The sequence below is a fragment of the Bacteroidota bacterium genome (genome assembly GCA_030017895.1).
GTDB lineage: Bacteria > Bacteroidota > Ignavibacteria > UBA10030 > BY39 > JASEGV01.
Genome location: JASEGV010000014.1, coordinates 1 through 50,779 on the forward strand (window position 1 = coordinate 1; position 50,779 = coordinate 50,779).

The window sequence follows — 50,779 nt, forward strand, 5'->3', positions numbered from 1 at the left end:
TAAAAACATCAATTAATAATCCCAAGGCTAATGGTAAAATTGAGCGTTACCATAGAACTATTGGTGAAGAATGTCTAAGAATAAAATCCCCAGTTACCTTTGAAGACTTTAAGATCTATATTGAAGATTACGTAAATTTCTATAACACTAAAAGACTTCATGCTTCAATTAATTATCTTACGCCGGAAGATTATCTTTTAGGAAGAAAAGTAGAAAGACTTGTTGAAAGAGAATTAAAATTAGAAAATGCAGAAGCGATAAGAGCAAATTATTGGAACTCCATTAATCAAGCAGCTTAATTTATGATTTTTATTAACCAACTATTATTTTATATTAATTGTAACTTTTCCCTTGAAGCATTACAGGATCAAGATTAATTAACCAAACTCCACCTCTACGCGCGGATTTCATCGGAATCTAATGAAGTGAAACTTGTCAATTCGTTATCATTGCTATAATCCTGCACAAGCGAATTTGCTGCTGTAGCTAATTGCTTCTTCAGACCTGAGCTTATTTGAAACTCGTGAGGATTAGTAATATCTTTTTCAATGAGATGAAGAACTTCTTCTACTATCCGTAAGCGTTCGACTGTTGGAAGGTTTTTAAGTTCTTCCATTATTTGTCTATGTGTCATTTTTTCACCTAATACATTATGATACAATATACTGAATAGGCAAAGGCTTGTCAAGCTTAAAACATAGCTCATACACAAACGGGCACTGTTTTATTTTTTTTATCTCGCAACAGCATCCGTCAACTGACGGACTATTCATGGTTATGCGATTATCTTCGCATTACCGTGAACGGTAACGCTGACAGAAAAAGCATCATGAATGATGCTAAAACCGCAGGTCAGACCGATTCATCGGTCTTTGTTTAATTAGCATTACCATTGATGGTAATGCGTTTATTTCAACAGCAAAAGCTTCCGGGTTTGTGTAAAGTTTCCAGACTGCCTTCTCCCTTCTCCCAGCCTTGCTCGGCTTTTACTGCGCTTATCTCCAATTGCCGCTTCACTCGCTTATCTTTTTCATCCTCGCAGGGCGCTACAGGCAAGTGGACGTGCGCGTGGGCGCCAACCTCTGCCCCAGCCATGAGGAAGTCCCGAAGCTGATGGGAAGGCTTTTTGAATGGTTTTCAGGCGCAGAAAAGGCAATGCACCCATTCGAGCTTGCCGCGCTTGCGCACCTCAAGTCATTCCCACGGCAAAAGCCGGTCTGCGTTCATGCCGAGGACCGCGAGCGGATTGCCGAGCGTGTGGGCAAGTTCAAGCGGCAGAACGAGGTGCAGGACAAGCTGGTTTCGCAGATTGCCTGCGAGTTTGCGCTTCGCGAGGCAGGGAGGCTGAACCGGCGCGTTCACATCTGCCACCTCACCACTGGCCTGGAAATAGAGCTTTGCCGGCGCTACAAAAACGCGACCTACGAGATAACCCCGAACCATCTTTTCATGTCCACCGCAGACATCAGGTGCCTGGGGCCGTTGGGCAGGATAAACCCTCCCTTGCGCGACAAGCGCGAGCAGGCTGCATTGTGGCGGAACATAAACGATGATACAATAATTGCATCCGACCACGCGCCGCATTTGATAGCGCACAAGCTTTCCGGCTCGCCGGGATTTCCGGGCGTGGGCACGCTCCTGCCCCTGATGCTCAACGCAGTGCATGAAAAGAAAATAACAATGGAGCTTCTTGTGAAAATGTGCGCATATAACCCCTCGGCTGCCTTCTGCCTCAGCTCCAAGGGCTCGCTCGCGCCGGGCTTTGACGCGGACATTGTTCTTGTGGACATGAAAAAGAAGTGGAGGATAACCGCTGAGAACCGCCTCTCCAAGTGCGGCTGGACGCCGTTTGAGGGCAGGGAAGTATATGGGAAAATAGAAAAGGTCTTCCTGCGCGGGAAGCTCGCTTACGACGGGGAAAAAGTCATCTCCAAGCCCGGCGATGGCAGGGAATTGCTCTAGTTTCAGCTTTCTTCTCACAGAAAAAGAACCCGGTTCAACACCCATTCATCCATCAGAAGCCTTTACGCTGATTTCCCCCTTCAGCCGACGGTGTGGACTTTGCCATCGCACTTGTCCGTGCTTGTGATTTTCGCGCCCTTGCGCTCCTTTTCAGTTATGAGCGTGTCATAGCACCATTGGCAATATTTTTTCTTTGCCACAACCAGGCCTCCGTGGTTTTTTCATCCTTCAATGTCTAATGAGCGTCAGTCCTGCTTCGACTTGGTAAAGAAGTCGGTGGCGGGCGCGTCCTTCTTCTCCTCAGGCGGCTTTTGCTTTTGAACCTGCTCAGCCTTATTTTCAGAGGCTTTGCCGTCCTTTTCAAGAGACTCTTCCATGCCGGTCTTTGGACGGTGCTTCTCGGCTATGCCCTTGGTTTTCTCATATTCACCCTTCCGCCTCTTCCTCTCCTCCCTGTCCTGTGCCTTCTCGCCTTCCTTTTTCGTTTGACTGCCGCCCTTTGGCTGGGATTTTTTCTGCTCGTTGAGTTTCTGGAGTTGTTCGTTAGTCCATTTTGTGAACTGATCGAAAACATCTGCGCCATATTCTTTTTTCATATACTCTTGCAGTTTATTGAACCCCTCCTCGGTTCTCTTGAATTTTTGTTCTTTCCCTAACCCCGTTACAGTATAATATTTACTATCTGCAGAAACTATTAGTCCGTGCTCTTTGTTTAAATAATCTTTTTTTTCCATAACTTCTTCAAATTCTTTAAATGATACAATTTCATCTTTCTTCCCTACTAGAGCAGAGAAATCTTTCTTTTTTTCTGATTTTGGAATATTTGGAATCCGAACGCGCTCTTTTTCCAATCCCCCTTCTAGCATGGGCTGTCGATTGATTGGGATTTCATTAAGCGGTGGCTTCTGCTCCTTTTTTGATACGGGTTCAGCATTTCCCATATTATCAACCTGGTCGCTAGTTAAAGATGGCCGCCACTTCGTCCTTTTTCATTTCCATTTCCCCCGTTCTTAATACCTGAATTTTGAAACCCGCAAATTCATCATCTCTTACGTCAACCACATCTGACCCATTTCCTTCCCTAATTGTTGCGCGGGTTAGTCGCGGAAAACCATCTCCAAAGCGATCAGCGTATTTCCTCTGAATCACAGTATTTGTTTTCATTATCAGTATCATTGTGTTTGTTGTGGCAAAAAGTGTGCCATCGGATGACACGTATATAGCTCCGTCATGAGTGAAAATCTTACTTCCATCTTTTGGTTTTAATGTCCCAACATGTACGGTATCAAATGAAGAATTGGGGGTCACGCGATCAATCCAATTTTCTGCTACCACGTATGCACAATTACCGACGCCATCTATATTTGTGTATATAATTTGTTTTATATCTCCTTTCTTAATCTCAATATCAAACGTCTTTTCCCCGACTATCTTGATGCCGTTCTCGTAAGTAACTTTCATCTCTTTCGGCACCTCTATCTTCGCGACCTGTTTCGCCTCGTTCTTGTTTTCCTTCACCGCGCTCGCTACCGGTTTGTTCGCTGCAAAGTTTCTGTCTGCCTTTTCTTGTGCGCTTGCGGGCGTGAATGCTGCGCTGAGTGTAAAACAAATCTGCGCAGTTATGCCATCTATACCAAATCTTGTATACATCTCTCTCTTTTACAACACAAGATTGAAAGAGACCTTCTTTATCATCGGTGGAATGCTCTGTCGTGAGAATAGGATTTCCTCCGTACTTTCCCCATGCAATTCCATCTTTTGAAGCCGCATAGCCGATAGCACGCTGTTTCGTATTGCCAAAATAGAATGCCTCATAGTAGGAACTATCCGGCAGTACATCGGCAATCCATTGCTCGTACTCGTCCCATGTGCCTGCCTCACCTGATTCAAATAGCGGATTATGGAGTGTGTCTTTTATCCAGTTAATTCCATCCGAAGAAGTAGCAATGCCTGACTGCCATCGTGTGTCAGAGCGAAAACCGTTGTACCACATCTTCCACTGTTTGCCCTGCTTGAGAACAGGTCCGGCAGATAATCCGTAATCATCCCACCAACCCGGGTCGCCCCGCTTCAACACAGGATTGTTGGCGTCGTCTTTCGTCCACGATATGCCATCAGAAGAAATTGCGTGGCAAATCACTCCAGTATTCGTATAGCTGCGGGCTGTGTAATACATGTGGTAGTTGGTACCATCGTAAACCACAGCACCCGGTGAAACAACGTGGTCGTCAATTGCACCTCGCGGTCCAACTCTTAGAATGGGATTGCCGGGATACTTTGCCCATGTGAGACCATCAGCAGACGTTGCATATCCGATTTGCCTGCAAGTGTCGTTATTACCTGCGTACCACATTCGATAGAGCTCGCCGTCGAAAAGTATGCGTGGATGCGAGACTTGTTTGCTCTCCCATGAACCATCGTGTCCGACCCGGAGAACGGGATTTCCTTCGTATTTTGTGAAAAGTGTTTGTGCACCAGCAATGATTGAGAAAAAACACAAAGAAATGAATGCGAGTATTTTGGGATAATACATCATATATATCTCCTTTGTCATTTTTTAAGTTCGATTTCGATTGCAAACCTCCCGAAGTTTGATTGAGTTTAATTTTAGAAAACCTTCGGGAGATTCACTTTTTCCACACGTTGCAAATTTTCAATTTTTAAAAATTAGTCAGCGATTCGACAGAAATATCTTCATCAATTTCTTCCCAGTGAACTCCTATACCCTCACCTATTAACCGCCAATTGTTACGCTGCTCATTATTCGCATCTCGTAATTTTGGGAACCAATCGAGGGGTACGCTCACCTCACGTCCGTCTAAGAAACGGGCATGAAGCATTAAATCGTCGAACCATACATTTTTTATGAAAGACGCTGCGGTCTTAACGGCTAAAGTACTCATTCCATTTCTCCTTAAATAAAATACATTTTGTTATTATCAATTTACGAATATCATTTAATTCTCTTGCATCATAACCGACTGACCGTGAAAGCTCTACGGGGTCAAGCCAAAATTTTGCATAATTGTCATCGGACTCAACATGAATATGTGGCGGCTCATTAAATTCTCTGCTGAAAAAGAAAAACCTATAATTTTTAATCCTTAATATCGTCGGCATACGCTAAATAAAAAGTCTTCTGTATTATTATAACAAAATATAATATGATTATCAAAGCAAACACAGCCGTTGCGAACCTCCAGAATGTTGATTGAGTTTAATTTTAGAAAACCTTCAGGAGGTTAAGCCGAACTGTCGGGTACAATATCCCTCGACAAGTGGTGTAGAACACCATGGCGCTTTAGGCGCTCACTCGGGGTGGGCGCTTTAGCATGTCAATTGTCTGTGCTCTTCGACAGACTAAGAGTCCGTCGTACCGGTTATGTTATTTTACTTCTTCTTATCCGGGTACGGCGGAATTAGAAGAATCACATTTTACGATAGACATCTTTCCGATGGCGAACATGATATATGAAAATTATTTTATCATGGACGTTGACCTGATATATTACACGGTAGTCGCCAATTCGTATTCGATAGCTTGATTCACTACCAAGAAGTTTACGATGTTGTTTAGGATATGGGTCGTTAGAAAGCGTTGAAACCGAATCGATTATCCTCGGGATTTGTTGTCTGTCTATACCTCTCAAATCTCGTTTGGCAGATTCCTTCCAGTGGATACTATAAGAGCCCATCGGCAACTAATTGTCTTTTCAATTCTTCAAAGCTCGTTGTCGGTTCATCGCGCCGCTCGGCTATCACAGCTAGGTCATGAACATCTTCCATTAATTCTTCAAACTCTTCCAATGGAATCACCACAGCAGTTTTATCGCCCGCCTCATTTGTTAGGTACTGTGTTTGAATTTTATTCATTTTAAATTCCTGTTATAGAATTATACTATAAGAATATAGTGAAAGAACTGATATTATCAAATTGACTAAGGGAAAACCTCCCGACCCGAAGGGTTCCTTCGGAAAGGTTGATTGAGTTTAATCTTAGAAATCCTTCGGGAGGTTAAGCCGAACTGTCGGGTACAATATCCCTCGACAAGCTCGGGATGGGCGCTTTAGCGTGTCGATTGTCTGTGCCTCTTCGACAGACTAAGAGTCCGTCGTACCGACTGTCTGTGCTTTTCTGACTGACTGAAGCCCGCCCGAACGAAACGGTCGGGCGGGTCCGTCGTACCGGTTATGTTATTTTACTTCTTCTTATCCGGATACGGCGGAATCGGAAGAATATTCTTCTCCTGAGTTTTCAGTTCATCGAGTATTACTTCAATGGCTTTGTTGAGCTGCTCATCCACTCCGGCGAATTCTTTTGCCGGGTCGTTATCTACAAAAATATCCGGTTCAACTCCAACGCCTTCAATTATCCATTTCCCCTCTTCATCGAAGCGGGAGAATTCAGGACGGTTCAAAAATCCACCATCAAGCAACGGAAGTGTACCGCGGATACCAACAACACCACCCCACGAACGCTTGCCGATAAGTTTACCAAGTCCGTATTTGCGAAAACGATAAGGAAATAAATCACCATCGGATGCTGAAAACTCATCGAGTAAGCAAACCTTCGGTCCCCAAACCATCGCCGACGGATCGGGTGAAGGGATCGTGTTGCGTGCAAATGTAAACATTGCCAGCTCGCGCCGTAACCTTTCGATGAGCATAGGCGAAACATTGCCGCCGCCGTTACCTCGTACATCAATTATCAACGCCTTCTTGCGCAGTTGCGGGTAAAAGTATTTTACAAATTCGTTCAAACCCGTAACTCCCATATCGGGAACGTGTATATAACCAACTTTGCCGTTTGTTGCTTTATCAACTTTAGCGATGTTTGTCTGCACCCAGTTGTAGTAATATAAACCGCTCTCATTGGCAATCGGAATTACAACAACATCACGACTTCCCTTTTCGGTGGGCTGCGAGTTGAGTTTCAACTTTACTTGCTTACCGACAGTGTTTACAAGCGGTTCGAATAAATCTGTCAATCGGTTAGTCGGCTTATCATTTATAGCAATAATGTAATCGCCCTCTTTGGCGCCTACGCCAATTTCAGTTAAAGGAGAGCTGATGTTTTTGGTCCAGTTCTCCCCTTTCAAAATCTTTTTAATTTTAAAATATTTCGATTGTGCATCGCGCTCGAATTGTGCGCCTAACAATCCGGTTTGAATTCTTTTCGGACTTGGTACATCACCTCCGCCGACATAAGCGTGGCCTGCATTCAATTCTCCGATCATCTCACCGATTATGTAAGTTAAATCAGCACGGTGATTAACGAACGGAACAAGGGGCTCGTAATTTTTCTTTACTGCTGCCCAATCCACTTCGTGCATATTTGGTGCGTAGAAGAAATCGCGCATCTGTCGCCACGTCTCGTTGTAAATTTGTTTCCATTCGGCGTGGCGGTCTAACATCATTTCCATACCGCTTGTTTTCAAAAACTCCTTCAGTTCTAATTTTGCTGTGGGTATATCAATAACAGCGTATTGCCTGTCCTTTGAAACTAACATCTTCTTGTCGTTAGCTGAAATTTCAAAACCGTCTATACTTCCTAATTCGGTTTCTTTGAGTTTATCAAATTCATACATCTTTAAGAACGAGAGCGTGTCTTTACTGCCGCGTTTGATGTAATACAATTTATCGTTTACCGAAGCGAGACTTCTGTAATCAGCCGCATCTATTGGTAGTGCAGCGATACGGTCTTTGATACCATCAACATCAATATTTAGAACTACTTCTGCTTTCTTTGGTTTATCATCTTTCTTCTTTTCATCTTTTTCCGGTTTATCTTGCTTAGGTTCATCTTTCTTAATTTCAACTTCATCGCTCTTTGGCTCGAATGGTGATTTAATTTCTTTATTCAATGTAACAAGATATATTTTCGACATATCTAAATAAATGTGGTTCCATTCGGTGCGGCCATAGATTGGATTAAAATCACGGTCGGAAATGAAGTACAAGTATTTACCGTCAGAACTGAAACATGGTCGAGTAGACGAATACATACCAACTGTTACTTCAAAATTTTTCTCCGTTTCGAGTGAATATAAATACACTTTTGTCATTCCTTCGGCTTCGGGTTTTGCATAACTGATCCATTTGCTGTCTGGCGACCAAACGTAATCATTAATTTCCCACAGAGTTGCTTGCACAACATCTTTTACTACTTTTGTGTTGATGTCGAGATAACGGAGTCGCTGCATTTTATCAGCCCACATTATTTTACGGCTGTCGGGCGACCAAGATATTTGATACTTGTATGTATCGGAGCCAGTAGTTAATTGTTGAGCCGTGCCTGAATTATCGGCGGGGACCAGATAAATTTCATCCTCGCCTGTTGCGTCCGATATATATGCGATATATTTCCCGTCCGGCGACCACAGCGAATTGCGTTCGTGAACGCCCGGAGTTTTAGTAAGATTGCGGATGTTGCCATATTTTTCCGGAACTGTAAATATATCACCGCGAGCGCCAAACAAAGCGCGCTTGCCATCGGGAGATATTTCGTAATTCGTGATTGATTTGTTCGCATCGAATAACTGTGTTCTGCCGGTTACTAAATCGTCGGCAATTTTGATTGGAATTTTTTCTGCCTTCTCTGTAGCAACATCGAATCGATAAATGTAACCGCCGTTTTCAAACACGATAGCATTTGAGCTGCCCGATGGAAACTTAATATCGAAATCTTTAAAAGTTGTTAATTGCTTTGTTTGTTTTGCAGCAATATCATAAACGAACAAATTCATTCTTGTGTTTTCATCACGGTCGGAAAGGAAGTAAATTTTGTTTCCGATCCACATCGGGATAATATCCTGTGCGGGATTGTTGGTAATGTTTTCGGTTTTCTTAGTCTTGAAATCATGAATCCAAATATCGTCAGCCATACCGCCCCGGTAACGTTTCCAAGTTCTGAACTCACGAAACACACGATTGTATGCTAACTTTGAATCATCCGGTGAAAATGAGCAGAACCCACCGCGCGGTAATGGAAGCTGCTCAGGAATTCCTCCATCAACAGATGCGAGATACAACTGCCCTTTAAAATCATTAAACTCGCGCATACGCGAACGATAAACGATGCTTTTATTATCCGACTTCCACCCCATCACGAGATTGTTCGGTCCCATTCTATCCGAGACATCATCGCGTCCTAAAGTTGAAGTATAAGTTAAGCGTTTCGGGACGCCGCCTTCTGATGGTATTATATAAACTTCCCGATTACCGTCGTACTCACCTGTGAAAGCGATTGTTTTGCCGTCGGGTGAAAACCGTGCGTACATTTCGTAACCTTCGTAACTTGTAAGTTTACGTGCAACTCCGCCGTTTGAAGACACTGTATATAAATCGCCTGCGTATGTAAATGCAACTTGGTCTTTGTGAATTGCTGGGAAACGCAGGAGGCGTGTTTCGTCTTGTGAATTGGCAAAAGCGAAACCGATTAAATATAAGAATAAAAATAATTTAGCTTTCATAAAATTCCTTTCTGGTTATAATTTATAGTTCATTACCGGTTTCGTCGCACAAAATTATTTTACCGAAACCTAACTTCTCAATTTTTTCTCTTATGTTTTTTTCATCCCCTACAACGACGACTGTTAAATTTTGGGGATGCAAATATTTTTGGGCAGCGCTCTGTATGTCTATCGGAGTGATAGCTTTATAATTTTCGACTAATGTTGAGAAAAAATCATCGGGCAGATTAAATAATTCCAAAGCCATTAATTGACCCGCAATCTGTGCCGGTGTTTCAAAGATGCGAGGCAAGCGTTGTATAACTGCGGTTTTGTATAACTCGAATTCAGAATCGGTAACAAGTTCATCTCTGATACGATTGATTTCTTTTAAGAATTCAATTAACGCACTATCTGTAACTTCAGTTTTCACACCTGCATAAGCAACGAACGGTCCCGCCGACTTACGCATCGCAAAATTCGCATAGGCGCCGTAGGTATAACCTTTAGCTTCTCTTAAATTCAAGAACAGTCTTCCGTTCGATGCACCTAATATCTGATTTAAAATGTTTACTGCATAAAAATCGGGTGAGCGGCGTTCAATCCCAATGTTGCCAATCCTTATCTGCGATTGCGGGGCTTTATCTTTATTGACCAAATAAATCTTATTTTCAGTTGATATTGGGGGATTAAATAATTTGGGAGGTGGAATTTTCTTTTTTTTCCAGTTACCGAAAAATTGTTTCACAACTGCAACTGCTTCAGTTTTAGTAATGTCCCCAACGATGATCACAGAAGCATTATTTGGTGCGTAAAATTTATTGTAATACTCTTTCAAATCGTTGAGATTAATATCTTTTACGGTTTCTTCGGAGCCATCAACTGATTGACTGTATGGATGTTGCGAACCAAATACTTTTGCATTGAAAATATTACTGGCTATAATATCCGGACGAACTTTCTGGGATAGTAAATCTGTGAGCAACTCGCTTTTCAATCTGTCGAATTCGTTTTCGGAAAAATTTGGATTCAAGATAATATCCGAAAATATTGTCATCGCTTTGGAGAGATGTTCTTTGAGAGTTAACAAACTGCCGATACTCGCATCGTAGTTTGCCGATGTTGCAGCAGATGCCCCTATAAAATCCAATTCATCTGCAATTTGAAGAGATGTTTTGGTTTTTGTCCCTTCATCAATCATATCGGCAGTTAAACTTGCAACGCCAGCTTTTTCTGGAATATCAGCATCGGCGCCAGAACGGACAACAAGCTGAATTTGAACTACAGGTAATTCGCGATGTTCGACTACCAAAATGCGTAATCCATTATCGAGCGTTACCCTCTCGATTTTCGGAATCGACATCTTAAATGAGGGACCGGATTGTGGTTCGACAGAGCGGTCGAGTTGTGCGGATGTAGATCCAATAAATATAAATATTAATAGAAAACAGACAACTGATTTTAAATATATTTTATTCATAATTATTCTCCTGCCTGAAATTCTAATTTACCGGTTGGAACGACACTTAAAATTACTCTCCCTTTGTTTTGCAAATATTTTGCAGCAACATTTTTGATATCCTCTTTAGTAACCTTCTGATAACGTTCAAGATCAAAATTGAAGTTTCCCGGATCGCCTAAAAAAACATTATAGTTGTTCAATTGGTCAGTTTTTGAGCCGAAGCCGCCAACTTGCTGCAAGCGATAAATAAAACTTGCACGGGTGCTGTTTTTCACACGCTGCAATTCCCTATCGGAAATACCTTCTCTAATAATTTTTTCAAGTTCGGCAGTAACTTCAGTTTCGAGCTGTTTCAATGTTTGATCGGGTTTACCCGTTACAACAATCCCGAAATAACCGCTTAATTCCTGACCATACTGGAAGGCGTAAACTTCCTGAGCGATTTGCTTTTCGTAAACTAACGATTTATATAAACGTGCATTTTTACTCTCCGCTAAAATTTGTCCGAGTAAATCGAGTGCGGCATCGTCATCAGCAAAATTGGGAGTCGATAACCAATAAATATATAATCGGGGAAGTTCTACTTTGTCTTCTAACAATAATCTCTTAGCATCACTTAAATTGTGGACGATGGGAGTAGCCTTAGGAACAACAGGAACTGGTGGAATATCACCGAAATATTTTTCTACTAATTTTTTAGTTTCGTTTATGTCGATGTCGCCTCCGATACATAAACTTGCATTATTAGGTCCATAATATTGCTTAAAGAAATTTTTAACATCATCGAGTGAAGCAGCATCTAAGTCTTCTTGTGAACCAATGGTAAGCCAATGATAAGGTGCATCGGGAGGATAAAGTTTTGGTATGAGTTTTACATTTGCCATACCATAAGGTTGGTTTTCATAATTTTGCCAGCGTTCGTTTTTCACAACTGCACGCTGAATATCAAGTCGATCCTGTGTAATTGCTCCCAACAGAAATCCCATCCGGTCAGACTCAAGCCAGAGAACTGGTTCCAAATAATTTTTCGGAATTAAAGTCCAATAGTTTGTCCTGTCGTTACTCGTTGATCCATTGTTCAGTCCACCTGATCCATCTACTACTTCATCGTATCTTCCGTCAGGAACATTCTCGGAACCTTCATACATCAGATGTTCGAATAAGTGCGCGAAACCGGTCTTACCTAATTTTTCACGTGCCGAGCCGACATGATACCAAATATTTGTCGAAATTAAAGGAACTGAGTTATCTTGATGCAGGATAACTTGTAAACCGTTCGGAAGAATATATTTTTCGAATTTAATATTTACTTGGGAAATTCCTAAAAAAGAATTTGTAAAAATAAGAAATAATAAAGAAAAGAGAATAAATTTCATTTGATGACCTATAATTATTAAAAAGACGCTTCAATTTAAACAACTTTTAGGTAATGTTCAAGGATTTAAACGAAAAATTTTGTTTTCTTATTTTTGGTTGAGAATATTTTTATATTATCAGAAATGAAAAAATATTTTAACAAGCTTTAATATTTTGATTTTTTGTAGCTACTTTTTACGGCATATTAATTGCTATTAACAATTTACTGTATAGACAATAAATCGTATTGAGAACTAATAAAAACTGAGATATATGCGAAATATATTAAAACTTACGACGTTAATTTCACTAATGCTGTTGCTTCTTGCAGGTTGCTCGAAGGAAAAGGATGATATAACTGAACCGATAGACGAACGGCTTGTTGGTACGAATTCTTGCGTTGGATGCCATACAAATTATGAAGCTTTAAAAATTTTAGCTGACCCTGAAACCCCGCCTGAAGATGGTGGTGGTTGTGGAGGTGCGACTCCATACTTTCCGCCATACGACCGAGTGTATATGGGAGGTTCGGGTGCACAAAATTTTTTGAATTCTTCTCACGGTAAAAAGGGTTGTGTGTATTGCCATAGCGGTGTGGATAATATCATCGATAAAAATAAAGCCCATTCAAATAATTTCATAAGTAACCCATCGGGTGTAGAAAATAATAAATGCCAAGTTTGCCATTCTTCCATTTACCGAAGGTTCCAAAATAGTTTACACGCGGAAGGTTGGGGACAAAAAAAACGGGTTAGTTTACGTGCGGGATTAACTTCGTATGATCAATTGACAACAATAGCAAAAAAAGAATACGATAAAAATTGTGGTAAATGCCATGCAACTTGTAGTAAGTGTCATATCTCACGACCTGCTGCTTCTGGCGGTGGTTTGTTATGGGGACATGAAATTAAGAAAACTCCAAATATCCGCGACAACTGCACTGCTTGCCATGTTAGCCGAGGTGGACATGCATATTTTGGTGAAGGTATTGGAACCGTACCCGACGTTCACTTAACTAAACTTGGCAACGGGCACTGCATCAATTGCCATACAAAAAATGAGCTGCACGGCAACGGAGTTAAATACGAACAACGATATCAAATGGCACTGTTACCAAAATGTGAAAACTGTCATACAGGTCTGGCAACTTCGAATCAATATCATTCAAAGCATCTTAATGATTTGAGCTGCTCAGTTTGTCATTCACAAAATTATAACAACTGTGGTAGCTGTCATGTTGGCACAGGCGCCCGCATCCCTGCTTATGTGGGTTATAAAATAGGAATGAATCCGATTCCACAAATTAAAAAATATAAATACGCTGTTCTTCGTCAAGCTCCCGGAGCGCCTGATGCTTTCGAGAATTGGGGAATCCCAAATCTTACAAATTTTGATATTGAGCCTACTTATAAATACGCTACACCACACAGCAATATAAAATGGACTTCTCGTACAAGAGTTGAAGCAGGTAAAGCATGTTATGACAACTGTCATATTATTGATGGAAGGAATAAAGGGATATACCTTTTCAGATCAGACCTTCGAGATTGGGAAATTAATGCTAATAACAGCGTAGTGGTTGACGGTAAATTACCGGCAGGATGGAATTAATAAAATTAAAAATAAATAATAAATAATAACATCAACATTTAATTAAAGGATAAACCATGAAAAAACTAAACTTATTTTTGCTTATCGTTATGGCGTTCTCATTATTTATAATGGGATGTAAAGATGATGCAGTTACACCACCCCCTCCACCCCCTCCAGTTAACGAGTTTCAAGTATTAGCTGAATACTTAGAAGGTGCCGGAGGCGATTATCTGAACGTTGCCGCACCAGTTCTTATAGATGCCATCGATGTTTATAACGGTCTCGACTCAATCGGCATGTCTCAAACGGTAGTTGATTTACGCACAGCGGGCGATTTCACTGCGAAACGTATGAAATGGGCAAAAAACACTACATTAGCCAACTTAAGAAAATATGTTGACTCATTGAATGTTCTTACAGCAAAGCCGGCAAAAATTGTTCTCGTTTGTTACTCAGGACAAACCTCACAGTATGGTGCTTCGCTAATGAGATTATTAGGACACACAAATGTTACTTCAATGAAGTACGGCATGAGTGCATGGGATTCAAGTTTAGCACACAATTACTGGTGGACAAAACGTAGTAATGCACGTGCTGGCCAATTTGTAACAGACTCAGTTGCAAAAGCTCCAATTGGAGCTACGCCTGTTTTGAATACCGGAAAAGCTACAGGGCGTGATATACTTATAGCACGTGTCGATACTCTGTTACAACGAGGATTTACTGAAGCCACTATTTCAGAAGCAACTGCTTTCGGTAATCCAAGTGGCTATTATATTGCGAACTATTGGACGATGGCAGATTATACAACTTTAGGACATATTCCAGGGGCAAAACAATATACACCAAAAGTAGACTTAAAATTAGCAACTAATTTAAAAACTCTCCCAGCTAATCAACCTGTGGTAATATATTGTTGGACAGGTCAAACGAGTGCCGCAGTTGCTTCTGTCCTAAGAATATTAGGGTACGATGCAAAATCACTGTTATATGGAAGCAACAGCATGATATACGATGTTTTATTGGGCGCTGCAAAAACCACTTTTAAAAGAACTGATATCAAAGATTTACCAACAATTTCAGGATAATTTGTATCATCAAGTAAATAATAAAGCCGTCCATGATTATCGGGACGGCTTTATTAATACCCACGTGTGAATAAAATTATTTTAGTAGAATTACTTTCCTGGAATTAATCATAAATAGTTGTCCTGTTTTACTATCAACCGCTGTTAACCAGTAACAATAAATTCGCGACAAGATCTTTATCGAAATATATTTTTATTTTTCATCAGACATATCCATTCCAAGTCTGCCAAATCCTTCTTTCTATCATATTTTCTTTTAATTTTATTTCTTCAGCACCTGCCATATAAGCACACCGACAGTTGCAGTACTCAACGATATGGATGCCCACTCACGCAAAATTTGCAATGTGTTAGCGGTTTCTTTCATCTTCATTGGAACCATTATTGTAGAACCTGATAATATTTCCGAATCAGGTATCAGGAAAAAGCCGCTCGATTCCCACTTCTGGCGGTTTGGTAATACTACTACTGTATTCGATTTTTCTCCATTTTCAGTTACACCACCAGCTTGCTTTAAATAATAGGAAAGAGAAGCTCCTTTAGTATATGGTACTGATGACGGCAGCTGAACTTGTCCTTGCACATATACAACACCCGGATCGCGCGGGATAATAATTTCGTCATTCTCTTCCAAAATGAGGTCTGCCAGACATCCAGGATTTTTTAATACATCCCCAATATCAATCGGAACATCTTCCTGTGCCAGCCGCATTGCTGTAGTTTGGGATTTTCCGAGTGTATCAAACATCGGTGATATTGTTTGGGATATATTTTTTAAATCAACACTTCCAATATCCGTTGACCTGAAGAACCGGATTCCTTCTTTGTAGGCAGTTTCTTTAAATCCGCCAATGCGTTTGACTAAATTAGATAACCTTTCACCCTCATATTGAATTGCATAAACGCCGGGATATTTTGCTTCGCCTTTAACTGTGACTGTTTTTGTTTTTTTAAATTCCGGTTTCATCCTTATGGATACGATATCAAAATCCACCAATTCAATGTCTTTTGAACGTTCGCTTGTCCAGTAATCCTCCGGTAAGGATGTATGGATGACTTTTGATATCTTTTTTTCTTCGGTTGTATCGAGTCGGGCAACATCAATTCGTGAAAGGTCAGCACCTATCTGAGTTCCACCGGCTGTAATAATTAAATCGGCAACTGTCATTCCTTCTGCTCTTTCGTATCTGCCTGGGTTACGCACAGCTCCATTAATAATCACATACTGAGGTGGTTTAAAAAAATCTTTATTGTAAATTGTTACCATATCCAATCGCTGCAATTTTGGGTTGTTATTTTCATCCCCTCTTAAAGCAAGCTCCAAATTAAACGAAAGAACCTCCTTCTTCTTATCATCCAGACGGGTTCTGACAATAGTAGCACGTTCCATGAATGCATTTTCTTTCAAGCTGTCGGCTTTCAATATTAAATCTTTAACGGTCATATTGTTGGTAATCGCATATCTTCCCTGTTTCCATACATTTCCGTGAATAGTAACAAGATTTTCTCTTTCTCGGTTAATTGACAATACTGAAACTACATCACCATCTTCCAAAATAAATTTATTTTCCATCAATTCATCTTTAGTATTAAAATCCAGATCGATATCGAGAACATCCTTACCATAATCAGTTCTTTGATCAAATGGTATTATGCGTTCAATATGTATTCGCTTTAAGTAGGCATCAAAGCTTAAACCTCCTGCCATCATAATCAGGTTAGCAAGATTATCGTTTTGATTTAATTCGTATATAGCATTTCTAAAAACACTTCCTTCGATAGCAACTCGTTTACCGGCAGGAGGAAGAAATAAAACATCGCCATCTTGCAACCTTACATCGCCTGTTTTTCTACCATATAATGCAAACTCATAAAAGTCGGCTTCGCCAATTGTTTTACTGTCCCTGATGATTTGTAATTTACGAAGCGAACCATTCACATTAGGACCTCCCGCATAGTATAATGCAGTAAAAGCTGTTGAAAACCCACTCAATAAATAACCCCCCGGCTGCTGAACTTCGCCCATAACAAAAACTTGTATGGTTTTTAGCCGCCCAAGCGATACATCTAAAAATGTGTTTGCATCGGAACCGCCGCCGCGTAATCCTTCGTAAACTTGACTCATTTGTGTTAATAATTTTTGTTGGGCTTGCTTCACTGTTAAACCTGCAATCTGAATTATTCCAACATTCGGAATAATTATAAATCCATCTCTCGTAACAGTCAGTTGATACGTTAACTGCGTCTGCCCCCAAACGTTCACGATTATTTCATCTGACGCTCCAATCTGATACGATGCGGGAGTCGGAACATTTACGAGCGGTTCGAACGTACTCGGTGCTAATCGAAATATATCGAAACCATAAGGTGGCAATGAATCGGCAGGCGGGCGATTACGGAAAGCGGGTACGGACACAATTTTGGAGCGAGGCGCTACCTGAGTTTGAAGAATCTGTCTTTCTAACTCTGTAACTTTCGGTGGTTCGATTGTAGCCTTAGCCGCAGTTTCTTGTTTAAAATATTGTTCGAGGTCAATATTTTTTTCGCGGGCATACTGTATTACTTCCAACTCGCTGATACCGAGTTGAGCAATTTTTGAGCGTAACTGCGAAGGTGATAATGTTGATAATTGACCAGACTTGGCTAATTCAATTAATTTTTCCTTGCTGAGAAGCTCCACAACCTGTGAAAAATTTATTTGTTTAATTGTTAATAAAAGAATTGATAATACGATAATACGATATTTCATAACCATTTAAATATTTAATTTTTGATGTTTAAATATACTCATTTTTTATAAAAATTACACATTAAATAAAAAAGAGCCAATTCCGTTTTGAAATTGGCTCTCTGTTAAATGGAGGCGGCTAATTATTTGAGCAGCAACATCTTATTAATAAAGACTTTTACACCTGCATTCAATTTATAATAATAAATTCCACTTGTTAAATTATTTTTTATAGTTAATGAGTTGAACGGAACTGAATAAAATCCTGCTTCTTGTGGTTGATCGACGATAAGAGCAACTTCACGCCCTAACACATCGAAAACAGATAATCGAACGTGTACCGCTTCGGATATTTGATAACTGATATTCGTTGTCGGATTGAACGGGTTTGGATAGTTTTGAGAAAGTGCCGTTTCGGTTGGAAGTTGTGCCTCGAACGAACTGATTCTTTTCAAAGATATGGTACTTTCTAATTCGTCATTAACCATCGTGAAACCGGATCCTTTCATATCTGCAAGAATAGTCGATCCGTTTGTTAAGTGATATTTTGAATTATCCTGCACTACGTTCCATGCGATGGAAATTGGATATGTAAGTGATTGCAGCACAACTCTTTTTCCATCTGTTTGAGATTGGTTGAACAATTCAAAAAGCCGATGTGTGCTAAACCTTACATCAAAAGAAGGTTGAGGCGGCAACGGTGGAAGTTCATAAAAACTCCGATTTTCTTCATCTGCTTTGTCATCCGAGAAATACAGAGTTTGTGATTTTCCTGTAGCATCTTTAAAAGTAATTGAATTGAATTTACCAACACTTTCTGTAATCACATTCATTTTAGAATAGCCAGTTCCATTTTTCAATTTTAAAATACCATCTTCTGAAACTTTAACCCAGTAACCTTTCCCAGGTTTTAGTGAATCGGGCTGACTGTATCTTTCCGAAAAACCAAAAATGCCCGCAGAAATTATTGATGTTGGGACTGATGTGATATCATTAACAGAAAGTGGAATGGAAAGATTTCCGATCAAATTCCATCCTGCATATACATTTATTGAATCCTCTTCTACCGGTACACCCACAAATTTTTGGTTAACAGGTGAAGAATATTTAATCCAGAACCCATCAAGATATGAGAGAATATCGGCAACAGAGTAGCCGCTTGATGGAGAATATGTGAACGCTGTTCCGGTTGAGGGAAGGAGAATCGTTTTACGATTTTCTGCTGTTCTCATAGGAATTGAGGCAATATTCCAATTTGCATCATATAGAACAGAATCCATAATACCAATTGTAAAATTAAGGCTGGAAGCAAATTTTACAGGTTCGCTCCCAATCTCACTGATTTTTATCCGGGCTAGATGAGTCGTTGGTTCGTTAACCAGCCATTGTTCAGAGCCGTCGTTTGGAGTGCTGTTGAATAATACATCGTAAGATAGTCCTCCATCGCGAGATAATTCTATCTTCATATTATCTCCTGCCAGATATGAAGACCAAGAGATATCATAAGTGTTATTCACGAGCAAACCTTCATTCCCAGTCGGAAATGTTAGAGTGAGGAAAGAAACTAGAATAGTAAAAGATGCATCGGAAATGTCGGTGAGAGAAGGAACCTCAACGCTAGTAATTTTTATTTTAACTTGATTAGATGCAGGGCCAGTAACAATCCAAGGTTCTGAACCATCATTGTCAGTTTCAGGAAATAATGTTTCGAAAGCTATCCCATTATCGCGTGTGATTTCGATACGAACTTTTCCATGAAGATTTGCTGAATTCCATGTAATATTTCGCACGCTATCAACATTCCAAACTTCGCTGCCGTTTGGCGACGTTAAGGTTAATGATGGAGTTACGATTGAAAAGAAAGTGCTTGTGAAATCAACAATTGAAGGATTCTCAATACTTGAAACTCGGATTTTGCAAAAGCTAGAATTCGGACCAGTAACAACCCAATCTTGTTCACCGTCGTTTGTGGTGCTGGCAATAAGAGTAGTATAGGTAGTTCCATTATTTCGAGAAATTTCAATTTTGACATTTCCTGTATAATTAACAGCCGCCCATTTCAAAGTTTTTGTGGAACCGACGGGCCAAACTTCACCTCCACGCGGATTGAATACGACAAGGGGCTGGATACCTGAAATCAAAAGTGAAAAAGCTTGGCTACCACCACTAAGTATTCCTTTGTGCTTAATTTTTATTGCATAGTTTCCAGCTATTGGAGATTGAATCCAAACTTGTTCAACATTATCTCTGAAATTATCGCCGGTTGTGGCAGCGGTAGCTGGATTGCTTGGATTTAAAATCCAAGGGAAAAATGTTGAAGCATCGCGTGTAAGAGTTAAATCGAGGTCGTTAACCAACATCGGGTTTGGTGGATTAAGGGATGCAGGTGGTGGTGTTCCCGCTGGATCAGTCCAACAAATTGTTGCTCTTATAGCTGCTGTTTCTTTACCCGGAATATTTATTACAATACTATCATTATTATTCAAAACCATTTCTCTGATATTATAATTATTCCCAGCATTTTTATCAGAGGTAATTAATTGTGCGGCTTTTAGTGTATTCATTAACCCCCAACCAAACCGATAATCGGGACCGTTAGCCGATCCTGCTTCGTCGGCGGTGTGAATAATTAAACCTTTCATTGTTGACCCACGCAATGGAGTTGTACCATTTAAATTCCTGTGATGTTGCAACAGTAATCCAATTGAGCCGGTAATATTTGGAGATGACATTGAAGTCCCATCATAAGTATCATAAGCGATATCGGAAGTAGCAACAGAAGATCTCAAACCAACGCCAGCGCCCACGATGTCCGGTTTAATTCTTCCATCATCTGTAGGTCCCCATCCGCTGAATGAGGACATGACAACGCTACCTGACCCTGACCATCCACCTGAAATAATATTTACCGCCCCAACCGTCATAATATTTTTTGCCGTTCCATAATATGGAATACAATCATATCCGAGTGCTCCGCCATCCACATTACGAGGGGCGGTTACTAAAGTCCATCCACCTCCTCCATCAGAAATATAATGCTCAACAGTACCAGTAGGACCTTCGCCGCGGTCATTACCCGCTGATTTAACTATCAGATAATTAGGTGCATTAACCATTATGTTGTCCCAATCTCGTGCGCGAGTGCTGTAATATCCAAAACCGTAATCTTCTACAGAGCTAATAGAAGGAGTTCCAAACCAGTACCATCTATTATCGTTAAAATAGCTCCATAGCCATCCGGTAATTTGACCGTAGGAATGATTTGATACCCTTAATCTATTAGTTGCAGCGGCGGTTGCCATCTCGGTTGCATCGCTGTTCCAGTCGTAAGCTCTTAACCTTCCTTGATACGACATACCTTTAGCCGCAGCATCAACACCTGTAGCAATCAGAGTTCCTGCTACGTGTGTCGCATGGTCGCTTAATGTTGATGCGCCATCTCCTAAAATTACTCTGCCTGTTAATTCTTGGTGTGTATTACGTACTTTTCCACCATCCCATTCACCAACAGTATCTGTAATACCTGTTAAAGAAAAACCTCCAGTTCCACCGGGCCAAACTTTGTCGGTCGAAATTGTTTTCGCTGCGTTCAAATTACTTTCGGTAATGTAATAAACGGGGTGATTATTCTCGAATCGCATCAATTCTATTATTGTTCCATCAGGATATTCGGTACGTATAGGTACCTTGCGGGCAGTTGCAATTACTTCAGCTTCAGCTTTTAAACCTTTTTCTATTATCTCTTGCTCGGCAGCAAATTTTAAAAGCCATTCTCGTTGCTTTTCTGTTTGAGCTTGGAGAATAGATGTTGTTAATATGATGATTAGCATCATGTATAGTAGGTAATATTTCTTGTGCATAGATAACCTTTAAATTTAATAATACTTATTACTTATTATTTCAATACAACAGCTTTTTTAGTGATTAACACATTATCAGCTTTTATCTGATAGTAGTAAACGCCTGAAGTTAATTTATTTTTTTGATCAATAGAAAAATCTACATCATAGTAACCGGCTTCCTGGAATTCATTAACTAATGCGGAAATTTCTATACCCAATATATTATATATTTTTAAACTAACAAAAGATGCTTTCGGCAGAGCATACCTGATATTCGTAGTCGGATTGAAAGGATTTGGATAGTTTTGGTAAAGTTGAAATTCTGACGGTAATCCTGAATATTCTTTCTCCGTAAGTTTTAATGTCATCTTGGAGATCGAGGAATTTGTGAGAATTAGTTCCCCTTTCACTACCATCGGATAATCTTTACCGTCAACACTGAATAGTGGTTTGATTTCATCTTGAATATTCCATTGGACAGTAAGTGGGAATTCGATTCCTTGAAACAAGATTGGAAACTCGTTATTAGATTTTAAATTTTTAGTTTCTACAAATCTATTTGATTGAAACCGCACATCAAAAAGATTTTCATAAGGACGGGGTGGAAGTGCAGAAAGCGAATATTCGTCGGTCTGTTCTATATTATTAGAAAAATATAGAACTTGTGAATTATTGAGTTTATCCTTGAACCGGATTGAAGAAAGATTTCTGATAGCTTTCGCAAATTTTAAAGCACTATTTTTTTGTACAGAATTGTTCGGATTAAAAATGAAGCGGCCATCTTGATTAGCTTTCACCCAGACTCCGTCCCCCGGATAGACCGTATCAGTCGATTTGTATCCTTGTTTATACGTGTAGAAGAGAGATGACAACATACCGGGCGGGTCACTCGTGATATTTGAAATGCCGATCGGTACACTAATCCCACCTATTAAATTCCATCCGTTGGAAACAGTTAAGGTATCGAATAAACGTTGAGCGCCAATAAAGAGGGTAGTACTATCCTTGGCAAATTTTACCCAATATCCTTTTCCGTTCTGAATTGTTTCGGTGGTAACATAAGCATTATTTATATACCCAAATATATTTGAGATTGCATCGGGGAATATCTGAGACTTTGAATTTGGAACCGCAATTGAGGGAAGAGATAGTATGTTCCATCCGGCTCTGTATTTGATTGAATCATATACGCCGATGAGAAATACTTCAGAGGTAGAAGAAAAATCAGAATATGCTGCATCACTTATTTTAATTAATGCATGAGCCGTGGTAGGTAAAGAAAAAGTTAAATGTTCGATTCCATCATCAGCGGTTGATTCAGAAAGAGTTTGATAGTTCGATCCCGAATTTTTTGAAAGCTCTATTTTAACGAACCCACTCGTTCCAAACGATTCCCAGGTGATCGGATACTCTGTCCCGATTAAACAATTGTCGTTCAGCAGAGGCGATGTTATAGTAATAAAATCTTGAGGATAAATATAAAAGTTATTATCGCTTTCATCAAAAATACTTGGATTGCCTACCGCCAATATGCGGATACGTGTTGAATTGGATAAAGGATTTTCGGGAGTCCACATTTCGCTTCCGTCATTATCAGTTGTAGCAATAATTGTTTCGTAGCTCGTACCACCGTTGCGTGATAATTCAACTCGAACTTCACCCAACATATTTTGGCTCTCCCAATTTATTGGATAAGGTACACCAACTCTGGGCGATTCACCTCCGTTTGGCGACGTTACTGTAATCGTTGCAGTTCTGATATAAAAGTTTGAGTTACTTACATCAAAAATAGTAGGTAAACTCAGACTTGTTATTTTTATCTTTGCTTCTTCAGTTGTCATCCCACTGACAATCCAATTTTCGCTACCATCATTCGGAGTACTTGCAAATATATCTTCATAATTTAAACCTCCATCCCTCGATAGTTCAATCTTAACATTTCCTGAAACATTAATTGAAGACCACTGAATATTTTTTTGAAAACCGATTGGATATAGTTCGCCTCCATCGGGACTTATGAGTGTGATTGATGGTGGATATTGGATAGAAAAAACATTATTACTGATATCAGAAAGACTCGAAACGGTAGCGCTTGATACTCTTATTCGTGCCTGTGTAGTGGCAGTATTAGGAACTGTCCAAAGGAAAGAAGCCGGACTCGCAGGAACTGATTCAGTAATAGTCAGCCAGTCTGTTCCGTTGTTCATTGTGTATTCAATTTTCACATTTGTAACACCAGTAGAGGTCCAAGTTATCGATTGACTGGTTCCTATTACCCAAGCTTCTCCACCATTAGGAACTGTAACAGTAATTGAGGATGGAACTATACTAAAATTCGCATTTGATATATCAAAGAAAATATTGCCCACTGCTTCTACACGAATTCGTGCTTGTGATGTTGAGATGTTCGGTATAGTAATAATCTCTGATCCATCATTTGGAGTATCTGTCGCAAGTACAAATGGATATGTATAACCACCATCGCCGGAGAGAAGTATTTTAACATTACTGCAATTGACTGGAGAGAGGTTTGTATTTGCAACGTTCCATGTAACCGTTTGTAAAGAGCTGCCTGCCCATGAAAGTGTTGTGTTCGGAGAAGTTACTTGAAACGGTCCCGCAGTATTTGTTACACTAAAAGAAATCGAATCCCATCCCACGCCCCCGCCGCCTGAGCGGTTATCGCGGGCTGTTAATCTGAATTTCAATCCCCGCGCATATGAAGGGAGAATTTCACCCATAACTTGTGTATTATTAATTATATCGGCTATTTTCGGAAATGTACGCGATGGACTTGTAACTCCTCTAAAACTTCTGAAAATGGGTGCCGTTCCCACAGGTGAATTGGGCGCTCCGGCAGCTCCCAAGTCATATTCCTCCCAGCAATAAGTAAGTGGATGATTATTCGGATCAGTCGCAGAACCGGTTAAAGTAAAAGGAGTGTTAATAGGAATTGAAAAACCTCTCGTTCCGGCATTTACCACGGGTGGATCATTTCCGGTGGATGTGATAACAGGGCAACCATTCCCGGAACCTAAAGTTGTATAAGTAACAATTTCCATAATGCTTGCAAGATGAAAATAATCATGACTGTTCATTTGCAAATCCTGTGGACTACAGATCCCCGCATAAGCCATAATAGTTGAACCGCTGCCGGGTTCATATGCCGTGCTTGCATTTCGATTAGTTCCTGAGCAATTACCAGCATCACCGTTAAATGTATGATTGCCGCCGAACTGGTGTCCTATCTCGTGTGCTACATAATCAATATCAAATGGATCGCCAATAGGTGCAGGTGAGCCGGTAACACCACGTGCTTTATTGCTGGTACGACAAACCACACCCAAACCCGCGACACCACCACCACCAGTGCTATAGACATGACCAATATCATAATTTGCATTACCAATTACAGCATCAAGGTTGGTTTGATTTTGACCCAACATCGTTGTTCCACTGCTGTTGGTATATGGATCCGTTGCAGAATTTGAATAGATAATTATCTCGTTATTAGCTACCAGCACCATTCGAACTGCAACTTCTTTTTCATACACACCGTTTACACGATTGGTTGAGGTAACTACTGCAGCAAGTCCTTTTGCAACAGTACCACCATGATATGCAGTGTATTCACCGGTAGCTGCAACAGCGAGGCGATATGTGCGTAATTGGGTCCCGCTATATTTAGTCAATCCGGTAGCTATCAGATCAGATATTTCCTTTGCCATATCAAAATCGGTTTCGAAGTTACAAATAAATTCTTTCCTTCTGGATTCATCTACAATAAAATCTTTTTTATAATAGCTGATATAATTATCTATATTCCCTCTGCTGTATGGATCGATAAAAACCGTTCCGTTAGCAGAAAGGATCATCGCATGAAATCCTGCGGGTGTTAAATCAAAACGGACTGTAGCAGTCGGATCGTCAATTCCCTGGCCTGCGTAAGTTTGTATCTCTGGATATTTTACGGCAAGTTCTAATTCCATTATCGGTGAATTTACTATGTAAAACCGACTGAATGTTCCATCGGGCATTGGAAGACTGATAACAACTTTTTCTGTTTTTGCGCCTTCTGTAAATTCCCTTGGTGCCTGATTTAAAACTGCTTCCAACTGATTTATATTTAAATCAACTGTTCTATAAAATAATGGGATGATTTGCCTGTCGTTTTTTTCGACAATTGTCGCTTCATTTATGTCGCTCCACAAAGCTTCCGTTTTAACTTGTGCATTGATTGAGTAGCTCATTGTAGTAAAAAGGAGTGTTATGAATAATAAATGGAAATGTTTTAATTTTGTAGAATATTGTAGTTTCATACTTAAAAAATTTGATTGATTTAAATTGTCCAAACTTCATCACCCCTGATATGGGGTGATTTGGATTAATAATAGTTTTATTGCTTACTTAAAATAACAACTCCCTCCTTTAAAATCAATAGGTAGAGGAATTTATTTTACTCACCAATTTTGGGCGGGGTGTATTCAATTTCAGGTTTTATGTTATAACTATATTCACCATTCCAGCTTTTTAGATAAATTTCTTTTAATTTTTTAACGATTTTAAGGTTTTGCACTACCACTCCAATGTTTCTGCCGGCATAAAAATAACTTTTTTCCCAATTGCTCGTTCCAAGCCAGCATCGATCGTCATCAATAATTAGTATTTTCCGATGGTCAACGCGCGCATGAGAAATAAATCCACCCGACCATTCAGGGATAGTGCTCATTTTAACTTCGATATTTGGTATCACCGCTAAACTTTTTAAATGATCGATAGTCGGTTTGCGTTTCGACCAATCGGAAGTCATAACGTGAACCTTCACACCCCTGACTGCCGCACGTCGTAAAGCGTTATCGAGATTTGCATAATATTCTTTTCCCCGTGAGATTGGAGAGTAGGTAAGGACGTGAAAAAATAATTCGTTCTTTGCACTATCTATCAAATTTATTAAGTGTGTTTCGTCCCATAAATTTTTATCAGGAATATGATTAATCGAGCTAAAGGTTGGATAATATTTAATGGTATCCGAGTTTTCCACAATTTGCAAGGGTACTGAATATTTATTCTTAACTACCCCCCTCTTCGCTTCATTACTATCTGGTGAACTCAACTGCCAATCGATTTCGAAAATATCTGTATAAATTTTGGCAGCTTTTTCATCTGTTATTTTAAAACCAAGCTCGATAATATGTTTAAGAGCTCGCCAGTCGAAATTTTGACTGCCTAAAAATACTTCCATTCCATCCACTATAAAATATTTTGAATGCTGCACACCGCCAGATATTTTTCTGTAATCAATTAGGCGGACAGAAATATTTTTCTGCTTTCCCAACATATCCAACGTTTGTGGATAAGTTTTATACATCCCGGCATCAGCAACTATACGTACTTTTACGCCTCTCTTACCTGCTTCGATAACCGATCGTAAAATATCTTCAAGAGGTTCGTTCGGTTCGGTTGAGATATAAAATTGTTCGATATCCAGAGTTTTCTTTGCTCCGTTAATCATTTCCAACCATACTTCATAAGCATTCCGCACGTCAGGATTATCGAAGGAAGTTTCAATCGGGACGCTTTCTACAATTTCAAAATTTTTGAAACCCGCATATTGTCCGAAGCTAACGGAGAGAGAAAAGATCAATAGTAGTAATGATTTGATATAATAGTTCATAAAATATTTTCCATAGGTTGTTATTAAAATCGTTTACTTGTAATTTTCGTAATTATCAATGCTAAAATAATTCCTAACACTCCATCCATCGCATAATGATATCTGCCATAAACTGTGGAAATGAACAAAAGTAATATAATTGGCAGTATCACAAAAAACAAATTTCGATTGTATCGGTATAACATTACCAACATAACCGTTCCTGCGGCACAGTGAGGACTTGGTAAATTGCCACCTGGGTAATGTGCATTCGTGCGAATCCACTCGCCAAAGTATGTGAACAATCCTCCTTCTAACGGTGTCTTGTAAACTTCAGGTTGATAAAATAATGGTCCTGCGATTGGATAAATTAGGAAACCAAGATAAGATAGAAAATATGCGAGTGTTAAATTCAATAAATAATCCTCACCGGCGAGTTTCCCTGATTTCAAATAACAAAATACTGCAACTAAAACTATAAGCGGAACATAAACGGTATATGCGAACATCATTCCCTCGGTCAACCAGGGCACAGTGATCTTATCCAATGCCATAGTTAATTCTATTCCGAACAATTTCTTATCCAAATCAATTAATTGTTGATCCATCCAACCGTTCACAAAAATATGTTGAAGATGCTGAATTTCGGAAAATAACAACCCGTTTACTGCAGCCATAAGTCCGCCACGAGCAAATATTTGCCAAAAGTTCAGATTGATTTTCCCTATAACATTTGAAACAAGAAAATATAAAACTCCAATTATAAATAAATTCCGTGAAACAATTTCCCAATTATTAACTTTTGATGAGAAGATGACGGCAAGAAGCAGTAACAAACCCGTGAATGAGATTACTAAAATGTCGAGTGCTTTAACTCCGCCTAATGCGGAAGAATTTTCAGGTGAGGATAATCTAATTTTCATTCAGCAAGTTTTATTTTGTAATTAAGATAAAAACATCTAAAGCGATTCCAATTAACCAATGAAGCAAAAACGGATAGACGATTGAGCGTGTTCTCAAAGCGAGGACGCCGAACATAATTCCGGCGGGTATGGACATAAATATTTCGCCGGCTGGATAACCTAAATGCCACAGACACGACGGTATCGTTTGGATTAAAATTGCATTCCAATCGCCGATATATTTTCGCATACCGAAAAGTAGGAAACCGCGAAAGAAAAACTCCCAAGCGGTATAGAAAAATAGACCACGTGTAATTTCCATGGTATGGAATATCGATATATCTTCTAACGCACCTTTAAACAAGGGATAAAAATCGCGCATCTCTTTTTGATATGCGGCAGGGAGTAAAAAGGCAAAGGCAATAAGAGGGAATAAAACTGCAACTGCTACAAAACCTCTCCGTTTGTCGCCAAGTTGAACACCATAATCAGTTAATTTTTCTTTTAGAATGAATTTCGTAACGAGCGCCGGAATTACTCCTAATAAAACAAAAGCAGCAATAAAAAAATAAATCACCGAATACCATTGTAAAATTGATTCATCGGCAATCGTTGCATTATAGGCATTAATAAAAAATTCCCGCGAGCCAATATAAGTATGCAGTGTGGGAATAATTGCAGCCATCAGAAGAATAATTGTGGGCTTTACAAATTCCTTTTCGAATTTAATTTCTTCTCCGAATATAAATTTCTTTATTAGCATAAGCAGTTCCTACTTTTGTTTGTTTAACCAATCAATTGTTTGACGCATCGCTTCGCGAAGTGTTGTGTATTTATAACCGAGTTCTTGTTCAGCTTTATTCGATGAATAGGCCCAATCTAATGCGAATGTTTTTACCCACTCAGGAGTAATTAACGGGGTGTCGCCAAATAGTTTAGCTCGCATCTCCTCAAATTTTGAAAAAGTTATTGCCAGAGGATAAGGTATCTTAAATTGGAGAAATCTTTTCCGTGTAATTTCGCTTATCATCTGAAAAAATTGATTGTATGAAACGTTTTCGCCGCCTAAAATATATTTTTCGCCAACGCATCCTTTTTCCATTGCAGCGATATGCCCATCTACCATATCGTCAACGTAACCGTAATTGCCAATACCGTTCCCATCTCCTAAAACTGAACGCATCTTCCCTTTCATATACATTTGAATCATAATTGTAACCGAGTTACTTTCGTTCATCAAGCCGGGACCGAAAACACGTGTTGGGTTTACGGTAATTGCATTCAGTCCTTTTTTTATATATTCTTCAACTACTTTTTCAGCAAGATATTTTGAGTGCTCATAAGTTGTGTAAAATATATTTTCGTTCCGTTTGATTGTTTCGGACTCGGGATTTTTTCCGGTCGGTCCGAAAGTAACGATTGTTGATGTAATTACGATTTTCTTTATTGCGGTTTTCAAAGCAGCATCACAAATATTTTTCGTTCCTTCTGCATTAATCCTAAAATATTCATCTTTATCTTTTGCATAACCGCGCGCGTAAGCAGCGAGATGATAGGCGTATTCGCAACCCTGCATTGCTTCGGTTATCATCGCATAATCAGTAACATCGCCGTAAAATATTTTTATATTCGGATGTTTTAGTGTTGATACATCGGAAGTCTTTCGGCAGAGAGCGTGGATTATTTCGCCTCGATTTGCAAGTTTTAAAGCGAGCTTGTTTCCGATGAAGCCGGTTGAACCTGTAATAAATATTGGCATTAAAGTCCTGTGAAATTTTTATGAAGATAATAAAAATAGCTAAAAATTCAAATTAATTTGAATTTAATGAATTAATCTTTATTTTTGTAAAAATTATTTAGACAAATTAAAATGAGTGCATCAATAATTGCATTAATCGGTATCGGATGGTTGATATTTGCTTATCGCTGGTACGGAAAAAAAATTGAAACAAAAGTAGTTCAGCCAGACGATGCCATTCCGACTCCTGCAACCGAGTTAAACGATAATCAGGATTATGTTCCCACAAAAGCACCTATCCTTTTTGGACACCACTTTTCTTCGATAGCAGGTGCAGGTCCAATCGTTGGACCAATTTTAGCATTCTCGCTTTTCGGTTGGCTGCCAACTTTAATATGGATTTTGCTTGGAACTGTTTTTATGGGAGCAGTTCACGATTATACAACTATGATGGCATCCGTAAGAAGCAGAGGAGTATCAATAACAGATATTACAGAAAAGTCCGTATCGAAAACTGCACGCTGGATTTTTACTGTATTTGTTTGGCTTGCCCTTGCACTTGTTCAAACAGTCTTCGCAGTTTTGACCGCACAAACTTTAACAGAAAAACCGGAGATAGCCATCCCTACAATTGGCTTGATATTTTTAGCGATAAGTTTTGGTTATCTTGTTTACAGGAAAAACATTAACCTGATTACCTCAACACTTATTTCTATAGGAATAATTTTTATCCTAATCCTTTTAGGCGATTACTATCCAATAAAAGCACCTTATGAAACATGGCTTCTTTTATCCTTTGCATACGCATTTATTGCCGCCGTAATACCAGTCTGGGTTTTGCTTCAACCTCGCGATTACCTTTCGATGTATTTGTTGTTAGCCGGTCTGATATTTGGCTTCTTGGGAATATTCGTTGCTAATCCTATAATTAATGCTCCCGCCTTCATTTCGTTCGATAGTTCGACCGGTCCTCTTTGGCCCATCTTGTTCATCACGGTTGCCTGCGGGGCAATTTCAGGATTTCATTCGTTGGTTGCAAGCGGAACATCAGCTAAACAATTAAGGAAGGAATCAGAGGCGAAAAAAATTGCTTTCGGCGGGATGCTTACAGAAGGAGCGCTTGCTCTTTTAGTGGTAGTTTTAATTGGAAGCGTCCTGCATTGGGAAGCTATTCCCCTCGGAACTACGGGAGGGTTCGTATTTCAGAATTTATTAAACCAAAGCGTCAACATTACATTCGGAACAGCTTTCGGGTTAGTCCTTAATTCTCTGGGAATTCCTTTGTTCATAGGAATTTCTTTCGGTGTGTTGATGCTAAACGCATTTATACTTACGACGTTAGATACAACCGTGCGTCTGTCTCGCTACATAGTTCAGGAATCAATCGGTACAAAAATAAAAGTATTTAATAATCGTTATATTGCAGCAGCAATAGGATTGATTCTCGCATATATACTGACAATAGGTGGAAATTGGAAAACGATATGGCCGGTATTTGGCGCATCGAACCAACTCGTAGCATCGCTAGCGTTGTTTGTTGTAACAGCTTACTGGTTTGCTTTCCGCCGCCCACGAAAATTTACACTCATACCGGCAATCTTTATGCTGATTACAACTGAAGCAGCGCTGATATATCAACTATTTTGGCTGTATCTTCCGCAACAAAATTTTATGCTGATAATAATTTCATCTGCTTTGATTGTTTTAGGATTCATAGTAGCAATCGAAGTATATAAAAAAATCAGAAGTCTCGAAACTCAACAGGATTAAACTTATGGCAACAGCACGAACACGAGCATCTTTCATTGGTTTTTTCTCTAACCTATTTTTATTCATCATAAAAATTATAGTTGGATTATACATCGGAAGCATAGCCCTGATTTCCGATGCATTTAATTCGTTGATGGACATTGTTGCCTCCATAGCAACAATCTTCAGTGTGAAGGTCAGCCAGCAGAAAGCCGACAACGATCATCCGTTCGGTCATCAGGCAGCAGAACCGATAGCAGGACTTCTCTATTCAATACTTGCTGGTGTTGTAGGTTTTAATTTTATCAAAGAATCGGTTATACGCTTATTCCATCCGACAGTCGCAAATATTAATTGGCTGCCGTTCACAGTAATTGCTTTTACGATTGTATTAAAATCTATTATGGCTATCCATTTCAAGAAAGTGGGAAAAGAACATCGAAGTCCTGTTATACTTGCAAGCTCCGTCGATAGCTTGAACGATGTGATTGCATCATCGTTTGCACTTGTAGCGATTGGAATAAGTTATCTTGGTTATCCAATTTTTGATGGGATTGGAGGAATTTTGATTTCCTTTGTTATTTTAAAAGGAGGTTACGAAATTGCACGCGACAATATTAAATACCTGATGGCACACGCCGCCGACGAAAAACTTTTGGCAGATGTTGTGCAAAGAACTTTAAAAGTTTCGAATGTTAAAGGGGTGAACGATTTAAGATCGCATTATGTTGGAAATCTCTTTCACGTTGAAATACATATTGAGGTAGATAAAAATTTAGACACAAAAACTTCGCATGATATTGGTAAAGCTGTTCAGCGAGAACTTGAATCGATGAATGAAATAAATAAAGTTTTTGTGCATATAGACCCGGTGTGATTGAGATTTTTTGATATTAACAATCAGTTTTCTATCAGATACTCCGCCATCAACTCCGCTTGTTTCAACACTGTATCAATTGCCTTCTGTTGTTTATCTGGCGGATAGCCATATTTCGTTAGTGTACGTTTCACTAAAACCATAAGCTTTGCTCTGGCACTTTCACGGATCGTCCAGTCAATGGTAGCATTCTTTTGAACTTTCTCTGCAATTTCTTTGGCGATTACTTTCAATGTCTCGTCACCCAATATCTTCACTGCACTATCGTTCACTTCCAGAGCATTGTAGAAAGCAACTTCCTCGGTTGTCAGCCCGAGTTTCTCGCCTTCTTTATCTGCTTCTTTTATCTCTTTAGCAATCTTGATGAGTTCCTCAATGATCTGAGCAGTCGTCAGCAAGTTGTTTTGATACTTCTTTATTGATGCTTCGAGCATTTCTAGAAACTTCCTGCTCTTTACAAGATTCGTTCGCATTCGGCTTTTAATCTCATCGTTCAGAATCTTCTTCAATAATTCGAGCGTGAGGTTCTGATGCTTCATCCCTTGCACTTCCAATAGGAATTCATCAGACAATATCGATATATCCGGCTTCTTAATTCCGGCTGCATCAAAAATGTCAATAACTTTGTCTGAGGTAAGTGCTGAATCCACAATTTGTTTAATCGCAGATTCAATATCGGCGGATGATTTACCTGAACCCGGTCCTTCAAACTTCACTAACCTTGCTCTCACTGCCTGGAAAAATGCTACTTCTTCCTTAATTGCAAGAGCTGACAAGTGTGGAATAGATAAAGCAAACGCCTGACTAAGCAATGTTACTTCTTTCACATAGCGACTCTTTCCATCTTGCAATCCCAAAATATGTTCCTCTGCTTGCAGGATTATGGAGAGTTTTTCTTTGGGATCGCCAGTAAAGAACCGCTTATAGTTAAATCCTGTACTTCCCGGATAATACGCCAAAGGTTCAGCTACCAGAATATCTTTTCTTGTCTTGCTCGTCTCAGTAAACAATTGCCTCACGACTTCAAGTTTTTCAAGCATCGATGCTACAGCTTGTGCTTGTGTTTCAGTTGGATCACCTTTGCCTCCTGAATCTGCGTAAAACTTCAATGCATTCTTCAAATCAGTTGCAATGCCAAGATAATCTACTACCAAACCACCGGGCTTGTCTTTGAAAACCCGATTCACTCTCGCAATGGCTTGCATAAGTGTATGTCCCCGCATTGGTTTGTCGATGTACATTGTATGCAGGCACGGGACATCAAAGCCGGTAAGCCACATGTCACGGACAATTACCATTTTCATATCATCATCGGGGTCTTTCATCCTATCAGATAAGCCCTGTCGCTGCGTCTTTGTTGTGTGATGCTTTTGCATTACCGGACCATCATCGCTCGATGCAGTCATCACTACTTTGATTGCGCCTTTTGTTAAATCATCGTTGTGCCAATTGGGTCTTATCTTGATGATTTCGTTGTAGAGGTCAACTGCTACACGCCGACTCATCGCAACAATCATCGCTTTGCCCTCAACAACTTCCTGCCGCAGTTCAAAATGCGATACAATATCACGGGCAAGATTCGCAAGCCGATTTTCATTTCCGATAATCGCTTCTAACCGTGCCCACTTTGCCCTGAGTTTCTGCTTCTCGGTAATTTCTTCGTCTTCTTCTAACTCTTTATCAAATTCTTCAAGCAGCCGTTTTCCTTCTTCATCCAAATTAACTTTTGCTAAACGGCTCTCGTAATAGATTCTTACTGTTGCTCCGTCTGCTACCGATTGAGAAATATCATAGATGTCAACGTACTGACCAAACACTTGCGGGGTGTTTACATCCGTTCCTTCGATAGGAGTTCCGGTGAATCCGATATATGTTGCATTCGGCAAAGCATCCCGCATATACTTGGCAAAACCGTATGCGATGCGTTGACCTATTACTTCTTTAGTAGTTTTATCTTTAACGTCTTTAAGCGATGCCTCAAAGCCGTATTGCGTGCGGTGTGCTTCATCCGCAATGACGACAATGTTTCTCCGATCTGAAAGCTGTTCATAAACCGAACTGGACTCTGAGCTTGTCGAAGAGTCCGGTAAAAACTTTTGTATTGTTGTGAAAACAATGCCACCGCTCGCAACATTTAGGAGTTGTTTCAAATGTGGTCGGTTGTTGGCTTGCACTGGTTCTTGTCGCAGCAATTGCTTTGATGCTGCAAATGTATCAAACAACTGGTCATCCAAATCGTTGCGGTCGGTGATGACTACGATGGTTGGGTTTTGCATTTCTGGAGCGGTAATCAGCTTACCGGCAAAGAACACCATACTAAGACTCTTCCCTGACCCTTGCGTATGCCAGACAACTCCACCTTTTTTATTGCCATCTATGCCCGATGCTTTGATGCTGCTCTCTATCGCACTGTTGACTGCATAGTATTGATGATAGGCAGCTAATTTCTTTTCTGTCACAACCTGCATTAGACCTGTCTTAGTGTCCGTTTTCTTCGACTTCTCGAATACGATGAAGTTGCGGATGAGGTCTAACAGCGTAGTTGGATTCAACATGCCTTTTAGCAGTATTTCCAATTGCGGAATAAATCTTGACGCTTCTTTCCTTCCATCAGCGCCCGCCCGACCAAGCCCTGCCCGTGCAGGCGGGCGTTCGGGCAGGCTTTTCCATGTCATAAAGCGGTTGAATCCCGCAGATAAGCTTCCTGCTTTGCATTCCATTCCATCCGAGATGACGCAGATTTCGTTGTAGGTGAACAAACTTGGTATGGTTGCTTTGTAGGTTTGGATTTGTTCGTATGCTTTTCGCACCGTGGCAGTTTCATCCGAAGCATTTTTCAATTCGATAACCACTAAAGGAATACCGTTAACGAAAAGTAGAATATCCGGTCTTTTGTTCTGATTTTTCTCAACGATTATGTATTGATTGACAACTAAAAACTCGTTGTTAAACGGATTATTAAAATCAACCAACTCCACTTCGTAGCTTCGTTCGTAACCATCTTGCTGGTATGGGACTTTTACTTTCTCGATGAGGTATTGATGAAATGTTTCATTGTTATGTAGCAGATCAGGCGAGTAAATGCGAAGGATTTTTTGTATCGCTTGCTCTCTTGCATCCTCTGGTATATCTGGGTTGAGACGTGCAATAGAACGTCGCAGGCGATTGGTTAGTATGATTTGCTCGAACGTTTCTCGTTCCGCAGATTCAGCACCTGGAGCAATAGCCAAACCGTGACAATACTCCCAACCCAACGACTGTAGCATTTCGATGGCGAAGGTTTCAATATTATTTTCAGTGATCGTATTCAATTGTCTGAACTATGATTATAATTTTTCATTTAGAATACCATATTTATTTTTCATATTAATCATTTAATCATAAGAATCATAGTTCAGACTTTATATTTTTTGTTAGTGAGTCGTTTAAAATTCAAACTCACTTCTCCAAAATTGATTAGTAAACCTATTTCGAGATTATAAGCTTCCAGATAATTTATGGCTTGTGCAAAATGCACATCTTCTAATTTTGTAATCGCTTTTAATTCTACTGAGACAACTCCCCCTACCAAAAAATCTACTCTTCTTGTTCCGATTTGTTCGTTACGATAGAAAATAGGTATCTCATATTCTCTGCTGAACTCAATTCCGGCAATGTTCATTTCAATTGCCAATGCTCTTTGATAAATAACTTCCTGAAATCCATTTCCTAATGTTTTATGAACCGTCATTGCACAGCCAATAATCTTTTCTGTAAGCGCCGAGTATTTATATTCTTCTTTAATCATTGTCTGAACTATGATTTATCTGATTTTTATGATTCTTGTGATTGTAATTTTTCATTGAACTCATTTAATCATAAGAATCATAGTTCAGACGTATTTCACCACTCATCAACTTTGGTAGCAGCCTATCCCGCAGTTGTGTGAGTGTGCGGATTTGTTCCATGTTGAACATTTCTTTTTCGAACAACGTCTTACCTTCAACACCAAATTGATTTACTATATCTTCTGAGTAGGGAACGAAGTCCATGTTTTCAATTCCAGAAGAACTGATATTCTCTTGTGCGCTTCCAGAACATGTGTTCATGATATGTTCCTGTCCTTCCCTTGATTTTAATGCTAAGTAACCAACTAAATTGCCGTAAGGTACTTTTTCTATTAATTTTCCCACCCGTTGATTTAACCAAATTTGTTTGTCAGTCTTTTCCACAATACCAATTTTACCAATCTCAGCACCTGTCATAGCAATTAGAAAATCACCAGTTCTTATTCTGAATTTATCCTCGTCAACATCTTTTACGATTTCTTCATCTACAAATTGCGTATTTCTAATGTCCACAGAGCCCATACTGATATTTGTAATCTTTATGATTCCAGCAAAGCCCACTTCTTTGAATTTCTCACTCTTAAAAGCAAATCCACCCTGTACTTTTATATACTCTGATAATTTTCCATTCCAAACTTTATCTTCTACAAACCACTGCCTGAACAATGTTTCAGCCAATGCTTCAAGGGTTTTGTTTTGTCGGTGCAGCAAATCTATTTTGTCATCTAAGCTGCTGAGTATGGAGGCGATGGAGCGTTGCTCGGGCAAATAAGGAAGTTCCAAGCAAAGATTATCAAAAACTTCTTTAGGAACTCTTTGCCGTCCTGAAGTACCATCGAAATTCATTTCAGCAAATCCTCTGACTTCATCCCATCGTGATAGGTAGAAAATAAAATCAGTATCGGATACATTTTGCTTACCCCTGAAAACTAAGAACTCCGTTGAGCCAAAACCAACTCCATTCTTTAGTTCTCGAACCTGGCAGATCTTACCATTCTCAAGACAGGGAGTTATACGTGCAAAGAGCGTATCGCCGTTTTCAAACCTTGAACCTCCAGATAATTGTCTCGTAGCATTCGGAAAACAAAACTTCTGTCCATCACTAAGGTCCTTCATTTCCACGAACGAATAAATTTCACCTTTTTGCAATTTTACCGGATGATTGATGTCTACAAAATCAGAAAACTTATATTCCTTCCACTCACTCATATCAGATTTTCTTTCTTCAAGTGTTCCAGCATCTTAACAGTCCCGGAATCCATCTTTGAAAAAGCAAACCATTTTTTACCGAGGTCTTTTAGTGACGCTCCAATGTGATACACTTCGCGATAATCAATAATCAGAAATCTGTCATGCGATACGAAGAACTCCTTGACTTCAACCTTGGGGTACTGATCATTGAACTTCTTTATATCCAGCTCAAGCTGCTTCGATATGTTTTGCGTGAGTATTGTGAGCGTAACTCCCTTTTTCCGCTTCGAAAAAAAAGTCAGCACCGTATCATCTGCATAGTTATCTATAACCACGATTGATTTTTCTGCGGAGCGGACAAGGTTAGCAACGAATTGGTATGCATCGAAAACCTGTCCTTCAAAGAAAATACCTTGTTTGGGTTGAATTTGTTTACCCTCTATAGCCGTGAGTACCTTATCGACTTTTCTATCCGTCTCTATCTGCTTAAGTTCGAGCTGGTCGAGCCGTTGGAAGACTTGGGCGTTTGTCATGAGAAACCGTCGCATAGCAACAAACGCTTTCATGATCCGAATGCTGACGTTCACCGCTGTCTCACTTCTCAAAACCGTTGAAAGCATTGCTACACCCTGTTCAGTAAAAACATATGGCAGGTATTTTCTATGTCTTCCCCTTTTGCTCTTTAAGGTCACAATTTGTGACCTTAAAGTATCCGATACCAAATTTATAGATTGCGTTCTCAAGAGATCATACTCTTTCTCAGTAAGGTGGGACATGAATTCTTCCGGAAATCGCTCTAAATTTCTTTTAACAGCCTGGTTGAGGACTTTTGTTTTAACGCCATATAGCTCAGCAAGGTCACTATCCAACATCACTTGTCTGTCGCGCAAAGTGAAAATCCGTTGTTGGATGTTCTCCGGTTTGATAATTTCCTTGCCGCTCATCCCTCCCCCTTCGCCTCCGTAATAACAATCTTTGATATATTCTCTCGTATCTTCTGATTCAGTTCGTTTTCCTCCGCTATCTGCTTCTCAAGCTCTGTCTTCAGTTGCGTAAACCGTTCTGCAAAATTAAAATCATCTTCATCATCAGCCAAACCAATGTATCTTCCGGGAGTAAGAACATAGTCCTTTACTTTTACATCTTCAATCGTAGTGCTCTTGCAAAATCCGGGGATGTCATTGTACTCTCCTTCACCCGTCCGCCAATTATGGTAGGTACCGGCAAATTGCGTTATGTCCTCCTGTGCCAAATCCCTGTTCTTCCGGTTAATCAAGAAACCGTGGTTGCGTGCATCAATAAATAATATCTGCCGTGCCCGCTTCTTTTTGTTCCTTCGCATAAACCAAAGACATGCAGGTATCTGTGTATTGAGAAACAATTTGGTTGGCAGATTTACTATGCAGTCAATCAAGTCATTTTCAATCAGCGCTTTGCGTATATCGCCTTCGTTGTTGGTTTTAGTCGTAAGTGACCCCTTTGCCAATACAAATCCCGCCAAACCATACGGTGCAAGGTGGTACAAAAAGTGAAGTATCCAAGCATAATTCGCATTTGCCGCAGGTGGCGGCAGCTTCTCTCCTAAAATATTCCATCGTGCATCGTCACGCAGCAGTTCGCCGCTCCAATCGCTGTCGTTAAACGGCGGATTGGCAATTATATAATCAGCTTTCAAATCTTTGTGTGCATCATTGAGGAACGAACCTTCGTTATTCCACTTCACGTTGCTGCTGTCAATGCCTCGAATGGCAAGATTCATCTTCGCCAATCGCCATGTGGTTTGGTTGCTTTCCTGCCCGTAAAGGGAAATGCGGTCTTTGGGATTGAGTGTAAGTTTCTTGCCGTTGTGCTTCCCTGCCCGTCCGGCAGGCGGGTTGTAGTAGTCGCTGTGTGATTCTACAAACTTTTCGCTTTGCACAAACATACCACCACTGCCGCAGCACGGGTCAAGCACTCTGCCTTCGTATGGCTCTAACATTTCTACTAATAAACGTACAACACTACCGGGTGTGTAGAACTGTCCGCCCTTCTTTCCCTCTGCGAGCGCAAACTCACCAAGGAAATATTCAAACACTCTGCCGAGCACGTCTTTGCTTTGTGCTTCTTTTGTGCCGAGAGCAGCACTGCCAACAAGATCGATCAAACCACCAAGACTTTGTTTGTCCAATTTTTCCTGTGCAAACACCTTTGGCAGAACACCGCGCAGGCTTGCGGGATTGTCTTTTTCTATCGCCTCCATTGCATCGTCAACATCTTTGCCAATTGTGGGAAGCTTTGCTCTGCCTTGCAGCCATTTCCAACGTGCAGATGGCGGTACGTAGAAGACTTTCTCAGCGGTGTATTCGTTCTTGTCTTCCGGGTCTGCGCCTTCGCTCTTCTGCTGTGCAACAAGCTTTTGGTACAACTCTTCAAACGCATCCGAGATATACTTCAGGAATATCAAGCCCAATACAATGTGCTTGTATTCGGCTGCATCCATGTTCTTGCGGAGCTTGTCGGCGGCTTTCCAGAGTTTCTTTTCGAGGGGTTCTTCTATGTTATTGTTTTTTTGTTTTGCCATATTATTTTGAGGCTAATATAACAATTTTTAGTCAATAGTCAACATTCCCCATCCCCCTTTAGACCCTACTATTTACACCTTTTCAACTTCAGCTCGTTAGTCAGCCAATCGCACCACTCCAAAATTCCGTGATTGTTGTAGCAGGAGGTTTCAAATATTTTCAAATCCGGATTTATTCTGAGCGCATTACGCTTCGCCAAATCTTTATCGAACTTCAAATAAGGGAGTAAATCGATTTTATTCAATATCATTACACAGCTTTTTAAAAACATTGCAGGATATTTTAGAGGTTTGTCTTCACCTTCTGTTACACTCATAATCACGATGCGGGCGTGTTCGCCTAAGTTGTAAGCCGCAGGGCAAACCAGATTTCCAACATTCTCTATAAATAGAATATCTAAATCGTCCAGTGGTAGTCTATCAACCGCTTCTTCCACCATACGTGCGTCGAGGTGGCAAGTACCATTCGTGATAATTTGAGTTACAGGAATATTGAATTTCGAAATTCGTTCGGCATCCAAATTAGTTTGTATGTCCCCTTCGACAACACCAACCGAGAGCGCCGGGGAAATAAATTTTAGTGTACATTCTAACAACGTTGTTTTGCCGGAGCCGGGCGAGCTAACTAAGTTTGCCGTAAAAACATCGGCTTCGTTGAACCGTTTATGCAAATCGGCTGCTATCTCGTCGTTCTTTTTTAATACTTTTTGCTCGATTGTTACAATTCCCATCATTCTACCTCGATGTTTACAATTTCAAATTCGTTGCCGCTTATGATATCAAATTTCGATAAGCCGCATTTAGGACAATTGATTTCAAAATTTTGCAGTGGAAATTCGTTAGTGCATTCCCGGCATTTTCCAACAATTGGAAGATTTTCAAAAATTAATTCAGCGTTTTCGGATGATGTTCCTTTACTCATTTCAGTAAAATAAAACTGAAGCGAATCATAATAAATACCTGCAAGTTCTCCTACACGAAGATTTACTTTTTTAATACGAACTCCGTTAGTAAGTTCAGTATTGGCTGAAATAATTTCAATTATATTCTTGGCTAACGATGCTTCGTGCATTTTCAATTTCCTCGATTACCAAGTCAACAAAATAAGTTAACGCTCTTTCGACATCTTTCGACAGACCAACACAATACTCTATTTTGGCGGGTTCAACCCCCATAATAATAATTTCGCTTTCCTTGAAATCATCTATTGTAATATGCATTAGTTTTAGAGCGTCAATAACTTTTATTTGATGTGATGATTTTGCATCCGACTCTATTTCAATTTGTTCAAGAGGTAACCGATAGATAGTTCCAGCCGGTTGTTTTTGTTTCACCGCATCGAGAACAATTATCTTCTGAAAGTGATCTTCTAAATTCATAATTTTATAGATGTCAGTTCCTGCATCAAACATTACAACATCACCACATGTCATCTTCTTTCGTAATTCGGAAAGAGCGATTATACCAAATCCCTCATCTGCCAGCAATATATTGCCAACACCTACAACCAAAATTTTATCTTTTGAATTCATTCTTATTTAATTTTTACCTCAACTAAATGTGTAGCGCAGGAAATACAGGGGTCGTATGCGCGGGCAATGTGTTCCAAGCTGCTTCGAATTGCTTTTACAGGTTCGTTTATTAAAGTTTCAACTGCCCCACGCATATCTTTTTCGACGTTTGCTAAATTCTGTGCAGTCGGTGTTATAATATCGGCATCTACAATTCTTCCTTCATCATCAAATTCATAATAGTGATACAGCGTTCCTCGCGGAACTTCGATTGCACCGATTCCTTTACCTGCTTTAACTTCATACTTAATCGGTTCTTCATCTTCAAGTCCATTTTCGACTAACATTTTTACCAATTGTAAAGAACGTTCGATAGAGTGAACCAACTCGATCATCTGAGCATAATTATTGTGCATCGTGTTATGCGAAGGCAAATTAGGAATTAACTTTTGCTGCGCATCTTTTGCTTTGCCTCCGAGGAATTGCCAATTTAAATTTATCCTCGCAAGCGCGCCAACCATAAAGGGCTGGCTGTTGTACAAACTTTGTTTTGCAGTTGAGTGCGACACTACTTTTTCGTGGCAGATATTTCGAAACTCTGCAATCGGTCGCTTAACCCCATCCGAAGTTAGTATGTAATCGCCTAAATAACTGTAGCGGTCTTGCTTGGGTTCGAGTGCCGCATAAATACCGGTGTGGGTTGTATATTCAGGAAGACGGATTTTCGAAAAAAGATCAACGAGCGCCCCCGATAGCTCAAGTCCCTTTTGCAATTCTGAATTGAGTTGCAATAATTCAGTTTTTGTGGGAATGCGTCCGAATCCACCAACGATAGCATTAATTGGGTGAATGGCTCTGCCGCCAATTAATTCTTGAATTGAGTTTCCTAATTTTTTTAAATTTAATGCGACCGTTACTTCAGCCGAATAATCTTTTGCCATTGTGAGAGGACCGTCGTAGCCCAATAAATCAGGAAGGACAAGGCATCCGAGATGCAGAGCGTGGCTCTCAATTGCTTCGCCGTGAAGTAATAGAGCTCTTAGAATTTCTGTTCGTTGCGTAACTTTTATACCGAGCGCATTTTCGCTTGCCATTTGAGATGTTAAAGTATGTCCTGCGGAACAAATGCCGCACACACGCGAAACGATTGCAGATACTTCGGTAAATTTTTTCCCGACAATCAGCATTTCGTAAAAACGTGAACCCTCGAATATATCCATATTAACACGTGTAACTTTACCATTTTCAATTTCAACTTCAATACCGCCGTGTCCTTCAACTCTTCCTAAGTGCGGGATTGATATTATTCTATCTTTTTCCATTCGTTTCTCCATTTATTTTTCGGCTAACAATTTATCAGGAATCCAGGCAGGTGCAGCATACATTGCCATTTTTTGTTCGATATCGTCTTTAGTTATTCCGTGCGTTTTAAACATTGTAACGTTTGCATCGTAATGGGCTTCTTCAATCGGTCCATGACAACCACCGCAAGGAATATTATGGCTCGGACAACGTGCATTACAGCCGGATAATGTAAGAGCACCGCAGCAGACCTCGCCTTGCTCAATTACGAGGCAAGCGTTTTCGCGCATCTTGCATTCGCTGCAAACTGAAAATTGTAGAATCTCGGGCAGGTTGCCCCGCAGCAGTGAAGTTACAACCTGTAAAAACTGATCCTTCTCAATCGGACAGCCCGGAAGTTGTATATCGACTTTTACAAAGGACTTTACAGGAAGAGCGGGCATCGAATCAAGAATATTAATTTCTTCGCCATGCACTTCTCTTTTTAGAATATCTCGTGGAATCTGATTTTTCATTGCAGCAACTCCGCCCCATACCGCACAAGTTCCGATTGCAACCAACAATTTAGCTCTCTTACGAATTGCGTGGAGCGCTTCAAGGTCGCGCGACTGGGCTACTACACCTTCAACGAAAGCAATATCCAATAGAGTTGTGTTATCATTATTTGTTTGAGCCATTTCCCAATCGCGTATATCCAATGCGTTTGCTAAATGAATTAATTCGTCTTCGCAATTCAGGATTGCCAATTGATCGCCGGCGCAGGATGTTAATCCAAAAATTCCAATTTTAGGTTTGTTATTTTCCATAGTCGATTCCATTTTAAAATTCGATTAACTCGGGCATATTTACAATGTCCCAATAGCTAAATATAGGACCATCTATGCAAGTGTATTTATATCCGATGGCACAATGTCCGCACTTCCCGACACCACACTCCATACGACGTTCTAAAGACATTAAAATGTGGTCTTTCGAAAAGTTAAGTTTTAACAATTTATCTAATACAAATTTATAAAAAATTGGCGGTCCGCAAACGGCGGCATAAGTATTCTGTACATCTAAATCTTTTACGTGTTGAAATAGTTCTGTTACCATACCGATTTTACCGCGCCACGGATGAGCTCCCGGATATTGATATGCCTGTTCAACAGTCAACAGACACTCGAGGTCTGTTCGGCGCATCAGCGATTCCATTTCATCCCTGAACAAAACGTCGTCGGGAGATTTTGTCCCATACATTAAAACGACCCGACCAAACTGGCTGCGATTATCAAGTATATAATTCAGTAACGAACGCAGTGGAGCCATTCCAAGTCCGCCGGCAATAATTAAAATATCGTGTCCCTTCATTTCTTCAACCGGATAGCCGTTACCATAAGGACCACGAATTCCGACTAACGAATTTTCAGGTAAATTATAAAGTGCATTTGTTACTCGACCCATTCGGCGGATGCACATTTCGAGTACACCTTTTCGCGTTGGTGTTGAACTGATGGAGATGGGAGCTTCGCCCGTTCCGATAACTGTGATTTCTGCGAACTGACCGGGTTTGTATAAAAATTTATCGTTCAAAGCAGGATCTTCAAACCTGAATAAAAACATATAGTTATCTTCGACCATAGGAATTACACGAACAAGCCGTGCAAGGTCGGGCATCATTACGTTTGATGCACGAGCATTTGTAGAATAATTTAAATGAGAATGACGATCCATTATGCTTCTCCTCTAACTTTGTTAAACACTTCGACCACATGAATTTTTGTTGGGCAGTATTGAATACATCTGCCACAACCCGTGCAACTTGGTTTTCCGTATTGCGATACAAAACCGTTTTGTTTATCGTAATACCGGTTTCGGACACGGTCGGCACGGTTCACACGGAAATTATGTCCGCCTGCAACAACAGCATAATCTTTAAACAAACACGAATCCCATTGACGAACTCTTTCGCCACTGTCAGTTATTAAATTTTGAATATCGTAAACATTGAAACACGAACAAGTTGGGCACACCATCGAACAACTGCCGCAGCATAAACATTTTTTACCAAGCTCTTCCCACACTTCGCTTTCGCGCTGCAGCTCAAGTATGTAAGGTAAGTCGGATGTATCTAAACTTAGTGTGAACCTGTTTTTTCTCTCCTTACGGATTTTTAGATATTCGTTGGTATCTTTTTTTGATACCTCTGCTAATAAATGTTTAAAGTCGGTTGATATATCGTCACCGATACTTGAACCAACAGTAAGTAAGTAAGAAGATTTGAGTTCAGACAAGAAAAGATCGAAGCCGTCTTCAGTGGCATCTGTACCCATCGAACGGCAGAAACACTTATCATCGGGCATACAGCTTAGTCCGATTACAACAACATTTTTCCGGCGTGCAAAATAATATTTATCGGGATAATTTGTTCCGAAAACAATATCCAATATTTTTAAACCATGTATATCGCAAGGATGTAATCCGAATAATACTATTTTTTTATCCGAATCTTCAATCACCTCCGTGAAACCTTTGGTGCTGCTAAAGTTGAATAGCGTATCTTTCGGTTTGAAAAAATATTTTTTAGGTGGATTGATAGTTCGTAAATAATCCATGGCTATTTCTGAAGTATTTTCCATCGGACCGAAGACGAACGATTGATTACTTTTTCTCTTTGGGACATGCACTTCCCCGTAGTTTTGCAGTCCTTCCATAAAAAGCTTGAAATTCGTTTTGGGTAATTTTAATATTTTCATTTCATTTAACTGTTTTATTTATGAAAACTTTTATTTGAATAATTTCAATATATATGCCAAGTGAAATAATATCTAAATCACTCAATTTTAATGATTTACAGGAAAAATTATTACAATTATGATAAGAAACAGAAAAATAAATTTCATTTTTGAGAATTAGAAGGATAATTAAACACAACTTTCATTGTATAATAATAATATTCTTATTCAATATTCAATGCGATACCTCAACACTTGCAGTAAAATAATTTATAAATTCCTTCAATCTCTCTTGTACTGAAATGGATAGTTCTTCCGAAACATCAAATTCATAAGCAGGTATATGGAATAAAATAATAACATCGGGAACTCTGCCATATAAATGCAGACATGCATTCAATATGTTTTGAGGCGATACAAAATGTGTGTTTAATATTTCTGTTGATATTTCAGGTTGAAGCTTGACTTGAGTAATTACACTGACCTCGATGCTTGCATCTATAAAATATACAGCTTCGTAATTAGATATAGTTTGTATTAATTCGGGAGTTAACTGATGGAGTGTTAAAAATTGAAATTGAGGATAAATATTTTTTAGTAAACCAACGGCTACGATTCCTGCACCGTCATCGCCACGTAAAGTATTGCCATAACCAATGACTAAAGTCTTTTTCACCTTTTGACTTCATCAATTAAATTATTTTCTACATCGAACAACTGAACCTGCAAAGGCATTTTACCTAACAAATGGGTGCTGCACGACAAGCACGGATCGAAACACCTGATACCCGCTTCAATCCTGTTTAACATACCTTCAGTAATTTTTGACCCATCCAAATATTGAATAGCCAGTTGCCTGACGGTTCGGTTCATAGCCAAATTATTTTGAGCAGTAGCAATTAGCATATTTACTTTCTGAATTACTCCATCGGTGTTAACCCAATAATGATGAAACAGAGTACCACGCGGGGCTTCGGAGAAGCCAACCCCTTCTTCACGATTTACCATAGCTTTAGCCCGGATATGGTCGCTTAAAATCATCGGATCGTTTAGCAGGGTTTCAATTTTTTCTACTGAGAATAAAATTTCGATGAGACGTGCGTAATGATAATAAAAGGAATTATTAACAGTTCCCGAATCGCCGGCGATTGATTTGAAAACTTTCCGTTCGGATTCAGCAAGCGGAGTATCTATATAATCGCATATATTAACACGGGCAAGCGGTCCAACACGGAACATTCCTTTAGGATAACCTAACGGTTTGTAATAAGGAAATTTAAGATACGACCAAGTTTCCGAAATTTCACCGAAATAATCGTAATATAATTTCGGATTTAATTTATCGGCTATGATATTTCCATCGCTGTCCATTACGCGCAACTTACCATCATAATATTCTAAAGCTCCATCATCAGCTACCAACCCAATAAATAACGATCTGAAGTTGCCAAAGTTTGGAATATCTTTTTCAAATGTTTTATGAATTTTTTTTAAAGTTTTAAGAGCCTCTAAAGTTGTTTGTTTAGCTTCTGGAATCCAATTTAGTAAATAATCCTTTTTAGATGCATCAAATTTTTCGCGGACACCACTGGCTACAGTCCACGGTGTATGAATTTTTCTGCCGCCTAAAATTTCGATTATCTCTTGTCCGAACTTTCGAAGTCTGATTCCTCGTCGCGCAAAATCCTTGTGTTCTTCCATCAACCCGAAAATATTTCTTTTCAACGGATTGGAGTCGAAACCCAACAAAAAATCAGGGGACGAGAGATGGAAAAAACTGAGTGCATGCGATTGTGTCCATTGTGCAAGTGTCAACAACCGGCGTAGTTTCTCTGCAGTCTCGGGTATGGCAACCGCTAAAATATCGTCTCCCGCTTTAGCTGAAGTTACAAGATGACTTGCTGGACATATTCCGCAAATACGTGATGTAATGCCGGGCATTTCCCACATCAGGCGACCCTCACAAAATTTTTCAAAACCACGGAACTCATCCACATGGAAACGTGCATCGCTTACATTATTTTTATCATCGAGGTGTATAGTTATTTTCGCATGACCTTCGATCCGCGAAACCGGTTTTATTGTAATTATATTAACCATATCTTAAATAAATTGTTGAAAACACAGGTAACCGTCCAGCCAAAAGCTCGCTTACTGCAAACCAAATTTGATCGGCTGTGGGTGGACAACCATGAATAAAAGCATCGATTTTAATAATTTCGTGAAGAGGACGGGCAGAAGGAAGCATTTTTGCTATGGTGTTATAATCGCTCGGAACAACTCCTACACTTTCAGCTAATTCGAGATACGAACGATTCAAGATTTCTGCGCTGCTAAATCTGTTGCGCATTGCAGTTACATTTCCCATTACCGCACAATCTCCAAAGGATACGACATACTTCGAATTCCTTCTTATAATATGCGCAAAATGTTCGTCCTCATCTTTAGATACTGCTCCTTCAACAAGTGTAACATCCACATCTTTAGGAAAATCTTTTATATCAATTATCGGCGAGAAGACAAGTTCCATTTTATCGGCAAGTTCTATCAGGCGTTCATCGAGGTCAAGAAACGACATGTGACAACCCGAACACCCGGTCAACCATACTGTTGCTACTTTTGGTTTCATAATCAATCCTCCTCGATATTAATCCATTCACGTTTCTGCCGCGCTGTTACTATGTATTTTAAAAACTCAGGACGTTTTTCCATTTCAGCTATCGTTGATCCTTTTTCAAATAATGCTGCCGTGGGACATACGAAAACACACTTGCCGCATCCAGTACAACTTTTCGACGTGCCCCACGCCTGATTCAAGTCTGATATAATTTCACAATCTATTCCTCTGCCGGCTATATCCCAAGTATGCGCCCCTTCTACTTCGTGACAAACGCGGACACATCTTGTGCACAGCACGCACCTGTTGCGGTCGTTCACATAATCTTTATGAGTCGCATCCAAATCTTTTTTAGGATACAAGTATGGAAAGCGTACGTAAACTAATCCCACATCGTAAGCTAAGTCCTGTAATTCGCAGTTGTTGTTTGCTACGCACACCGCGCACGAATGATTTCCTTCTGAGGCAAGCAACTCGATAATCATGCGACGATATTTTTTTAATCGGTCGGTGTCGGTACGAACAACCATTCCCTCATGAGGTTTAGTTGTACATGCTGGAAAAAGCCTCGACTGTCCTTCAATTTCTACTACACATAAGCGGCAGGCACCAATATCCGATAAACCTTCTAAATGACAAAGGGTGGGAATATTAATTCCGTGTTCACTTGCAACATCAAGAATCGATGCATCCTCTTTAGCGCTTAGTTGTTCTCCGTTTATTGTAAGTGTTAAAATTGCCATAATCGGTTTTTACCTCATTTCTCTTTTGATATTTCTTCGGATGGAACATAATTCTCGACGGGCTTCAATAGTTTTTCGTATTCATTTCTAAAATATCGGAGTGTGGAAAAAACCGGATTTGGTGCCGATTGTCCCAAACCGCAAAGACTTGTGTCTTTCACCATCGCACAGAGTTCTTCGAGTAGTTGTATATCTTCGATTGTAGCTGTTTCTTTTGAAATTTTATCAAGCAACGAATGGATATGCTTTGTACCTACTCTGCATGGAATACATTTACCGCACGATTCATCGACACTGAATTCCATAAAATATTTTGCAACCTCAACCATTTTCGATGTTGAATCCATAACTATCATACCGCCGCTGCCCATCATCGAGCCGACTGTTGCGAGTGCTTCGTAATCAACTGTAATATCCAAATGCTCTGCCGGTATGCATCCACCGGAAGGACCTCCTGTTTGAACTGCTTTAAACTCAGTACCGTCGGGTGTGCCGCCACCGATCTCAAAGACAATTTTTCGAAGTTGAATTCCCATAGGAACTTCAATCAAACCTGTATTTTTAATCTGACCGGCAAGAGCAAATACTTTTGTTCCTGCGCTTTTAGGAGTTCCTATTTTCGAGAACCATTCGCTTCCTCTGGTAATAATCGGTGCAATGTTTGCAAAAGTTTCGACGTTATTAATTAATGTAGGCATTCCCCACAAACCTTTTTCGGATGGATAAGGCGGACGTGGACGCGGACGACCTCTGCGTCCTTCGATTGACCTCAATAGAGCAGTTTCTTCGCCGCAAACAAAAGCTCCGGCTCCAATCCGCAAATCAACCCTGAAATTAAAATTCGATTCAAAAATTCTGTTACCTAAAAGTCCTAACCCCTCAGCTTGTTTAATCGCGGTTTTTAATCTTTCGATAGCCAACGGATATTCCGCACGGACATAAACATAGCCTTGACTCGCACCGGTAGCGTAACCGGCTATCGCCATACCTTCTAAAATTCGATGAGGGTCGCCTTCCAAAATACTGCGATCCATAAATGCACCGGGGTCGCCTTCATCTGCGTTACAAACCACAAATTTTTTGTCGCTCACTGCTTTACGAACAATCCCCCATTTCAAACCTGTCGGATAACCGGCGCCGCCCCGTCCGCGTAATCCACTTTTCCGAATCTCCTCAATAACCTCTTCAGGTTTTAATCCAGTCAATACTTTCGCTAACGCTTCGTAACCGTCTGTTGCAATATATTCTTCAATGCTGTCGGCATTTATTTCGCCGCAGTTTTCCAGAACAATTTTTTGTTGACTCGCAAAAAACGGATGCGATAATTCAATTACATTTTCTTTTACTGTTTGCTGATTGATGAGATGATCTCGCACAATTTTTTTAACAGTCTCTGCATCAACTTTTTTGTATAACGTTCCATCGGGTAAAATTTTTACTAACGGACCTTCGCCGCATAAACCCATACAACCCGTTCCGACTAGTGTTAAGTTAAGTATGAAATGACGTAAATATTTATTATCTTTGCCATAAAAAAACTATGGCAATAAAATATACGATTCACCTGACTAAGTCAGAAAGAGAAGACTTAATAGCAATAATAAACAAAGGTTCGCATACTTCTAAAACATTTCGTACTGCTTACATTCTAATAAATTGTGATGAAGGCAAGTATTCTGAAAAGATTACTAATGAACAAATAAGCAAGGTGCTGAAAGTTGGCATGCGAACAATAGACAGAGTCAAAAAAAGATTTGTGGAAGAAGGCATTGAGGCAGTATTGGAAAGGCGCCCCACGCAACGAGTTTATGAAACAAAAATAGATGGTGATACAGAGGCAAAATTAGTAACACTTTGTTGTAGTCAACCCCCAAAAGGTTTTGCAAAATGGTCTTTGCGCTTATTAGCAGACA

General features: G+C 39.8%; 42 protein-coding genes and 1 pseudogene. 7 read left to right on the plus strand and 36 right to left on the minus strand.

Annotated features, from left to right (window positions below):
* A partial coding sequence (locus QME58_04070; GenBank protein MDI6803009.1) for an integrase core domain-containing protein occupies positions 1–299 on the plus strand: 299 nt, incomplete at its 5' end.
* A 95-nt stretch (positions 300–394) separates the two neighbouring features.
* Here the strand turns inward: QME58_04070 and QME58_04075 are convergent.
* Positions 395–634 carry a hypothetical protein gene (locus QME58_04075; protein ID MDI6803010.1) on the minus strand — a complete coding sequence of 80 codons (240 nt, stop codon included), beginning with the start codon at positions 632–634 and terminating at the stop codon, positions 395–397.
* A 278-nt stretch (positions 635–912) separates the two neighbouring features.
* Positions 913–1,095 carry a hypothetical protein gene (locus QME58_04080; GenBank protein ID MDI6803011.1) on the minus strand — a complete coding sequence of 61 codons (183 nt, stop codon included), beginning with the start codon at positions 1,093–1,095 and terminating at the stop codon, positions 913–915.
* Here QME58_04080 and QME58_04085 point away from each other — a divergent pair.
* Positions 1,069–1,962: an amidohydrolase family protein gene (locus tag QME58_04085; GenBank protein MDI6803012.1), complete on the plus strand. Its 894-nt coding sequence runs from the start codon at positions 1,069–1,071 to the stop codon at positions 1,960–1,962. The two genes, QME58_04080 and QME58_04085, sit on opposite strands and share 27 nt — an antisense overlap.
* Before the next feature lie 245 nt (positions 1,963–2,207).
* On the opposite strand, the gene QME58_04090 is transcribed toward QME58_04085, so the two are convergent.
* The 10 genes from QME58_04090 to QME58_04135 all read right to left on the minus strand — a co-directional run bounded on the left by QME58_04090 (position 2,208) and on the right by QME58_04135 (position 12,251).
* Complete coding sequence (locus tag QME58_04090; protein MDI6803013.1) at positions 2,208–2,903, minus strand: hypothetical protein; 696 nt, start codon at positions 2,901–2,903, stop codon at positions 2,208–2,210.
* 16 nt (positions 2,904–2,919) lie between these two features.
* Positions 2,920–3,423, minus strand: coding sequence for a hypothetical protein (locus tag QME58_04095; GenBank protein MDI6803014.1), 504 nt, complete (start codon positions 3,421–3,423; stop codon positions 2,920–2,922).
* Positions 3,371–4,516: a hypothetical protein gene (locus QME58_04100; GenBank protein MDI6803015.1), complete on the minus strand. Its 1,146-nt coding sequence runs from the start codon at positions 4,514–4,516 to the stop codon at positions 3,371–3,373. Before QME58_04100 ends, QME58_04095 begins: the two co-directional genes overlap by 53 nt.
* Before the next feature lie 106 nt (positions 4,517–4,622).
* The gene (locus tag QME58_04105; protein ID MDI6803016.1) at positions 4,623–4,865 is read right to left on the minus strand and encodes a DUF2442 domain-containing protein; all 243 of its coding nucleotides are present in this window, start codon (positions 4,863–4,865) and stop codon (positions 4,623–4,625) included.
* Positions 4,846–5,082, minus strand: a complete 237-nt coding sequence (locus QME58_04110) for a DUF4160 domain-containing protein (GenBank protein ID MDI6803017.1) — start codon at positions 5,080–5,082, stop codon at positions 4,846–4,848. The genes QME58_04105 and QME58_04110 overlap by 20 nt, the downstream gene beginning before the upstream one ends.
* 308 nt (positions 5,083–5,390) lie before the next feature.
* Positions 5,391–5,657: a type II toxin-antitoxin system RelE/ParE family toxin gene (locus tag QME58_04115; protein ID MDI6803018.1), complete on the minus strand. Its 267-nt coding sequence runs from the start codon at positions 5,655–5,657 to the stop codon at positions 5,391–5,393.
* The gene (locus QME58_04120) at positions 5,644–5,835 is read right to left on the minus strand and encodes a hypothetical protein (protein MDI6803019.1); all 192 of its coding nucleotides are present in this window, start codon (positions 5,833–5,835) and stop codon (positions 5,644–5,646) included. Before QME58_04120 ends, QME58_04115 begins: the two co-directional genes overlap by 14 nt.
* Positions 5,836–6,161: 326 nt before the next feature.
* Entirely contained in the window at positions 6,162–9,434 is a 3,273-nt protein-coding gene (locus tag QME58_04125; GenBank protein MDI6803020.1) for a PDZ domain-containing protein, read from the minus strand.
* A gap of 22 nt (positions 9,435–9,456) precedes the next feature.
* A complete protein-coding gene (locus QME58_04130; GenBank protein ID MDI6803021.1) occupies positions 9,457–10,893 on the minus strand; it encodes a pitrilysin family protein in 1,437 nt (478 codons plus the stop codon).
* 2 nt (positions 10,894–10,895) lie between these two features.
* Positions 10,896–12,251 (minus strand): pitrilysin family protein, encoded by a 1,356-nt coding sequence (locus QME58_04135; GenBank protein ID MDI6803022.1) that lies wholly within the window; start codon positions 12,249–12,251, stop codon positions 10,896–10,898.
* 253 nt (positions 12,252–12,504) lie between these two features.
* Here QME58_04135 and QME58_04140 point away from each other — a divergent pair, with 253 nt between their 5' ends.
* The gene (locus tag QME58_04140; GenBank protein ID MDI6803023.1) at positions 12,505–13,842 is read left to right on the plus strand and encodes a multiheme c-type cytochrome; all 1,338 of its coding nucleotides are present in this window, start codon (positions 12,505–12,507) and stop codon (positions 13,840–13,842) included.
* Positions 13,843–13,898: 56 nt separating this feature from the next.
* Complete coding sequence (locus QME58_04145; GenBank protein ID MDI6803024.1) at positions 13,899–14,912, plus strand: rhodanese-like domain-containing protein; 1,014 nt, start codon at positions 13,899–13,901, stop codon at positions 14,910–14,912.
* Between the two features lie 262 nt (positions 14,913–15,174).
* On the opposite strand, the gene QME58_04150 is transcribed toward QME58_04145, so the two are convergent.
* The 7 genes from QME58_04150 to QME58_04180 form a co-directional block, all read right to left on the minus strand.
* Positions 15,175–17,661 carry an SLBB domain-containing protein gene (locus tag QME58_04150; protein MDI6803025.1) on the minus strand — a complete coding sequence of 829 codons (2,487 nt, stop codon included), beginning with the start codon at positions 17,659–17,661 and terminating at the stop codon, positions 15,175–15,177.
* Between the two features lie 122 nt (positions 17,662–17,783).
* Positions 17,784–21,500 (minus strand): S8 family serine peptidase, encoded by a 3,717-nt coding sequence (locus tag QME58_04155; GenBank protein ID MDI6803026.1) that lies wholly within the window; start codon positions 21,498–21,500, stop codon positions 17,784–17,786.
* 35 nt (positions 21,501–21,535) lie between these two features.
* A complete protein-coding gene (locus QME58_04160; GenBank protein MDI6803027.1) occupies positions 21,536–25,801 on the minus strand; it encodes a M12 family metallo-peptidase in 4,266 nt (1,421 codons plus the stop codon).
* Between the two features lie 137 nt (positions 25,802–25,938).
* Entirely contained in the window at positions 25,939–27,156 is a 1,218-nt protein-coding gene (locus tag QME58_04165) for a phospholipase D-like domain-containing protein (GenBank protein ID MDI6803028.1), read from the minus strand.
* 23 nt (positions 27,157–27,179) lie between these two features.
* A complete protein-coding gene (locus tag QME58_04170; protein ID MDI6803029.1) occupies positions 27,180–28,058 on the minus strand; it encodes a phosphatase PAP2 family protein in 879 nt (292 codons plus the stop codon).
* Between the two features lie 10 nt (positions 28,059–28,068).
* Positions 28,069–28,800 (minus strand): CPBP family intramembrane metalloprotease, encoded by a 732-nt coding sequence (locus QME58_04175; protein ID MDI6803030.1) that lies wholly within the window; start codon positions 28,798–28,800, stop codon positions 28,069–28,071.
* A gap of 9 nt (positions 28,801–28,809) precedes the next feature.
* Positions 28,810–29,796: an SDR family oxidoreductase gene (locus QME58_04180; GenBank protein MDI6803031.1), complete on the minus strand. Its 987-nt coding sequence runs from the start codon at positions 29,794–29,796 to the stop codon at positions 28,810–28,812.
* A 111-nt stretch (positions 29,797–29,907) separates the two neighbouring features.
* Here QME58_04180 and QME58_04185 point away from each other — a divergent pair, with 111 nt between their 5' ends.
* The gene (locus tag QME58_04185; protein ID MDI6803032.1) at positions 29,908–31,545 is read left to right on the plus strand and encodes a carbon starvation protein A; all 1,638 of its coding nucleotides are present in this window, start codon (positions 29,908–29,910) and stop codon (positions 31,543–31,545) included.
* A gap of 4 nt (positions 31,546–31,549) precedes the next feature.
* Positions 31,550–32,401: a cation diffusion facilitator family transporter gene (locus QME58_04190; GenBank protein ID MDI6803033.1), complete on the plus strand. Its 852-nt coding sequence runs from the start codon at positions 31,550–31,552 to the stop codon at positions 32,399–32,401.
* A gap of 23 nt (positions 32,402–32,424) precedes the next feature.
* Here QME58_04190 and QME58_04195 read toward each other — a convergent pair whose 3' ends face one another.
* The 17 genes and pseudogenes from QME58_04195 to QME58_04275 form a co-directional block, all read right to left on the minus strand.
* Positions 32,425–35,712, minus strand: coding sequence for a type I restriction endonuclease subunit R (locus tag QME58_04195; GenBank protein ID MDI6803034.1), 3,288 nt, complete (start codon positions 35,710–35,712; stop codon positions 32,425–32,427).
* 83 nt (positions 35,713–35,795) lie between these two features.
* Entirely contained in the window at positions 35,796–36,188 is a 393-nt protein-coding gene (locus QME58_04200; GenBank protein MDI6803035.1) for a GxxExxY protein, read from the minus strand.
* A 64-nt stretch (positions 36,189–36,252) separates the two neighbouring features.
* Positions 36,253–37,437 (minus strand): restriction endonuclease subunit S, encoded by a 1,185-nt coding sequence (locus QME58_04205; protein ID MDI6803036.1) that lies wholly within the window; start codon positions 37,435–37,437, stop codon positions 36,253–36,255.
* A complete protein-coding gene (locus QME58_04210) occupies positions 37,434–38,363 on the minus strand; it encodes an ORF6N domain-containing protein (protein MDI6803037.1) in 930 nt (309 codons plus the stop codon). The genes QME58_04205 and QME58_04210 overlap by 4 nt, the downstream gene beginning before the upstream one ends.
* Complete coding sequence (locus tag QME58_04215) at positions 38,360–39,979, minus strand: class I SAM-dependent DNA methyltransferase (GenBank protein ID MDI6803038.1); 1,620 nt, start codon at positions 39,977–39,979, stop codon at positions 38,360–38,362. Before QME58_04215 ends, QME58_04210 begins: the two co-directional genes overlap by 4 nt.
* 68 nt (positions 39,980–40,047) lie before the next feature.
* Positions 40,048–40,713, minus strand: coding sequence for a hydrogenase nickel incorporation protein HypB (gene hypB / locus QME58_04220; GenBank protein ID MDI6803039.1), 666 nt, complete (start codon positions 40,711–40,713; stop codon positions 40,048–40,050).
* A complete protein-coding gene (locus tag QME58_04225; GenBank protein MDI6803040.1) occupies positions 40,710–41,051 on the minus strand; it encodes a hydrogenase maturation nickel metallochaperone HypA in 342 nt (113 codons plus the stop codon). The genes hypB and QME58_04225 overlap by 4 nt, the downstream gene beginning before the upstream one ends.
* Complete coding sequence (locus QME58_04230; GenBank protein MDI6803041.1) at positions 41,017–41,511, minus strand: hydrogenase maturation protease; 495 nt, start codon at positions 41,509–41,511, stop codon at positions 41,017–41,019. Before QME58_04230 ends, QME58_04225 begins: the two co-directional genes overlap by 35 nt.
* A gap of 2 nt (positions 41,512–41,513) precedes the next feature.
* On the minus strand, positions 41,514–42,812 hold the full coding sequence (locus tag QME58_04235) for a Ni/Fe hydrogenase subunit alpha (GenBank protein MDI6803042.1): 1,299 nt from the start codon (positions 42,810–42,812) through the stop codon (positions 41,514–41,516).
* A 12-nt stretch (positions 42,813–42,824) separates the two neighbouring features.
* A complete protein-coding gene (locus QME58_04240; protein ID MDI6803043.1) occupies positions 42,825–43,598 on the minus strand; it encodes an NADH:ubiquinone oxidoreductase in 774 nt (257 codons plus the stop codon).
* A gap of 13 nt (positions 43,599–43,611) precedes the next feature.
* Positions 43,612–44,505, minus strand: coding sequence for an FAD/NAD(P)-binding protein (locus QME58_04245; GenBank protein MDI6803044.1), 894 nt, complete (start codon positions 44,503–44,505; stop codon positions 43,612–43,614).
* Positions 44,505–45,527, minus strand: coding sequence for a 4Fe-4S dicluster domain-containing protein (locus QME58_04250; protein ID MDI6803045.1), 1,023 nt, complete (start codon positions 45,525–45,527; stop codon positions 44,505–44,507). Before QME58_04250 ends, QME58_04245 begins: the two co-directional genes overlap by 1 nt.
* Positions 45,528–45,741: 214 nt before the next feature.
* Positions 45,742–46,182: a hydrogenase maturation protease gene (locus QME58_04255; GenBank protein ID MDI6803046.1), complete on the minus strand. Its 441-nt coding sequence runs from the start codon at positions 46,180–46,182 to the stop codon at positions 45,742–45,744.
* Complete coding sequence (locus QME58_04260; GenBank protein MDI6803047.1) at positions 46,179–47,606, minus strand: Ni/Fe hydrogenase subunit alpha; 1,428 nt, start codon at positions 47,604–47,606, stop codon at positions 46,179–46,181. The genes QME58_04255 and QME58_04260 overlap by 4 nt, the downstream gene beginning before the upstream one ends.
* Positions 47,599–48,135: an NADP oxidoreductase gene (locus QME58_04265; GenBank protein MDI6803048.1), complete on the minus strand. Its 537-nt coding sequence runs from the start codon at positions 48,133–48,135 to the stop codon at positions 47,599–47,601. Before QME58_04265 ends, QME58_04260 begins: the two co-directional genes overlap by 8 nt.
* Before the next feature lie 2 nt (positions 48,136–48,137).
* On the minus strand, positions 48,138–48,866 hold the full coding sequence (gene hoxU / locus QME58_04270) for a bidirectional hydrogenase complex protein HoxU (protein ID MDI6803049.1): 729 nt from the start codon (positions 48,864–48,866) through the stop codon (positions 48,138–48,140).
* A gap of 14 nt (positions 48,867–48,880) precedes the next feature.
* Positions 48,881–50,356 (minus strand): annotated as a pseudogene (locus tag QME58_04275) (NADH-ubiquinone oxidoreductase-F iron-sulfur binding region domain-containing protein).
* A 50-nt stretch (positions 50,357–50,406) separates the two neighbouring features.
* Here QME58_04275 and QME58_04280 point away from each other — a divergent pair.
* The coding region (locus tag QME58_04280) for a helix-turn-helix domain-containing protein (protein MDI6803050.1) at positions 50,407–50,779 on the plus strand (373 nt) is incomplete at its 3' end.

Excerpts from the sequence above, each read along its gene's own strand:
- QME58_04205 (MDI6803036.1), bottom strand. The coding sequence starts at position 37,437 with ATGAGTGAGTGGAAGGAATATAAGTTTTCTGATTTTGTAGACATCAAT.
- QME58_04075 (MDI6803010.1), bottom strand. The coding sequence starts at position 634 with ATGACACATAGACAAATAATGGAAGAACTTAAAAACCTTCCAACAGTC.
- hoxU (MDI6803049.1), bottom strand. The coding sequence starts at position 48,866 with ATGGCAATTTTAACACTTACAATAAACGGAGAACAACTAAGCGCTAAA.
- QME58_04260 (MDI6803047.1), bottom strand. The coding sequence starts at position 47,606 with ATGGTTAATATAATTACAATAAAACCGGTTTCGCGGATCGAAGGTCAT.
- QME58_04230 (MDI6803041.1), bottom strand. The coding sequence starts at position 41,511 with ATGAATTCAAAAGATAAAATTTTGGTTGTAGGTGTTGGCAATATATTG.
- QME58_04105 (MDI6803016.1), bottom strand. The coding sequence starts at position 4,865 with ATGAGTACTTTAGCCGTTAAGACCGCAGCGTCTTTCATAAAAAATGTA.
- QME58_04190 (MDI6803033.1), top strand. The coding sequence starts at position 31,550 with ATGGCAACAGCACGAACACGAGCATCTTTCATTGGTTTTTTCTCTAAC.
- QME58_04140 (MDI6803023.1), top strand. The coding sequence starts at position 12,505 with ATGCGAAATATATTAAAACTTACGACGTTAATTTCACTAATGCTGTTG.
- QME58_04110 (MDI6803017.1), bottom strand. The coding sequence starts at position 5,082 with ATGCCGACGATATTAAGGATTAAAAATTATAGGTTTTTCTTTTTCAGC.
- QME58_04090 (MDI6803013.1), bottom strand. The coding sequence starts at position 2,903 with ATGGGAAATGCTGAACCCGTATCAAAAAAGGAGCAGAAGCCACCGCTT.
- QME58_04095 (MDI6803014.1), bottom strand. The coding sequence starts at position 3,423 with ATGAAAGTTACTTACGAGAACGGCATCAAGATAGTCGGGGAAAAGACG.
- QME58_04165 (MDI6803028.1), bottom strand. The coding sequence starts at position 27,156 with ATGAACTATTATATCAAATCATTACTACTATTGATCTTTTCTCTCTCC.
- QME58_04155 (MDI6803026.1), bottom strand. The coding sequence starts at position 21,500 with ATGCACAAGAAATATTACCTACTATACATGATGCTAATCATCATATTA.
- QME58_04175 (MDI6803030.1), bottom strand. The coding sequence starts at position 28,800 with ATGCTAATAAAGAAATTTATATTCGGAGAAGAAATTAAATTCGAAAAG.
- QME58_04145 (MDI6803024.1), top strand. The coding sequence starts at position 13,899 with ATGAAAAAACTAAACTTATTTTTGCTTATCGTTATGGCGTTCTCATTA.
- QME58_04215 (MDI6803038.1), bottom strand. The coding sequence starts at position 39,979 with ATGGCAAAACAAAAAAACAATAACATAGAAGAACCCCTCGAAAAGAAA.
- QME58_04100 (MDI6803015.1), bottom strand. The coding sequence starts at position 4,516 with ATGACAAAGGAGATATATATGATGTATTATCCCAAAATACTCGCATTC.
- QME58_04125 (MDI6803020.1), bottom strand. The coding sequence starts at position 9,434 with ATGAAAGCTAAATTATTTTTATTCTTATATTTAATCGGTTTCGCTTTT.
- QME58_04180 (MDI6803031.1), bottom strand. The coding sequence starts at position 29,796 with ATGCCAATATTTATTACAGGTTCAACCGGCTTCATCGGAAACAAGCTC.
- QME58_04210 (MDI6803037.1), bottom strand. The coding sequence starts at position 38,363 with ATGAGCGGCAAGGAAATTATCAAACCGGAGAACATCCAACAACGGATT.
- hypB (MDI6803039.1), bottom strand. The coding sequence starts at position 40,713 with ATGATGGGAATTGTAACAATCGAGCAAAAAGTATTAAAAAAGAACGAC.
- QME58_04150 (MDI6803025.1), bottom strand. The coding sequence starts at position 17,661 with ATGAAATATCGTATTATCGTATTATCAATTCTTTTATTAACAATTAAA.
- QME58_04080 (MDI6803011.1), bottom strand. The coding sequence starts at position 1,095 with ATGGCTGGGGCAGAGGTTGGCGCCCACGCGCACGTCCACTTGCCTGTA.
- QME58_04130 (MDI6803021.1), bottom strand. The coding sequence starts at position 10,893 with ATGAATAAAATATATTTAAAATCAGTTGTCTGTTTTCTATTAATATTT.
- QME58_04115 (MDI6803018.1), bottom strand. The coding sequence starts at position 5,657 with ATGGGCTCTTATAGTATCCACTGGAAGGAATCTGCCAAACGAGATTTG.
- QME58_04170 (MDI6803029.1), bottom strand. The coding sequence starts at position 28,058 with ATGAAAATTAGATTATCCTCACCTGAAAATTCTTCCGCATTAGGCGGA.
- QME58_04135 (MDI6803022.1), bottom strand. The coding sequence starts at position 12,251 with ATGAAATTTATTCTCTTTTCTTTATTATTTCTTATTTTTACAAATTCT.
- QME58_04235 (MDI6803042.1), bottom strand. The coding sequence starts at position 42,812 with ATGGAAAAAGATAGAATAATATCAATCCCGCACTTAGGAAGAGTTGAA.
- QME58_04185 (MDI6803032.1), top strand. The coding sequence starts at position 29,908 with ATGAGTGCATCAATAATTGCATTAATCGGTATCGGATGGTTGATATTT.
- QME58_04265 (MDI6803048.1), bottom strand. The coding sequence starts at position 48,135 with ATGAAACCAAAAGTAGCAACAGTATGGTTGACCGGGTGTTCGGGTTGT.
- QME58_04240 (MDI6803043.1), bottom strand. The coding sequence starts at position 43,598 with ATGGAAAATAACAAACCTAAAATTGGAATTTTTGGATTAACATCCTGC.
- QME58_04120 (MDI6803019.1), bottom strand. The coding sequence starts at position 5,835 with ATGAATAAAATTCAAACACAGTACCTAACAAATGAGGCGGGCGATAAA.
- QME58_04160 (MDI6803027.1), bottom strand. The coding sequence starts at position 25,801 with ATGAAACTACAATATTCTACAAAATTAAAACATTTCCATTTATTATTC.
- QME58_04200 (MDI6803035.1), bottom strand. The coding sequence starts at position 36,188 with ATGATTAAAGAAGAATATAAATACTCGGCGCTTACAGAAAAGATTATT.
- QME58_04225 (MDI6803040.1), bottom strand. The coding sequence starts at position 41,051 with ATGCACGAAGCATCGTTAGCCAAGAATATAATTGAAATTATTTCAGCC.
- QME58_04245 (MDI6803044.1), bottom strand. The coding sequence starts at position 44,505 with ATGGATCGTCATTCTCATTTAAATTATTCTACAAATGCTCGTGCATCA.
- QME58_04250 (MDI6803045.1), bottom strand. The coding sequence starts at position 45,527 with ATGAAAATATTAAAATTACCCAAAACGAATTTCAAGCTTTTTATGGAA.